This window comes from Rhodohalobacter sulfatireducens (assembly GCF_022012475.1).
Classification (GTDB): Bacteria; Bacteroidota; Rhodothermia; order Balneolales; family Balneolaceae; genus Rhodohalobacter; species Rhodohalobacter sulfatireducens.
In genome coordinates this window covers 57672-115342 of record NZ_JAKLWS010000012.1, presented here as the reverse complement: position 1 = coordinate 115342, position 57671 = coordinate 57672, and the positions used below count along the sequence as shown (strand labels likewise).

At 41.0% G+C, this 57671-nt stretch carries 46 protein-coding genes, 1 tRNA gene and 1 pseudogene (2 of these 48 cut by a window edge); 19 read left to right on the top strand and 29 right to left on the bottom strand.

Annotated elements, in window-relative coordinates; all coding sequences use genetic code 11:
- Positions 1 to 616 carry the 5' portion of a glutamine--fructose-6-phosphate transaminase (isomerizing) gene (gene glmS, locus L6773_RS11140; protein ID WP_237854466.1) on the bottom strand. Its footprint begins 1226 nt before the window's first position, so 616 of the gene's 1842 nt are visible here — the first part of the coding sequence; the start codon lies at positions 614 to 616; the stop codon falls past the left edge of the window.
- A gap of 83 nt (positions 617 to 699) precedes the next feature.
- Here glmS and L6773_RS11135 point away from each other — a divergent pair, with 83 nt between their 5' ends.
- Entirely contained in the window at positions 700 to 1917 is a 1218-nt protein-coding gene (locus tag L6773_RS11135) for a putative sugar nucleotidyl transferase (RefSeq protein ID WP_237854465.1), read from the top strand.
- Between the two features lie 71 nt (positions 1918 to 1988).
- A complete protein-coding gene (locus L6773_RS11130; RefSeq protein WP_237854463.1) occupies positions 1989 to 3458 on the top strand; it encodes an SLC13 family permease in 1470 nt (489 codons plus the stop codon).
- Between the two features lie 5 nt (positions 3459 to 3463).
- Here the strand turns inward: L6773_RS11130 and L6773_RS11125 are convergent, their stop codons facing one another.
- From L6773_RS11125 to nagB, 4 genes are all read right to left on the bottom strand, one after another.
- Complete coding sequence (locus L6773_RS11125; RefSeq protein WP_237854461.1) at positions 3464 to 6127, bottom strand: exo-rhamnogalacturonan lyase family protein; 2664 nt, start codon at positions 6125 to 6127, stop codon at positions 3464 to 3466.
- Between the two features lie 19 nt (positions 6128 to 6146).
- On the bottom strand, positions 6147 to 6989 hold the full coding sequence (locus tag L6773_RS11120; protein ID WP_237854458.1) for an ROK family protein: 843 nt from the start codon (positions 6987 to 6989) through the stop codon (positions 6147 to 6149).
- A gap of 91 nt (positions 6990 to 7080) precedes the next feature.
- Positions 7081 to 7974 carry a PIG-L deacetylase family protein gene (locus L6773_RS11115; protein WP_237854457.1) on the bottom strand — a complete coding sequence of 298 codons (894 nt, stop codon included), beginning with the start codon at positions 7972 to 7974 and terminating at the stop codon, positions 7081 to 7083.
- A 60-nt stretch (positions 7975 to 8034) separates the two neighbouring features.
- The gene (gene nagB, locus L6773_RS11110; protein WP_237854455.1) at positions 8035 to 9942 is read right to left on the bottom strand and encodes a glucosamine-6-phosphate deaminase; all 1908 of its coding nucleotides are present in this window, start codon (positions 9940 to 9942) and stop codon (positions 8035 to 8037) included.
- 271 nt (positions 9943 to 10213) lie between these two features.
- Here nagB and L6773_RS11105 point away from each other — a divergent pair.
- Positions 10214 to 10297, top strand: a tRNA-Leu gene (locus L6773_RS11105).
- A 261-nt stretch (positions 10298 to 10558) separates the two neighbouring features.
- A complete protein-coding gene (locus L6773_RS11100; protein WP_237854453.1) occupies positions 10559 to 10939 on the top strand; it encodes a DUF2513 domain-containing protein in 381 nt (126 codons plus the stop codon).
- A 164-nt stretch (positions 10940 to 11103) separates the two neighbouring features.
- Here the strand turns inward: L6773_RS11100 and L6773_RS11095 are convergent, their stop codons facing one another.
- The 12 genes from L6773_RS11095 to L6773_RS11040 form a co-directional block, all read right to left on the bottom strand.
- The gene (locus L6773_RS11095; protein WP_237854451.1) at positions 11104 to 11448 is read right to left on the bottom strand and encodes a hypothetical protein; all 345 of its coding nucleotides are present in this window, start codon (positions 11446 to 11448) and stop codon (positions 11104 to 11106) included.
- Positions 11449 to 11568: 120 nt separating this feature from the next.
- Complete coding sequence (locus L6773_RS11090; protein WP_237854449.1) at positions 11569 to 12975, bottom strand: hypothetical protein; 1407 nt, start codon at positions 12973 to 12975, stop codon at positions 11569 to 11571.
- Positions 12976 to 13573: 598 nt separating this feature from the next.
- Positions 13574 to 14062: a hypothetical protein gene (locus L6773_RS11085; protein ID WP_237854447.1), complete on the bottom strand. Its 489-nt coding sequence runs from the start codon at positions 14060 to 14062 to the stop codon at positions 13574 to 13576.
- A gap of 15 nt (positions 14063 to 14077) precedes the next feature.
- Entirely contained in the window at positions 14078 to 14599 is a 522-nt protein-coding gene (locus L6773_RS11080; protein WP_237854445.1) for a hypothetical protein, read from the bottom strand.
- A 9-nt stretch (positions 14600 to 14608) separates the two neighbouring features.
- Positions 14609 to 14980 (bottom strand): hypothetical protein, encoded by a 372-nt coding sequence (locus tag L6773_RS11075; protein WP_237854442.1) that lies wholly within the window; start codon positions 14978 to 14980, stop codon positions 14609 to 14611.
- A gap of 314 nt (positions 14981 to 15294) precedes the next feature.
- Positions 15295 to 15588, bottom strand: a complete 294-nt coding sequence (locus tag L6773_RS11070; RefSeq protein ID WP_237854440.1) for a hypothetical protein — start codon at positions 15586 to 15588, stop codon at positions 15295 to 15297.
- A 371-nt stretch (positions 15589 to 15959) separates the two neighbouring features.
- On the bottom strand, positions 15960 to 16217 hold the full coding sequence (locus L6773_RS11065; RefSeq protein WP_237854438.1) for a hypothetical protein: 258 nt from the start codon (positions 16215 to 16217) through the stop codon (positions 15960 to 15962).
- 306 nt (positions 16218 to 16523) lie between these two features.
- Entirely contained in the window at positions 16524 to 18971 is a 2448-nt protein-coding gene (locus L6773_RS11060) for a YecA family protein (protein ID WP_237854436.1), read from the bottom strand.
- Positions 18972 to 19518: 547 nt separating this feature from the next.
- A complete protein-coding gene (locus tag L6773_RS11055; RefSeq protein WP_237854434.1) occupies positions 19519 to 19839 on the bottom strand; it encodes a hypothetical protein in 321 nt (106 codons plus the stop codon).
- Between the two features lie 265 nt (positions 19840 to 20104).
- Positions 20105 to 20341, bottom strand: coding sequence for an amphi-Trp domain-containing protein (locus L6773_RS11050; RefSeq protein ID WP_237854433.1), 237 nt, complete (start codon positions 20339 to 20341; stop codon positions 20105 to 20107).
- A gap of 317 nt (positions 20342 to 20658) precedes the next feature.
- On the bottom strand, positions 20659 to 21675 hold the full coding sequence (locus L6773_RS11045; RefSeq protein ID WP_237854431.1) for a mevalonate kinase family protein: 1017 nt from the start codon (positions 21673 to 21675) through the stop codon (positions 20659 to 20661).
- Positions 21656 to 22552 (bottom strand): UTP--glucose-1-phosphate uridylyltransferase, encoded by an 897-nt coding sequence (locus L6773_RS11040; protein ID WP_237854429.1) that lies wholly within the window; start codon positions 22550 to 22552, stop codon positions 21656 to 21658. The genes L6773_RS11045 and L6773_RS11040 overlap by 20 nt, the downstream gene beginning before the upstream one ends.
- A gap of 463 nt (positions 22553 to 23015) precedes the next feature.
- Between L6773_RS11040 and L6773_RS11035 the strand changes: the two genes are divergently transcribed.
- Positions 23016 to 23309, top strand: coding sequence for a hypothetical protein (locus tag L6773_RS11035; protein ID WP_237854427.1), 294 nt, complete (start codon positions 23016 to 23018; stop codon positions 23307 to 23309).
- Positions 23310 to 23769: 460 nt separating this feature from the next.
- Here the strand turns inward: L6773_RS11035 and L6773_RS11030 are convergent, their stop codons facing one another.
- Entirely contained in the window at positions 23770 to 24360 is a 591-nt protein-coding gene (locus tag L6773_RS11030) for a hypothetical protein (protein WP_237854425.1), read from the bottom strand.
- 21 nt (positions 24361 to 24381) lie between these two features.
- A complete protein-coding gene (locus tag L6773_RS11025) occupies positions 24382 to 25284 on the bottom strand; it encodes a DUF6588 family protein (protein ID WP_237854423.1) in 903 nt (300 codons plus the stop codon).
- 513 nt (positions 25285 to 25797) lie between these two features.
- On the opposite strand from L6773_RS11025, the gene L6773_RS11020 reads away from it, so the two are divergent.
- Positions 25798 to 27081, top strand: a complete 1284-nt coding sequence (locus L6773_RS11020; protein WP_237854421.1) for a citrate synthase — start codon at positions 25798 to 25800, stop codon at positions 27079 to 27081.
- A 138-nt stretch (positions 27082 to 27219) separates the two neighbouring features.
- On the opposite strand, the gene L6773_RS11015 is transcribed toward L6773_RS11020, so the two are convergent.
- From L6773_RS11015 to L6773_RS11000, 4 genes are all read right to left on the bottom strand, one after another.
- On the bottom strand, positions 27220 to 27693 hold the full coding sequence (locus L6773_RS11015) for a hypothetical protein (RefSeq protein WP_237854413.1): 474 nt from the start codon (positions 27691 to 27693) through the stop codon (positions 27220 to 27222).
- A 222-nt stretch (positions 27694 to 27915) separates the two neighbouring features.
- Positions 27916 to 28806 carry a Rossmann-like and DUF2520 domain-containing protein gene (locus tag L6773_RS11010; RefSeq protein WP_237854411.1) on the bottom strand — a complete coding sequence of 297 codons (891 nt, stop codon included), beginning with the start codon at positions 28804 to 28806 and terminating at the stop codon, positions 27916 to 27918.
- Entirely contained in the window at positions 28806 to 29561 is a 756-nt protein-coding gene (gene amrB / locus L6773_RS11005) for an AmmeMemoRadiSam system protein B (protein ID WP_237854409.1), read from the bottom strand. The genes L6773_RS11010 and amrB overlap by 1 nt, the downstream gene beginning before the upstream one ends.
- Before the next feature lie 12 nt (positions 29562 to 29573).
- A complete protein-coding gene (locus tag L6773_RS11000) occupies positions 29574 to 30182 on the bottom strand; it encodes a 4'-phosphopantetheinyl transferase family protein (protein ID WP_237854408.1) in 609 nt (202 codons plus the stop codon).
- A 142-nt stretch (positions 30183 to 30324) separates the two neighbouring features.
- Here L6773_RS11000 and lysS point away from each other — a divergent pair, with 142 nt between their 5' ends.
- The 3 genes from lysS to L6773_RS10990 all read left to right on the top strand — a co-directional run bounded on the left by lysS (position 30325) and on the right by L6773_RS10990 (position 33575).
- Positions 30325 to 31863, top strand: a complete 1539-nt coding sequence (lysS, locus tag L6773_RS10995) for a lysine--tRNA ligase (RefSeq protein WP_237854406.1) — start codon at positions 30325 to 30327, stop codon at positions 31861 to 31863.
- An 83-nt stretch (positions 31864 to 31946) separates the two neighbouring features.
- Positions 31947 to 32309 (top strand): four helix bundle protein, encoded by a 363-nt coding sequence (locus tag L6773_RS21740; RefSeq protein WP_369431565.1) that lies wholly within the window; start codon positions 31947 to 31949, stop codon positions 32307 to 32309.
- Positions 32310 to 32348: 39 nt separating this feature from the next.
- Positions 32349 to 33575 carry an FtsX-like permease family protein gene (locus tag L6773_RS10990; protein ID WP_237854404.1) on the top strand — a complete coding sequence of 409 codons (1227 nt, stop codon included), beginning with the start codon at positions 32349 to 32351 and terminating at the stop codon, positions 33573 to 33575.
- A 258-nt stretch (positions 33576 to 33833) separates the two neighbouring features.
- Here the strand turns inward: L6773_RS10990 and sov are convergent, their stop codons facing one another.
- Entirely contained in the window at positions 33834 to 41051 is a 7218-nt protein-coding gene (sov, locus tag L6773_RS10985; RefSeq protein WP_237854396.1) for a T9SS outer membrane translocon Sov/SprA, read from the bottom strand.
- Positions 41052 to 41403: 352 nt separating this feature from the next.
- Between sov and L6773_RS10980 the strand changes: the two genes are divergently transcribed.
- Both L6773_RS10980 and L6773_RS10975 read left to right on the top strand, forming a co-directional pair.
- Positions 41404 to 42825, top strand: a complete 1422-nt coding sequence (locus tag L6773_RS10980) for an LptF/LptG family permease (protein ID WP_237854394.1) — start codon at positions 41404 to 41406, stop codon at positions 42823 to 42825.
- Positions 42812 to 43891, top strand: coding sequence for an LptF/LptG family permease (locus L6773_RS10975; protein WP_237854387.1), 1080 nt, complete (start codon positions 42812 to 42814; stop codon positions 43889 to 43891). The genes L6773_RS10980 and L6773_RS10975 overlap by 14 nt, the downstream gene beginning before the upstream one ends.
- A 118-nt stretch (positions 43892 to 44009) precedes the next feature.
- Here the strand turns inward: L6773_RS10975 and L6773_RS10970 are convergent, their stop codons facing one another.
- Together L6773_RS10970 and L6773_RS10965 are read right to left on the bottom strand one after the other, a co-directional pair.
- Entirely contained in the window at positions 44010 to 44327 is a 318-nt protein-coding gene (locus L6773_RS10970; protein WP_237854385.1) for a DUF3467 domain-containing protein, read from the bottom strand.
- Between the two features lie 33 nt (positions 44328 to 44360).
- Positions 44361 to 45341: pseudogene (locus L6773_RS10965) on the bottom strand (PLP-dependent cysteine synthase family protein); the annotation flags it as partial.
- 170 nt (positions 45342 to 45511) lie between these two features.
- Here L6773_RS10965 and L6773_RS10960 point away from each other — a divergent pair.
- The 5 genes from L6773_RS10960 to L6773_RS10940 all read left to right on the top strand — a co-directional run bounded on the left by L6773_RS10960 (position 45512) and on the right by L6773_RS10940 (position 50919).
- On the top strand, positions 45512 to 45787 hold the full coding sequence (locus tag L6773_RS10960; RefSeq protein ID WP_237854383.1) for a DUF4290 domain-containing protein: 276 nt from the start codon (positions 45512 to 45514) through the stop codon (positions 45785 to 45787).
- Positions 45788 to 45930: 143 nt separating this feature from the next.
- On the top strand, positions 45931 to 47385 hold the full coding sequence (locus L6773_RS10955; RefSeq protein WP_237854382.1) for an isochorismate synthase: 1455 nt from the start codon (positions 45931 to 45933) through the stop codon (positions 47383 to 47385).
- Positions 47378 to 49078: a 2-succinyl-5-enolpyruvyl-6-hydroxy-3-cyclohexene-1-carboxylic-acid synthase gene (gene menD / locus L6773_RS10950; protein ID WP_237854381.1), complete on the top strand. Its 1701-nt coding sequence runs from the start codon at positions 47378 to 47380 to the stop codon at positions 49076 to 49078. Before L6773_RS10955 ends, menD begins: the two co-directional genes overlap by 8 nt.
- A 1-nt stretch (position 49079) precedes the next feature.
- Complete coding sequence (menH, locus tag L6773_RS10945; protein WP_369431564.1) at positions 49080 to 49880, top strand: 2-succinyl-6-hydroxy-2,4-cyclohexadiene-1-carboxylate synthase; 801 nt, start codon at positions 49080 to 49082, stop codon at positions 49878 to 49880.
- Positions 49881 to 50085: 205 nt separating this feature from the next.
- Complete coding sequence (locus L6773_RS10940; RefSeq protein ID WP_237854378.1) at positions 50086 to 50919, top strand: 1,4-dihydroxy-2-naphthoyl-CoA synthase; 834 nt, start codon at positions 50086 to 50088, stop codon at positions 50917 to 50919.
- 215 nt (positions 50920 to 51134) lie between these two features.
- Here L6773_RS10940 and L6773_RS10935 read toward each other — a convergent pair whose 3' ends face one another.
- The 3 genes from L6773_RS10935 to L6773_RS10925 all read right to left on the bottom strand — a co-directional run bounded on the left by L6773_RS10935 (position 51135) and on the right by L6773_RS10925 (position 54405).
- Positions 51135 to 51980 (bottom strand): HAD-IIA family hydrolase, encoded by an 846-nt coding sequence (locus L6773_RS10935; RefSeq protein ID WP_237854376.1) that lies wholly within the window; start codon positions 51978 to 51980, stop codon positions 51135 to 51137.
- A gap of 11 nt (positions 51981 to 51991) precedes the next feature.
- The gene (locus tag L6773_RS10930) at positions 51992 to 53035 is read right to left on the bottom strand and encodes a hypothetical protein (protein ID WP_237854374.1); all 1044 of its coding nucleotides are present in this window, start codon (positions 53033 to 53035) and stop codon (positions 51992 to 51994) included.
- 359 nt (positions 53036 to 53394) lie between these two features.
- Positions 53395 to 54405: a glutamine synthetase beta-grasp domain-containing protein gene (locus tag L6773_RS10925; RefSeq protein ID WP_237854371.1), complete on the bottom strand. Its 1011-nt coding sequence runs from the start codon at positions 54403 to 54405 to the stop codon at positions 53395 to 53397.
- A 348-nt stretch (positions 54406 to 54753) separates the two neighbouring features.
- On the opposite strand from L6773_RS10925, the gene L6773_RS10920 reads away from it, so the two are divergent.
- The 3 genes in view from L6773_RS10920 to menE are tightly spaced (at most 2 nt apart) and all read left to right on the top strand, a layout consistent with a single transcriptional unit that may run on beyond the window.
- Positions 54754 to 55638, top strand: a complete 885-nt coding sequence (locus tag L6773_RS10920; protein WP_237854370.1) for a 1,4-dihydroxy-2-naphthoate polyprenyltransferase — start codon at positions 54754 to 54756, stop codon at positions 55636 to 55638.
- A gap of 2 nt (positions 55639 to 55640) precedes the next feature.
- On the top strand, positions 55641 to 56726 hold the full coding sequence (locus tag L6773_RS10915; protein WP_237854368.1) for an enolase C-terminal domain-like protein: 1086 nt from the start codon (positions 55641 to 55643) through the stop codon (positions 56724 to 56726).
- Positions 56672 to 57671: the 5' portion of an o-succinylbenzoate--CoA ligase gene (gene menE, locus L6773_RS10910; RefSeq protein WP_237854366.1), read on the top strand. 548 nt of this gene lie beyond the right edge of the window; 1000 of the gene's 1548 nt are visible here — the first part of the coding sequence; its start codon is at positions 56672 to 56674; its stop codon lies off the right edge, out of view. The genes L6773_RS10915 and menE overlap by 55 nt, the downstream gene beginning before the upstream one ends.

The window sequence follows — 57671 nt, the reverse complement described above, 5'->3', positions numbered from 1 at the left end:
CTTTATTCGTATAGCCTACAATGGGGGACGCATCAGAGGCGATAAACATCTCGTTTTCTCCGATACCAAGCAGAAGAGGCGATCCTTTTCTCGCGATAAAGATCTTATCGGGCATATCTTTATTGACTATAGCCAGCCCGTATGTGCCTACAATTTGCTTTAAAGTCAATTGTATGGCCTGCTCAAAGGAAACTCCCCGGGAGGTAGTATATATCTCCTCTAAAAGTTGGGCGACGATCTCTGTATCTGTCTGGCTGTGAAAGGTTTTACCCCTCGAAATCAATTGCTTTTTTAAAGTTGTATAATTCTCAATAATACCATTGTGAACCACAGCAATATTTCCGGATTCACTCATATGAGGATGTGAATTGATGTCATTTGGCTCACCGTGTGTTGCCCAACGGGTATGGCCTATTCCAAGATGACCTTCCAACCCGGATTGCTTTATCTTTTTAGCGAGGGCATCAACCTTTCCCTTGCCTTTATTAAAGTGTAGGCCACCATTAACCAAAGCAATTCCGGCCGAATCATACCCACGATATTCAAGTCTTTTTAATCCTTTTAACAGAACTTCTGATGCCTCTCTATTTCCAACATAACCTACTATGCCGCACATAATGAATTTTTTTAAAGTATTTTTATTTAATTGCCTAAGTTAACACAACTTTTTAGAGGATTAAAACAACCAAATTTGTATTTATGAACACTCCGTGTTGTTTCTTTGAAGATGATTTTCTTGAAAATTTTCATCCACTTACACTCACCCGCCCCGTTTATGATTTGAGGGTTGGTATTTTAACTCTTGGCGAAAAATGGATTCAGGTACTGAATGCTGTTCATCAAAATCCGAAAGGAATTCTCAGAAATCACTTAAAAGGAGTTTTTGACGAGTTTACGCTTTCGGATACCCACCAGAAAGCTTGTTGGATCAATCCTCGCTTCATTCCTCATAAAAAAATCGCTGAACAAGTTACTGATTTAGCCGAAAATGAAGGAATTGTTTCCGACGGCCAACTTATTTCCGCTCTGCTTACGAATGAAACACATCAAAAGTGGAGTCAGACCGGAATAGACCTTGAAGACATTTCTACCCGTGAGCTGAATTCAAACGATTTGGTGATCCTGAAAAACAGTTGGGAGTTGTTCCAGATAAATGGGGAACAGATTCGGAGGGATATAGATTTGTTAAAAAATAATTTCGTGAGAAGTGAACAAGATTTCCCCCATGCAATTTTTACAAACCCGAATGAAATCTATATCGAACAAGGTGCGATCATAGAACCTGGAGCTATGTTACTGGCTGAAACAGGGCCTATCTTCATTGGAAAGAACGCTAAAATCATGGCAAATTCCATTGTGCGGGGACCTTCGGCTATTTGTGAAAAATCGGTCGTTAAAATGGGAGCAAAAATTTACGAGGATACTACCGTAGGGCCTGTTTGTAAAGTAGGTGGTGAAATTGCTAACACCATTTTCCATTCCTATTCCAATAAAGCCCACGATGGGTATGTAGGAAATTCCGTGTTTGGCCAGTGGTGTAACCTGGGGGCAGACACAAATACATCAAACCTTAAAAACAACTACAGCACCGTGAAAGTGGTTGACTGGAAAACCCAAAAACAGTTTGATACCGGCCAACAGTTTATCGGTACTATTATGGGCGACCACAGCAAAACCGGTATCAATTCAATGATGAACACCGGTACGCTTTGCGGTGTTTGCTGCAATTTGTTTTCTGACAAGTATCCTCCAAAATTTGTACCCTCTTTTAGCTGGGTTAGCGGAAGTGATATTGTGCCTTACCATTTCGAAAAAGCCGTCGAAGCGATGGAACGAATGATGCAGCGCCGATCGGTTCAATTGACATCATCCTACCACAATATGATGAAGGCTCTTTTTCAATCTACCAGCTTTTGATTGTATTTCTCAGCGATTTATCGGGGGGATTCTCTTTAACCAGACCATAAATAATAAGTATTGGAGCACTTTTGCAGATAAATCTGAATTTTTCGAGAAGCGGCCTCTATCTTGGTCTTGTTTTCTTTGTCATCATTTTGATTTTGCCCTCACCGGAAACAATGAGTGCCGTTGCCTGGAAAACCACTGCTGTAGCCGTCTTAATGGCTTTCTGGTGGATTACGGAAGCCATCCCAATCGCTGCGACCTCTCTCCTTCCTATTGTACTTCTACCCGTTTTGGGAATCACGCCAATCGGTGAATCAACCGCTCCTTATGCAAACCCTCTTATCTTTCTGTTTATGGGGGGATTTATCATCGCTATTGCCATGCAGCGATGGGAACTTCATAAGCGAATCGCTTTGCGAATTATCAACTATGTAGGAGTAAAACCCTCTTCCATCATTGTTGGATTTATCATTGCATCGGCATTTTTAAGTATGTGGGTCAGCAATACCGCAACGGCTTTAATGATGTTACCCATTGCGCTCTCCGTACTTCACTTTACTGAACGAGAAAAGTCTGATGATTTGCCGGTAACTAATTTTGAAATTGTACTCGTTCTGGCCATCGCATATGCATGTAATATTGGCGGTATTGCCACCCTGATCGGAACACCGCCAAATGCGCTGTTTGCAGGATTCATGCTCGAAAACTACTCAATCGAAATCAGTTTTGTGCGATGGATGAGTATTGGTATACCGCTGGCCATCGTTCTTCTACCACTCATGTATATCATCCTCTCAAAAGTTGTTTTCCCTATTAAACTAAAAGAGCTGCCGGGAGGTCGGAAGGTTATCAATTCACAATTAAAAGAAATTGGCAAGATCTCTACCCCGGAAAAACGCGTTGCAGTCGTTTTTACGATGACTGCAGCATTATGGATCTTCCGTCCTTTGATCTCCAACATCTTACCCGGTTTATCTGATGCGGGTATCGCCATCGCAGCCGGGATTGTTCTGTTTATCATTCCTTCCGGTTCAAAAAAACACCAGAAGTTACTCGCTTGGGAAAATATGCGTGATCTGCCGTGGGGAATCCTCATTCTTTTTGGAGGTGGATTAAGCCTTGCTAATGCCATAAGCTCATCCGGGTTGGCAGCCTGGATTGGAGAAAGCGTTCAGAGCCTGGAAACTTTTCCAATTATCCTGTTGATCTTCGCCGTCATACTTATCGTAGTATTTTTAACTGAAATCACCAGTAACACAGCAACGACAGCGGCTTTTCTTCCTATTCTTGCTTCTACTGCTATCGGGATGGGTCAAAACCCCATGTTGTTTATCATTCCAGCGACCATCTCTGCAAGTTGTGCATTTATGCTGCCCGTAGCTACACCTCCAAATGCTATTATCTACGGCAGTGGAAAGGTATCGATTCCGCAGATGGCAAAAGCTGGTTTATGGTTGAATATCATCATCGCAACGATACTTACCATCGCTACATATTATTTCTTTGCGTATATTTTTGGCGTTGAAGTAGGTGTAATCCCGGATTGGGTATAGTAAACCTACCGAACGCAAGATGAGAATTCCGAAAGATCATCGAATTTTTCAAGCCTGTCAATCATATACGGAACACTATATGCATGTGTCCAGCCGAAAATCCTCAGCCCCATAGAGAAACTCCAAACAGGCAAACGCTGACTAAAGAAGGAATCACTTGTAGACATCGGAAGGTTACTCACATCCTCCATCGCTGCTTGAAACTCGGCTTGCGTTTCAAACTCGCTAATTGGTGTTGGCATTTGATCAATCAACAAATGAGAAGATCGCTCACATGCCTCGATCAAAAATTGTTTCTCACCGGTAAAATCAAATGCAGTGATCAACGGATGAATACTCGATAAGAATGATTCGTAATCGTGATCAATGGGCGGAACATCCCGAATACTACGTGCGTGGGTTAGATATTCGTGTTTAATGTCTGGACGGTCAAACATCTGCAAATACTTGGTGAGTCCATGCGAGAGATAATTCTGGGAATAGCCGTATCGGTCTATCGTCATACGTCCGCCCTGCTGTTTCTGAAGAGTTAATAATTGGTCGATCCGATCATTCAGTTCAGCGAGATATATCTGTTCTTTTGAGGCATCATACAGTTCAGCAAGGTTCCAAATCGACAGGTATAATCTTCGGCCAGTAAGTCCATGTTCACCAAAAATTCGACGGATGTAATAATCGCCGGTCATCCTTGCGACGTCGAGCCCTCGGTGATATCCATCCAGGTAGTATGATGCCAGCCAGCCTGTTACCCAAACGTGAGCAGAGAGCATAGATGACCAATGTCCATCTGAGTGCCTGCGCCCCATTCCAAGATATGGCGTTCCGTCAGATTGCTTTTCAGACATAAACCAGTCCAGCGCACTGTTGGAATCCCCTCGATACTTCTCCGGGCGGGGCCAGTGAACATTATCCACATCCATACTGTGTCGGCTTGAAGCCTGCGCCATTTCATACATTTTTGATTCACCCGTACGAATAAAGTTTGTCCACCACATAAAATCCTGAGCCGGTTCATTATTCGCCCATTGATACCAGTTTTCACGGAAGTAGTAGTTCTTTACATCGCCGTAATTAAACATACCATACCAGGGCTCCCAGTTTTGGTTAAAGAGCATCCAGTCAAATTTATATTGCATGCTTCGCTCCAGCTCCGGGAAATTGTGATCGGCATCGGCGAATTTTCCATAAACTCCAGAAATGCCATACCAGGAATGATCGGCATGCGCCACCGGTGGATTCAGAACAAAATCCATGGTCTTTTTGATTTCAGACAGTGTTTGATCTCCATCATGGAAGTAGAAAATGGTTTCGGTGGTTTTGGTCAGCCCCGTGGCAAAGTTGCCGGGCATTCCAAATTGAGGAACACTGCGCTCAAAACTCATTGGTGATTCATTCGGACTCCATGAATATGCGTAAACCTCACCCGATTCAAGATCTACAGCCAGTTCATTAGGATACTCCTCAAACATATTTCGAATTCCAATGCTCACGCCAAACTGATCCCCTGAAATGCTCATCCAACCTGCCGCCTTATGACTCTGCTCTACAGGTGTCCCATTGGCCGAAATACTGGCTTCAAATCCATGAATACGTTCTTGCGGAGTTGAGCTTGTATCTTCCGAAGACATCGTAGGATCGGGCCCGGTTTGAAATACCGAATAGCTAAGCTCGTCTGTCAGATTCCTTTCCACAAAAACCGACTCACCCTCTTCCCACCAATTTCCTGAAAGCAGTTCAGATCGAAATATTTGTTCTCCCGATAAACGATAATCCAAACTTAAACCCGACTGCTCTATCATATCATACGGTTCAGTCAGGCCTTCATCTCTTTGCCGCTGATCCTCATCAACAATTAGCTCCGATTGTGTAGCGATTTCAGGAAACTGTTTTCCGTTCAGAGGTTCACTGTTATCCGGTTGGCCGGTGTAAGTGATCGTGTGATAAACTTTCACATACGACTTCCCCGCATAGGCATGAATATATGTGACAAACGGAGATGCATCGTGCTCCTCCCGATTGTACTGGTACTCACCTTCTACACGAAGAATGGCATGCAACGGTCCCGACCCTTTTTCAATAAAATGCTGCTTAACCACTGCCGTGGATGCATCCGGCCCGTTTTCGTTGATATAGTCCAGGAATGAACCGCGGCCGTTGATTCCGGTTGCAACTGTATCTTTATCCGAAAAATTAATTCCGTCACTATTCAGCAAGATGGAATCGATAAATCCGGATCCCCCTTTATCTACCCGAAATTTCAAGGGGCCTGTATCGATTTCGGCAAAACCGTTATCCCGCTGATTATTTTTGAAAACAATAGGATGCTCAATCTCAACTGTTTTTCGAACGTCCTCTCCATACTCGACGGTGTACTCAGAAGAATTATCCGTGAAAAAGAAAATCCAGAGCCATTTCACACTGTAATTGGCCGGTTCCCATGTTGTCACCTGCGTGGTTTGTGATATGATTTCCTGTCCATCGTTATTCAGAACACGAACATGATCCGGAGAGTAGAGAGCTCCTTCGGGGAATGGAATTCCGAGTTTCACAGGTACACCTGATTCAGCATTTTTTACATGAATCGTCACCGTGTCCGATGCAAAGCTGTTTGAATGAAATAACAGTACCGTAAAAGCAGAAACTAAAAAGAAACGAAGAGATCGGTTCATGATAAAAATTGCATCTGGATTAGTCTGTAGTTAAAGCGGCGGCACCGAGAACAGCCACATGTTCGGTTTTAGAGATCGTAATTTTAATGTTCTTCAAGGAGCTTGGAAAGCCATATGTTTCCAGCCCTTTATAAAAAGCATCTTTAAAAATATCAAACGTTTTACTTATGCCTCCTCCAAGTACGATCGAATCCGGATCGAAGGTATAGAGTACAATTTTTATAGCTTCAGCGATGTGTATCCCCAACACTTCAAAGGTTTTTATGGCTTTTCGATCTCCGGCGAGGGCTTGCTTATAAACTTCTTCACCAATCAACCCAAGTTGCCTTGAAAAAAACTGACCGCTGCAGTAATGCTCCAGGATGGAATTTTTGTACGGAATCATTCCAAACTCCCCGGCCCCGCAATTTCTGCCCTCATAGATTTTTCCGTCGATAATTGCACCACCTGCAAAACCGGTTCCGATCACTAAACCGATTAGATTCCTTTTTTCCCGTCCTTCACCAAAGTAGTACTCTCCAAGGGCAAAACAGTTTGCATCATTATTAATGAAAACCTGCTTCCCGGTTTCCTTTTCAAGTTGTTGCTTTAGCGGAACCTCATCCCAGCCAGGAATATTTGTTACATCATATACAATTCCTTTTTCTGAGTCGACGACGCTTGGAACTCCAATACCAACTTTTTTTATACCATCATCCACCGAATCAATCATCTCAACCATAGCTGAGAGAATAGAATCAACAGATTTATCTTCAGGTAGTCTTCTTTTTTTGAGTGATTGAATTTTTCCGTCCTTCACCAAACCCGCCCGGATATTGGTTGCACCAAAATCTATTCCAATAGCCGCTATAGAATTTTGCATGTTTTAAAAAATAGAGGTTTTTGTCCTTCTTTTGACCCAAAGAAAACACCGGCTGACTAGCTGCCAACCGGTATCATTATTACTTGTAAGGTCAGTCCAACATCGGGAAGATCATTCGAATCTCTTCATCGGTGGGATAATGTCCATATTCGGCAATTTCAAACGACTCGGCATGTTCAACTTCAGAGGCTTCTTCAGCACCATACCATTTTTCAAGGCCGGCTCGCTGTGCGTCTGAAACTCCACGCCCCAGGTAAACAGATTTCAACCACTCATACCTTTCATCTTCACCTACAGGCACCTCGTCTAACATTCCCATTGTCCAGGGCATCCATTCATAAACTTGGGAAACATGGGCATCTAAACCCTGAGCTTTCAGTTCAAATGAGTCATCAATTGAAACGACAATGTCGTGACTAAAAGGATTAGGTTTTGTAAAACCATCCTGCATATACAGGAAAACAGGATTATTCTCCAGCGGCGGTGTGTCGGACACAACATTCGGTACAATCACCATGTAGGATGCATCTATAACCAGCTTACCGGCATTCCTGTGATCGGGATGGTAGTCGTTCGGCCGAAGCCCGAGAACTACATCTGCATTCCACTCACGAATTGCACGAATCACTTCCATTCGAATATCGAGAGTCGGCATCAGTTTGGCATCATCATAATCCCAAACTTCATATTCGGCTATGCCCGTTCTTATTGCAGCTTCTTTTGCTTCAGCTCTTCGTCTTTTTGCCAGAACTCCGCCTCCCATTTCATGATGACCCGCATTTCCATTGGTGATGGAGAGGTACTTGACTTGATGCCCCGCCTGTGCCATCTGAATAGCCGTACCGGCCATCTTAAAATCTGCATCATCCGGATGGGCAAAAATAGCGATCACACGAAGGGGATCATCGTCCGGGGAGTTGATTTGAGATTGAACTGCAGTTGTGAATAAACAAAAAAAGGTTATGAAAAGAATAAGATGTTTCATGATTAGAGTATTATTTGATGTTTATATGAAAATCGGTTTCTATGGGATCGATTCCAATTGTTAAATTTTCCAACGGGAAAAACCTTCTATTGAATCATATTCAGCAAGGCCTAAGCGGTCGTAATCTTTTGCATTTTTGATGGTTTTCTCATCAGCTACCATCCAGAATTCATTACTTACGGTACCGGGATATTTGGGTTGATCTTTTTGGGATGTATGCTTAAAAATAGCTTTTCGCTTCTTCAGGCGTTCACCGGGACTCAGCGGTACGGCCATATCGATGTCACTGACCTCAATATCCTGCCAAATTCCACGGTATAGCCAAATATAGCAGTCATCCATCCAATCTTTATCTTTCATCTCTTTGAGCACTTTTTGGACGGCCTCCAGGCATATGCGATGAGTACCGTGCGGGTCGGACAGATCCCCCGCCGCAAATATTTGATGCGGTTTAACATTTTGGATGGAATCACGAACCAAGTCTAAATCTTTTTTACTGAGACCGCTTTTCCTCACTCGGCCCGTTTCATAAAACGGCATCTCCAGGAAACGGATCCGCTCCTCTGGAATTCCGCAATACCGGCAGGCAGACCGTGCCTCCACTTTACGAATATTTGATTTTAATTTCAGCATTTCGGGTGAATCGAGGTCACCGGGCTCTTTGGCAGCCACCGAGGCAGACAAATTTTTGAAAAGGTTCTTTTCCTCAGAATCCCGGCTTTGATGCGAGATAAAATCGGCATAACGAAGTGCTTCATCATCATAAACGGCGATATTTCCGGAGGTTTGATACACCACGTGAACTTCATGTCCGTGCTCTACAAGTCGCATCAGTGTTCCTCCCATGGAAACCACATCATCAGCAGGATGCGGGGAAAAAACCAAGACTCGTTTGGGATGCGGCTCTTTTCGCTCCGGCCGGTTGGTATCGTCAGCGTTGGGCTTGCCTCCCGGCCACCCAGTAATGGTGTGCTGCACTTTGTTGAATATGTGGATATTCATGTTGTACGCCGGACCAAACTCAATCAGGATATCACTCATCCCGTGCTGGTTGTAGTCTTCGTCAGTAAGTTTCAATATTGGCTTTTCTACTGTTAAGCTCAGCCAGGTAACCGCTTTTTTGATCATTTTTTCATCCCAGTCGCAAGGCCCGACCAACCATGGAGTTTTACGTCGGGTTAGCTCTGAAGCGGCTGCTTCATCCAAAATCACTTTCGTATTCTCATGATTTTGAAGGAATGTGGCAGGAATTTGTTCAGTCACCTCTCCTTCGAGTGATTTTTTAATGACTTTGGCCTTTGGCTCACCCCAGGCCATCAGGTAGATTTTTTTTGCTTTCAGGATGGTTCCCACACCCATCGTAATGGCCTGCCGGGGAACGCGTTCTTCACCATAAAAAGCTGCGGCTGCATCAGAGCGAGTAATTTCGTCCAATGTTACCAGTCGGGTTCGGGTTTTTGCCAAAGAACCCGGCTCATTAAAACCAATATGGCCTGTCCGCCCGATGCCTAAAATCTGGATATCCAGTCCGCCGGCTTCATCAATTTTTCGCTCATACTCTTTACAGTACTCGTATACCTTCTCTTTGGGAATGGTACCGTCGGGGATATGAATATTTTTTTGCGGGATATCTATCTTGTCGAAGAGATTTTCATTCATAAATCTCACGTAACTCTGTATCTCTTCGGGATGCATCGGGTAATACTCATCCAGGTTAAAAGTGATAACTCTTTTAAAGCTGAGTCCCTCCTCTTCATGAAGGCGCACCAGTTCGCTGTACACCTGGAGTGGCGTGGAACCGGTTGCGAGCCCCAAAACCGTATTTTGTCCTGTTTGATTTCGGGCCCGGATGAGGTTGGCAATTTCTGAGGCTACTACTTTTGAGGCTTTACTCGCCGTTGAATAGATCGAGGCGTCTATCTTTTCAAAGATCTTCTGCCCGGTTTCGTCAAATGTACCGTTCTTCATTGAAAACAACTATTAAACTTAATATTTGGCTCTACGGATAATAAGCTTTCTTGTCCAAAGTTTAAGGTCTAAAGTTTAATGTTCGAATCGGTGTGCAAAAAAGATATGAAGTTATTATCGATCAATTTCAAACTCTACCTTCGGCACTCCAAAATCTTCACTCCTCAAAATAACTCAAACTCAATTTCTTGTCTACAGACTACAACTTTATTCAACATTGTTATTGCAAACTGTCCGGAATCCTTCCTATATTTTAAGTCTTTATTGAAATGCCCAAGTGGCGGAATTGGTAGACGCGCATGCTTCAGGTGCATGTGTCCTCACGGACGTGGAGGTTCGAGTCCTCTCTTGGGTACTTTTAAAAATGTATAAGACATTAAATATCAAAACCTTAACATATATTAACCCCCTTCTCTGTTAAGCATCTGTTAAACAAACGGGATAAAAGACCTAATTTCGCCCCTCTACTACCGCTCTTTTCTGTGCGTATATCTAACACTGCATTAACATACATAAGCCACATATCATTATTAAAAATTTTTATATGGAAAGCATATCATTTAACTCCGATTATTCTGTCAATAACTATTACTAATCAATTCGAATGGCTATGAAAATGGATCAAGATTTATTTCGGAATATTTTGATAAAAATTGAAGAATTTGAACCTGGAAAATTTATAGACGGTAGTGAATTCATAAACAAATTTGAAAGTGAATACGAAAATATTAAAGACGAATACCTAAATGAACACATCAAACTTGCCAAAGAGGCCGGTTTTATTGAAGCTGAGTTTGTAAAGGGTATCGGGGACAAATCTCAACTTGCCTTTATTAAAAGGCTAACCTTCAGTGGTCATCAGTTTATTTCTAAAATCCAAGATGCAACAACCTGGAATAACATTAAGAAAAAGGTTAAAGAAAAAGGTCTCGAAGGCTCAATTGATGCTATAGTTAGAGTAGCAGAAAAGTATATTCAAAAGAAACTTGATGAGTAACACCTAAAAAATGAATTAAATTTTATGAATTTAGACATAAATAGAATGAACTGAGAAATCGGAAATCCTTACAAAATTTTATAAAATAGTTCACCGAGCAAAAAACATAGTGGCTCTTAAACACTATTAAAGATGAACCTTATTCCCGATTTTGTCACTATTTTTCACTCTTTTGGGTCTTTTGTTTTCTCGGTCTCTTTTTCTTCTTTATCACCAGTGAGATTGTCTCCTAATTTCTTTCGAGCCCAAATCCATACATCATCACTAAAAACTGCACCTACCAAACATGTAAAGAAGAGTACATAGGCATTCGGTTGTTGAGCTCCCTCCGTAAAAATAGCAAGACCACCAACGACTGCAAGAAATATTACTACAGCCGCCGAAAGTCCCCTAACAAGAACGCCGACTAAGTCTTTAACCAATGGTTCATTTTGGTCTTTATCTTTTCTTGTTACCTGTTCCCGGACGAAACTTGAAATAGCTGCTCCCAGTAAACCAAAACCAAGCATTCCACTAATTAAAACCAGTGGAAATGATCTCGTTTGTAGTAGCCATGCGGATATCCAACCAAATATCCCTAAACCTAATCCTGGTTCGGGTGGTGTTGGTCGTATTTCTGCTGATGGTTGTTAGAAGAGTCGAAAGTAATCTGTAAAAATATAATCTGTTGAATAACTACTGCCAAATTTGCCAAAATAGTCCAGATATATCGTAGGATCATCAGCATAACCTCCTAACCTTATCACATCTTGTTCTAATGAAGATTCAACATTGTTTATCCAACTGTTAATCAGATCTTCTTGTGATTGCAAGTATTTTAATCCATTCTCTACGGGTCGTTGTAATTGAGATATACTACCCTGAAACCATCTCACAATATTTTGGAAATAATAAGACCTCTCTTGAGTACTCATATGGGCCAACGTATTCGTTTCAAAATCACTTACCGCTGTCTGTAATAAATTGTTTTGTCTATTTGGAATTTGGTCTCGAAATTGACGCCATTCTGAAATAAAGTGATTACGGCGTCTTTGTATATTTGTTATTTCTGATTCGATTCTTGAAACATTCTGATCCCATGCATTTTTTAATTCAGTCGATAAGGTATCCCTAAGAATAGAGTCAATTGATATTGCCAAGAGGGGACGCAGGGGCTCAAATAAATCCGATTCATCACTAACCATTTGCTGAAATCGATTATCAATAGTATCCAAGGATAAAAGTGATTCGCTAAGTCGCTGTTCCAGGCTTTCAGTATTCAAAACTTCCGGAGATTCTTCCTGTTGCAACCATGGTATAGCAACAATTGATGCGATGCAGAGATAACCACTAATAAAAAAGATTCCCGAAAGCAGAACATTCATACGTCTTGCTTTTGGCATATTTTGAATGAACTGTGATACCCTGCTCTTTCCTAATAAGTCACCTGAAATTTTATCAGTCGATGAAGATACGCTACTAAATAGTTGACCAATAAAAACCCAAATTGCCAAAGCAATAACAATATCACTGATAGGTAAAGCAACCAATAATGTATTAACCGCTCTGGCAATTTCAGATCCAAAATTTAAAATCAATGTTATGAAATAGTCCGAACAAAGATCTATTGTATAATCTACCCCGGGACCCACACTACTGGTAAGTTCTCGAAGAGCAAAAGGAAGTTGTGAAAATAAATTAATAATAAATCTTATTGGAGCTGTGATCGTAGCGTGAACAGCACCCGAATAAAATATAGCTGTTACCCCAAAACCAAGGATGCGAGCTACTGGATTCGATCCAAAAACTTCTTTGCGTAAAAAAATCAATCTGGCCAACCAAATCAAAAAAACTGACAAAAGTATGAGTGTTAAAATCAGAATGATTGTTCCTGAAATGCTTAACCATGAAGAGAGCACCGAACCTGGTACATCAATATCTTGCCCTTCAATAAGAAGCAGAAATAAAATAACAATCACACCAATGATAAAAACAGACAGGGCCGTAACTTTTAAAATCGCCCATAGAACTCTAATAAATGTTTTTGCAGTACTCATATCAAGAAATTTTATTGATTTTTACTGTTTAAACCTTGATCTAAATTGATAACCTAATACACTGCAAAAACTTCTCTCTCTGGGTTATTATAAACTCTAATACTTATTTTAAAAGAAAATATAGACAAAGATGAGATGCCAACTATTTTCAGCTGAATCTACTTTAAAACTTTATTACCTGTAAGAAGCAAAAATCAATGATTTTGAACAAATAAAATTTCGCTTCGGTGACACCTTCTGTCATTTACTTAATGTACTTTCATTAAAAGTTCAATCATGTAACCAAATCACTACCCACCGATTAATGTTCTCTGCTTCCTGAATGGTTTCGATACGCCAAAGCTCAAGCATAAGATTACAACATATAGAATTGAACGAGAGAACGGTCGGAAATACCACGTTATAGAGATTAGACAATGTACCAGGCACAGGCGAAAAAAGACCTCCATCTTTCAGTTTGTGGTCAGAACCAAAGACGATCACTACTTAGAGATATAGTTTGATGGACAGACTTACACTTGGCGTATCACCGAAGAGCAGACGAAGGATGGGATTGTAAAAAAGTACTGATGAATATTTTATTGTTACCTAAGAAAATTTAAGTATCAAGAACTTCAAAATTAGAATCAGTGGCAAGATCAGCTAATTTTTTTCTAATTATTTTTCTTGTTTTTTTATTACCTGTATAAAGACCGTCAAGCGCACAGTGCCCTTCACAACCCGGGTCATAATTTTCACCCTTGGTACCATCTTCTTCGATACATTCCGGTAAACGGTCCCATTTCACATTCAAAACGTTTGTTTTACCTCTAATCTCAATTCCTTTTACATCTCCGACATTCAGATCAATTAAAAGTTTTCGTTTAGGATTGCTGAGCAAATTTTGAGCATGATCAATTGTAGTTAAAGATTTTTCCCATACCGAAATACGTTTCCAATCCTCACGCCTTTCACTTGAGTTCAATGCAAATGCCGCTGGTTCTACTCTCTCATAGTTTGACTGCTCTAACCCAAAACGTAAAACATTCTCTTCGCAATCCAATTCTTCCCCAGTGGAGCCAGGCTTACTACTTTCAGTTGTACCCATTTGAATTATTTACTTCTAAAGCGAAATATCGAGTATTAATTCATCTACTTTGTCTATTATAGATAAGCCTTTTGGGATTTCTTGAAAATATGTTTGTCCAGAAATCTCATTTTCATAAAAAAGCTCTGTTCTATCATCAAATACTTCAAATTCGATGTAATGTTCAGCAAATCTATATGTTAAAGTGATACTATCATCCATCGACAAAGAGGCTGTAGGATTAGTAAGCACTGCTTCAAAATCATGCTGTAACTCTAACCAAAGATTTTCAAAATTCATTACTACAGAGTAAGATGGATACCCTTCGTTTTCAGCTTTATTTCGCATATTATTTAAAAAAGCATCAACTTCTTTTTCTCTTTTGATGTGGTCGAGATATTCTTCACCACCATATTTAACGGTTTTAGAATCCCACTCCTCTCCTTTTTGACTTGAGCTACTAAATGATGAAAAAACAAAAATAAATTTATTTTTTTTACCCTCATCTGTGGTAGTTGCAGGAGTAGATGTTGAGTAATTAACAGTCCCTGTACTCATAATAAATATTTATTTGGCTGTATCTTTATTTTCTAGCTTTTGGATCTCAAAAATTCCTTTCTCTTGCCCCTCTTCAATCTTGGCTGTTAACCAATCTCTTAGTTCGACAACAGTTTGGACATTCATTACAATTCCTAATTGCTTTTCTCTTACAAACCCCACATCACCTTTCCGCTCAATTAGTTCCCCTAGATGTCCCTCTTCGGTAAGTTCATGAACTACTATATCTGGTGTAGCTGCTTTTTCTACATAAAAATCTAAACTTAGATTCTTCCTAGGAGTCCATCCTCCCATTGCTCCATCAGCAAAAAATGTTTCATAGGAGGTATTTTTCTTGTAACGAATTGGAATGTTTTTTCTTTCACCTTTTTTTTCATCCATTATAGCAAAATTATTGAATTTTCAATATTGAATGAGTGCAATTATACAATGATTAATAGATAGTTACAATTTAGCATAATTACCTCAAACCACCATATTTAACAAAATCCTTATCATTATATTTATTTTTAATCAATATTCTGTGTTCCAAGAATTAATAAATATTAAATAATGATTTAAGTTTTTTCAATATATGCCTCAAATTACCCCGGCGCTATTCACACCGGGGATATACTTTAAGATGCTGCTTCCAACTGTTCAATTTGATCACCAATCCATTGTAACCGGCTTTGGCATTCGCTGATGAGTGCTTCCTAATATGATTCTACATCCCTCTTTAACTGCTTGGTATTCCCTTGGTACTTCTCTTTGGATTCCAATACAGTACTGGAGTAGTTGATAATATCAATCAAGGTAAATAAGGTATCAATATCCATCCCGGAGATAGACAAGCTAAAATCATCTCCATTCATCCAGTCAATAGGTCTTGAGGTAGTATGAAGAAGCTGCGATTTCTCAAAGGCTGTACAATTGAACACGTTCTCTTTAGAGTCAATCACAGGAAGAATTTCATTTTCAAGAAAGGTTTCAAATTCAGACTCTCCCATTTCACTGGAAAGGGATTCGAGGTTAGTTAGCTATTAAGTGTTTGGTGAGATCGATTGCTTGTTTTTTTGTAGTTTTCATAACGCTCTAATTTTAGAGTTCAGAAAGGCTCCGTGAAAGGTTGACCGCCAAGACTGGGGCCTTTTGCATTTTAGTTCAAGAGTAACTCAATGACTTTCCATATAAACAGTAAGTACAATAAATTCATTAATTTAAACATATTGTTTAATTACTGTTTAGTCATGTTAAACACTTTCAAATTGACCTATGAAAGTTAAGAGTGCAGATTATTTATTCATTTTTCTTTTTTCCCTTTTAAGATGGTAAACAAACAGATAAACAATTGAGTAAACTATGCATCAATACACAAAAATCAGTCTGTGCGTGAGATAGGCCCCTGGTGTTCAAGCTGTCGGAAGTTGTCGATATCCTCTGCAATTGTTAGTCTCGACATACATTCATCAAAGGTTCGGAGGTGGAAGATGCTACAATCGCCGGTTTCCGGGTCATAATCTAACATAGCCCGATCTCCTGATGCTATATACTTACCCTGTTCTATGCGAAAGTAAGCGCCGGAGACCTCTCTTTCAACCCTTGATTTAAACTCTGAAAATGAAAGGTGGTTAGCCATTTTTTGATTTTGATTACAGTTTGTAATCATAATGAATACAAATCGTATTGTTAATGTATAGAATGGTAGATATTTCTAAAAGCCAGCCATTATGCCATCAGAAGTCAGCTTGATGAATTAATCAGCTCTCTGGTTTGTACCCTAACAAAAACTCTTTAAAAAATGGACCTGAAAGACTGGTTGAATACCATGTCCAAGCTAATACCTAGCGTTCTTCCGAAAAGTGAGACGATGAAACCTAGCTTTTGGAAACCAGTGGAATTGATTGACAGCTTGTTTGTAATTACATACAAACTATTTTTTTAATTACTGATTATATCGTCGCAAATGACACTTCTTGTATTTTTTTCCACTTCCACAGGGACAATAGTCATTTCGCCCAGGTTTTATTTCTTTTGCCATTTTAATGAATCTTCTATCAGCAATTTTTTGAGCTTTTTCACTTAGCTGATCAATTTTAGATCTTGTTAGATCTTTCCTATCAAAAATTGAAAAATCAATATCAGATATATCACCTTTCTTATTTATTGTAATAATTAACAGTAATCTTAAAATATCATATGATTGAATTTGCGTAGCTAATGCATGCTCTTGACAATTTTTTTTATTACAATATTCATCCTCTCTGAAACAAAATAAAGTCAATCCATAATCCCCGAGTATTGTAAAAGGATCTGATTTATTTTCATTTATTTTATTTTCAATTAGGTACTCTATACTTTCCTCTATCTTAAACTTAACTTCTGTTGAAAAATCAAGCAAAATACTCGATACATGAGAAAAACTTTTAGGTCTTTTATTTCTTAATATTTTGAAAATTCTAAAATATATGTCCGGTATTTTTTGAGCTGGTTTATCAAACCCATCTAATCCATAAAAAGTACCATCAAAGTATTCATCAATTTTTTTTCTATAGCCTTCAAAATGATTGATTTTTTGACCAAAAGATTCTGCATACTCCACATAATGATTATGATCTAAATACAATCCTACATGATCTAATTCATCTTCAACTGAAAAGGCTTCTGACTTAAATGCCTTATGTCTTTGTTCTATATAGTGAAGAAATTGCAATGGTGAGTCAAAAAGATCTCTATATGCAATGAGATCTGAAATTGATAATGGCCAAACTGGATTCGTCGGAAGCTTGTTTGAAAAAGGAGTTAGCTCTTCTATCTTAACAGCGAGATCGGTAAGATGGTCTATTGTTATCGCTGTAGGTGTTATTATCCTAAAATCATCTGAAGATATTCGAGTTAATTCTTTTTTCTTTGATGAATTTGAATCAAATAAAATAAGCTCATCTTTTTCTTTTAAAGATCTAAAAAATCTATCCGCTTGCTCAAGTGGCCTGAATAATAGGTTTTCAATTGAATTTATAAATGAATCAAAATCTACTGAAGGAGGCATATATGTAAATGCTCCAGCCTTAATTTCAACAACAAAGAGGTGTTTATCATAAATTATGACCGCATCAGTTTCCGCTACTTTCTTTTTACCTTCCTCTTCATGAGAGAAATAATAATAAGCAGGAGAATAGATTTCAGCTTCAGGTAATATGTCTTTAATCAATTTCAGAGGATACTCTTCAGATACTATTTTTTGTTTCTTATTCCAGTCTTCTCTGTAATCTGGATCTAAATTACATATTACTTTTTGGATGGTTCTATAATTGTTATCAAACAATGCATATACATCAAAACAGTAATATTTATCATCTTTTTTTAAAAAAGGTTTTTCAAAAATTGGCTGAAAATTAATTGGCCATCCTCCAAATTCGTCGTGATCATAGAAATAATTACACTCCCCATTTTCCCAAGAGAAACTATCTAATAATTCTTTTGGTAAACTTGAGTTCTTCTCTACATCAAAAACCGAAAAGCCAAAGATTTTCTGATTAGATTTTTCAATATCTTCAATCCATCCCTGTTGTGTAGCAATTTGATTCAATTTTGATATAATTTCATCACTGCTCAAATCAGTTAAATTCTTCGAGTCTTCCTCTAATATTTTAAGTGATTTTTCTCTTACATTTTCCATGAACTGAATTGACTTACCTATGCCAAATATCAAGGAATCTCTAATTAGACATAAATTGTCTATGTATTCATCACTCGATATACCAAATAGTTCTTTAAACTTTTGGCTGTGAGGTTTAAGTAAATTCTTAAATATTTCTTCTTGATGAGTAAGATAATATTCACCTCTGACATGAATCCAATAGCTCTGAGCTTTTGTGTAAAATAAATCTTTCTTCTTATTAAAAGCCTCATCATTCGCTTCTCTCTTTGCACTTGAAGCCAGAAAATAAGTACCTAGCCTTCGATATAATTTTAAAACTTTGCCATAAATTTCATTCCAATCCTCTTCCTTAAGTTCGACGTGATTCTTTTCTGATAACTCTGCCGATACAATTACATTCTGTATGTAATCTATCATTCTTCTCGAAATGACATCTACCTCATTATGTGCACTTTCTGAAATTTTACCTTCAGATTGATAGGCATTTTCAAGATACCCTCTTTTCAAAAGTTGAAGAGAATCAAACTTTATCACTAATTCTTTTATGTCTTGGACAAGTTCATTTACTTCTGCAATAATTTCTGGATAGCTTTTTATAAGATTTTCTTTAAACTTTTTTAATCCCTCCTCATCGAGTTTACTTTTATAAATCAAAACCTTACCAAATCTTGCTATATCAATTGGTCCTGCATCGTAATATTCATCAGGTTCAATATTTTTTTCTTTCCCCATAATTTTTCATTTATAATATTCAGTACTAACAGATAACAAAATGGCGAAATTTTATCTTTCTAAAACTAAGTAGAAATTATGCTCAATAGTTTATACTACCTAAATTAAATAATCCTATAGTTATGCATCTGTATGACATTTAAAGAAATAAACGATTTAATTTCACTCGAGAAAATATATAAGGTGATAACCACAGATGAAGAACCTATAATAGGCACAATTAATGGACCTTTTCATGGTTACCCAAATAGTAGATTAGAGAATTACAAAGAGGACTATATTGTAGTTCGTTTGATTAATTATCAAGACAAAAGTAAAATTATACCCATAAGAAAGGTCAAAAAAATTAGTCCAAACTAATATCTAACTCCTAATTTGAATGACTTTATATCGTAAATACTACTAAATTTATTCAAAACGCTTAAAGTTAAATAGCAACTTTAAAAGTTCCGCTTCATAGGCTGTCAGTGCTCTGGGTTATAGTCTTATATGTAGAACGGTGCTCTCATATAATCTGTAGCCAGCCAGTTGGCTCCTGCCGTAGCAATTAGGCTACTATAATCGCTCCCATTGTGCCCTTATCTTTTATCTCAAAGAACGAAACCTGTTCAACGGTTTTTTCGTTGTGCTCCACATACCCAAGCTTCTCTTTCACCCAAGCACTTTTCAGTCCTGATATGAGTACACTTTTCCGGGCCTCGTCCGTCAAGTACCCATACTGATTTGAAGTACCCTTAACCTTGTCTACTTTTTCCCTGGTATAGAGATGTTTGTAGTGCCCTACGATCTGATTAAATACCGCAAGGTGATGTGTACCCTCAGTTTCTTCTAGCTGATGATGGATCCACACGAACCGCCAACAGAGCATTGTAAAAGAACTTTGCGATTTGAACTGCTTTCCATGCTAACAGTATCGGGTCAAGGTGTCCGGTCCATTCAGCTGCACAGGCCGAAGCACCACCCTCAATCATTCGAGATCGATCAAACACTTTAATTACTACCAGCTTACTACCTTCACTTGCTCCACCAACGTTAAGGAATCAAGCCCCACGCATTGGAACAGGTCATTCATCCCTATATAATGAGAGTTCGAATCCCTTCTATTTATGTATCGGAAGAATGTAGAGAACCGCTTACTTTTTTATAGTCCACTTAAGTTCAAATTCCGCAGTCGTTGCGATAACATCTTCCTTATTACGCTCATCCACATCAATATCCAGCGTTACATTATCTGGTAATTCGATTTTCGTACCATCCTCAAAAGTAATATGACCATTCCTCAAATTGTCAGCCACATTCTCAAAATAACTTGCTACCTGTTCCAGGGTACGTTCTTCTTCCAAACGATAAAGATCTTTCTTTTCTGACATAATAATTGGGCTTATGTTCATAAAAATTTGTAATAGTAAAGGCAAAATACGAATATTCTCATTCAGACTTATATTGGTTCGTTGTGAATAAGCGTGAATGGCAACAACCTCATATCTTTCTAAATTATTTATGATGAGGCGAGTAAACTCAACTTCGTATTGTACAGGGTAGGATGTATACCCAGCTTCTATAGATGAGAATTTTCAAAGTGTTTATGCTCATCAGGTAATTTTTTCAACTGTTGGTTAGCATACTCCATTGCACTCCTACACTTTTGGAGTACCTCAGTAACACATCTCTATAATTCCCTTCCCTATCAATCCGCTGAAATTATTTGAGGAATAATCGTTTCTACATGCAGATCTTTGAAACGGCTTTTAAGTTTATCAAGCATCTCTTTTGATTCGTATGTGCCGACAATGGCTCCGCCGGAACCGGCAAACTTAGCACTGGCACCGAATTCGCGAGCCGTCTCAACCATTTCTGTCTGCCAGTCCGGAAGTTTGGATATACTTCGGCGAAGCTCAAAATTTTCATCAATCAGTGCGGCAAACAACTCGTTGTCTCCGTCATGCAATGCCTGTTTGCCCTCGGCAGTTAAGTCTGCAAATCGTTTCATGGCGTTTACAACTTCCTCTTCCCCCCTCATGAAACGCCCTCGAATATCATTATGATACACCTCTGTAGGCTCACTCAGTCCTGCATGATAGGCGATATATATGTTAGTAAGTAATGCGGGTTCCAACCGTTCGTACTCATAGCACAAAAAATCATCAATAGTTTGTTCAACCTGTTTATCAAAATTCATATACACCAATCCCTCATACACCTGGATCACCCTGTCTTGAAGGCCGCCCGAAATACCGAGTTCGTCCTGTTCAACAGATAGAACAAATGAGGGTTGAGCTTCGACAGGTATTTTTACTCCGTAAAATTCCATCAAACAGCGAAGAGTGGCCACAATGATGGAGCTGGAACCTGCCAATCCCACCTGCCGAGGAATGGTGGAAGAGTAGCGAATTGAGAAATTTTGAGAATGCAATTCGATATCCCGGTCGTTACAGTAGTCCACAAACCGTTTAATAGTGGCCTTAATGATCCGCATACCCCCATAATAGCCGTGAAGACGAACATCTTCGACGAGATGGTGTACAGACCGGAATTTTCCCTTATCCGGCTCACTGGGCAGAATTTCAAATGTATCCCATTCATACAGAACAATTTCTGCGTAGAAATTTCTGATGATGAAAGAGATGGTTTTTCCGTTATAGCCATCTGACGGATTACCAAGTAACCCGGCGCGGGCATAGGCTTTATTTCGAATTATTTTCATTCAAAAGATCTTTTAAGTGCTCTTTAAGTTCCGGTCCAAATGTTTCATCAGCAAGGGCAAATTCTGTAAAGGCCCGAAAGTATGTACCAAAATTTCCAATATCGTACCGTTTTTCATCTTCCCGTAATTTAACACCCCATACCTTCTTCCCCTGTTTGAGTAAAATCCGGATGGCGTCGGTAAGTTGAATTTCATCGCCGGCACCCGGTTCTGTTTGTTTTAACGCTTCAAAAATTGCCGGTGAAAGTACGTAGCGCGCGGCAATAGCAAGATTTCCCGGCGCTTCATCGACCGGGGGTTTCTCGATAAGATCTTCGATTTCAAACAGATCACCAGAGGTTTTAGGTTTTGCGATACCATATTTATATACCTGGTCTTCCGGTACTTCATGGAAAGCGATCACTGCATCCGCGTTCTTTTCGTGGTAGCAGTTGGACATTCTTTCGATGATACGGCTTTGGGCATGCATCCCTATGATGGAGTCACCCAGCGCAACAATAAACGGCTGATTACCAACGAAAGGTTCTGCACAAAGTACGGCATGTCCCAGGCCCAAAAGTTGTTTTTGTCGCGTATAGAAAAATTGCACGGGAGAGTGCGCAAATGCAAGCTCTTGAAGAAGTTCTTCCTTGCCATCTTCCCGTAACGTTTGAGTAAGTTCCGGACTCAGATCAAAATGATTTTCTATGGAAGCTTTGCCGCTTCCCGTAATAAAAAGAAGCTTGTTGACTCCTACCCGCTCCAGTTCTTCTACTACATATTGAACCACGGGTTTTCTTCCTACCGGCAGCATCTCTTTTGGCTGTGATTTAGTGGCGGGCAGTAACCTTGTCCCCATCCCCGCAACGGGTACCACTGCGATATCTATGTTTCCCACGTAATTATTTTTGATTTAATATTCATTGAATCTAAAAATACGGATTGGAGAAACGGTTTGTAAATTTTTAATGTACACACACGGATTTATTTTGATTATCGAGGATATAGTGTAATAACACAAATAATCACATATAGCCGGAAAAATAGCCAAGCACTAAATTAACGTGAATCCGATATGAAACCATTGAATATGGCAGCCAAAAAGTCCCCTTCCCGAAAGTTTTCAGGACAGGCTCTTTTCCGAAAAGGTTATTATGGGATGGTATAAGACAGGTTGATAGTTAATTTTCATGCTCATAAACCTGAATACAATACATTAAACCACCCCCTGGCCCCTCCTTACAAAGGAGGGGTGAGACTCTTTTTCCAAATTCTTATCTCGAATTCATGTTAGATTATTATACAAGCGGGTGTCATAAGCCCTTCAGTGAGGGCCGGTATCTTATAAATAAAAGATCTGTATGAACCCAAGTCAGCATCCACCTGTCAACGTTCTCAGCATATTTCGAGGATTCGAAAATCCAAAGCTCAAGCATAAAATTACCCCGTACCGAATTGAACGGGAAAATGGAACGATTTACCAAATTAAAGAAGTAAGGCATTGCACACGACACCGCCATGGAAAGACATTTATGTTTCAGTATGTGGTCCGGACAAAAGACGACCACTACCTTGAAATATGGTTTGACGGTCAGACATATACCTGGAGAATCACTGAAGAACAAACTCCGGATGGAATTGTAATTAAGTATTGATTATAGACCTGTCCAAACTGATTTTTAGAATGAACTCCCTCGGGCAGAGCTTACAAAGTATCAACTATAAACCCGAAACTTTTTTAGTTTAATCTGAAGTTTTTTCTGGAGTGTCTACTTCGATGGGCATTTGGGTATGATCATTTGTGGGTCAAAACCAGGAATAGGCAATTCGGAACTTAGAAAGTCATCCTCACCTCAGCTCTCTTCGCCCGTCTTCCGAAGGTTCAGCGCAGGCAGGGCCGATTCCCATGCAAATGGGGACTTTTATCTTTGCCGACCTGGTGTACTTTCACGCATAAACTGTCCCCGGAGACCTTTCAGGTTTCACACATGATGGAGTTTGATCAAATAAATGAACACAGAAAACCTGAGAAGTCTTTGGGATGAGAATCCATTTATTTCAAATGATATTTATCATCCCAAAGTTGTGTAAAAAATAATACTTCAGATTTATTCATCAGGGATCGGTTTCAAACTGACTGTAGACCCGAACGGTGAAATCAAATGTTGTATTCTGTCCCTCTCCGTTTCTGTCTATAGTACCTCGAACATTGAAGTCTAAGGTTGGTGCTGGTTGCTGATCGTACAAATCAATTAAATACGCGACACCCCCCGAAACAAGACTGATTCCGGTAAGTTCGTCAGAAAATATTGACCGCTCGGTTTGAAATTCCTCTAATGTTATGTTTGTAAAGTTAACAATCGGTTCATATTGAGAATCACTGCTTTGTTTAACACGAATTGTTCCGGAAATCTCCGTATTCAGTGGCGTCTCATATGTATTGGTGACTTGAAGAGTAAAATTGTAAAAGCTTATATCTTCAACGTCGCTGTCAAGATCATTGATGATGCTTTGTAAATTTACACTTTCAGTCTCATTATAATTAACGTCGTCAGTGTCTATCGTGTATTCAAACTCAGCAACCTCTTCTAAAATCAAAAAGTTGTCACGTATCATATCTTCGCATGCAAACATAACAACCACCAGAAAGAAAAGAAGGGTTGTATTTATCAATATTCCAATATTATAAGCTCTATTTTTTTTCATGGCTCTCCTCATTTTGCTTTTTTAAATCCCAAATCCAATAGAAGCGCTTAAAACCGATACATTGCCGATATTTATATCAGTTCGAATATGTACAATTGACAAATCCAGGCCGAGTCCTGCATAACCACGAATTGAGTTTTCCGCATCAAAGGTCAGATCGACTTGCGAATTTTCAATATCGGATGAACCGCTGCGAGTATAGTTCAGATCCATTTGAGTTTTTTCGTATTGTACGCCACCATAGATTGTAAGAATGCCAAATTCTTTGCTACCCATACCTGCAATCGCAAAAGCATCACTTTCTATGATGTCACCAATCTTAAACTGCTGGTAGAAGAGTGCCACAGAAAGGTCCAGCGGTAACTGCCCGAAATACTGAGTCAATCCATGTTGAATTCCAAAGCCTAATAACTGTATATCGGGAACGTCATCTTGGCCTGTATAACCAAAATAGCGCAGCTTTACTTGCGTGTGATAGTAGTTACCAATGGTTAACTGTGGAACGGCCAAAGGAAAGTAATCCAGGTCAAATACCCCATTTTGATACTTATACTGTATTCCTTCAGCCCCTGTTACTGTAGCGCCCTGGTCTCCAAAAATCGTAGCCGTTTCGACCTTTTGTTGATTAAAAGGCGCGGGTGGAATCGCCTTAAACGTCTCCTCAGCACCCCCAATTAATGTAGCCATACCAACCGCTTCCAGACGAATCACCAACTCATTTTCCAGTTTCGCGGTTCCTGCGAAACCAGAATTCAGATTAGCCCCGAAACCATTTAAAAATGGCTGCAAGTACCCCGTTACCGATTCCGATTCAAACTGTTCAATGGCATCCTCAAATTGATTCTGTGCATTGGCTGATGTAGACATGCATACAACCAATATGCAGATGAGTGTACTTAAGGAAAGCCGGTTCGATATCTTCATAAAAACCTCCCTAGTTATTTATTTCGACGTGACACCTCTTGATCTAAAATCAATTGCATCTACTTGTAGGATAGAAGAATTCTACTCAAAAAAATGTAAGGATAACTTGATTATTTCTAGCCGGTTTAAGATAAATTTTGAAATTGTGGCAGTCCCTTATTGCCACTCATAATTTTTTATTACCGAACCTGATTTTTGAAACGAAAAAGAAAAGAGTTGAGAATACGCTGAAAGATTGATTTCTGATATAAAAGACTTTGCAACACCCAACAAATTATTACTCTCTTTGATAGCCTGCGAAGCAAACTCCCTTTCTTGAAGTTATTTTTACAATTATCATTTTCCATTCGCTGATCTCTGTTAAATTGCTCACAAGCTGATCCTACTCAAAACATCCATAGGTATTTCCCTGATGCAGTACTCAAATTTTATCCTATGTAGAAAGCGCTTCCATTCTTTTAAGTTCTGCTCAGAAGAATAAATCAGAATAATGAATGAACTGAGGACCGAAATATGAGCACAGCAAAACTAATCATTGGAAATGATACCCATGAACTTGATATCATCGAGGGAAGCGAAGGAGAAAAAGCTATTGACATTTCAAACCTGCGAAATGAAACCGGGCTTATAACATCAGATTTGGGATATAAAAGCACCGGGGCTACAAGAAGTGCAATTACATTTCTGAATGGCGAAGAAGGAGTTTTAAGATACCGGGGATATCCCATTGAGCAGCTTGCAGAGAAATCCTCGTTCCTGGAAGTTGCCTACCTGTTGATATATGGCGACCTGCCCTCAAAAGAGGAACTGAATAAGTTTAAAGATGGAATTACCCGCCATACACTCATTCATGAAGATATGAAGTTGCTTTATGAAGGATACCCTGCCAAAGCACATCCGATGGGTGTTTTGGCTTCCATGATTGGCGCTCTATCCACTTTCTACCCAAATTCGCAGGGTTCTGAATTAGATCCTGATGAGGTCGATTTGACGATTCGGCGGTTGATCGCAAAAATTACCACAATCGCCGCATGGTCTTACCGAAAGTCACAGGGCTTCCCGATCATGTACCCGCAAAACAAACTGGGTTACTGCTCTAACTTCCTGCACATGATGTTTGCTCTTCCCACGGAGGAGTATGATATCAATCCAACAATTGTGAAAGCCCTGAACACTCTTTTGATTCTTCATGCCGATCATGAACAAAATTGTTCGGCTTCAACTGTTCGGATGGCAGGTTCCTCTCACGCCAGTTTGTATGCTGCTATTTCGGCAGGGGTCTGTGCACTTTGGGGACCGTTACACGGAGGGGCTAATCAAAAAGTAATTGAGATGCTTGAGCAAATTCACAATGAAGGCAGTGATGTTGCAAAAATGGTTGAGAAGGCTAAAGATAAAAGCAGTGATTTCCGCCTGATGGGATTTGGCCACCGGGTTTACAAGAATTTCGATCCGCGTGCCAAAATTATCAAGAAAATAAGTGACGAGGTATTCAATGAGCTGCACATCGACGATCCACTTCTTGATATTGCAAAATCACTCGAAGAAGTAGCCTTGAATGATTCCTATTTTGTTGAGCGAAAACTTTATCCAAACGTAGATTTTTACTCCGGTATACTCTACAGGGCCATTGGAATCCCCACCGAGATGTTTACTGTGATGTTCGCCCTCGGCCGTTTACCCGGCTGGATTGCCCAATGGAAAGAGATGAGAGATAACCGAGAACCCATTTCCAGGCCGCGGCAGATATATGTTGGACATGGAAAAAGAGATTACGTGGAGATGAAAAAACGTTAATCTTACAACCTCATCAAGGCATGGAATTTTTTAAATATTGCATGCTTTGATGGGGTTACTCTTTTCGCGGTTAAGTGATGGCAACAATTTTAACAACTTGAATCCATATCTATTATGGAATAGACTGCCTCAAGAAGCTTATTTAGCCCATACCCTTTCGGTACTATCACCATGACAACTACTACAACTGCCCGATGTAATGGGTGATTCCATGAATATTTCTGTTGTTGCACCCTCTACGCTGGTATATAAACCATCTCCAAAATTGATATTTGCTGTCGTATAAAAGTTTCCCCGACTATCAACTTCAATCACTGCAATCGGCATCTCATCAGAGTTTGGGGAGCTGTAAATTCGTACAATGGAATTGGGCAATACGGAATTTAAAGCTTCATCATATACTGTTCCTGCAACACTGAAAATCCCATCACCGCCTCCTCCCTGTACATGACAATTCATGCAATTACTACCGGTATTGTGACTTTTTGAAGAATTGAAAGAACTGATCAACTCTCCGCTTCCCCCTCCTGAACTACTTGATTCACAAGAATAGAACAGTGTAAAAACCATAAAACCGGTAATGATCAGAAATATTAGATGAGTATTATTCATAACCTCTTGATTTAGGATTAAAGTCCAATGTTAAAATATTATGCTTTAGAGTCAATCCTGCCGGGTAATATTCTTGAATATTTCCCATCCGGCACTCCAATCTTGCTCAATTGTTCAGCGAATCGTCCTCGGTCGACGAAGCCTGCTGGCGTAGTTGACTCACTTGTGCCACTCAAAGTCCTAAACTGACTTGACATCGTTGATTTTCAAGAAGTCGATGATCTATATCTTTTCTGATTGATCCAAGCTAAGCGTAAACAAATTTCGGAGCATGTTTATTTTCTCCTGAGGGATATGACTGCCTCTTTCTGCAATTTTTGCGGCTTCCAGTCCCATAATTTTGTACAAAACTTCTTGCTCCGCCCCCTTCAACTCTTTCAAATGCTTTTGAACCGACGCTGTATCTCCTCTTGAAATCGGCCCCGTTAAGGCATCTGCTGGCCCCTTCTCAAAAATATTCGTTACGGTTTGATGGACAAGCGGCTGAAGGCTTTCGAATCCCTCTTCCAAGTCAACATCTGTAAGCAGGTTTTCTACACTAAACATCAAAGCCACCAGGTAGTTAGAAGCCATAACGGCAGCAATATGCAGGTATCTTTTCTGCTTTTTACTCAGCATGAGGGCGTTTGCCCCCATCTCTCCAATTATTGGTTTTAAGAGCTCTTTTCCGGCCTTATCTCCCTGCAAACTGATAGTTATATCCCGGAACCGATCCCTCCCGTCACCTTTTTTAAATGATTGAATTGGGTGCATCGATACTATTTTTGCCCCCTTTTCCGAAAGTGAGGTTAACTCATCAGACGTGAGATTCCCCGAACAATGGATAACAATTTTTTCTTTCCAGTGGATCGGTTTCCCGGCCAAATCCCGGGCCGTCTTGCTAATCAGGTCATCCGGCGTCGTGATAAAAACAAAATCACCGGCTTCTCCCTCCTTCTCAGGCAGGGTTGCTCTCTTTTCCTTGAATTGTCCTGATTTATTCAAATACACTTTCCCGCCACGGCTATTCCAAACAGAACGAATTCTATATCCATTCTCCTCAAAAAAGTGCTGAAGAGTGGACCCAAGTGCACCGGTGCCGATAATGCTCACAGATGGTTTATCTCCTTCCATCAGCCAAAAATAGGTTGATTTTCAACAACTGCATAACCGGAGTAAACAGAACCGGACCCCGAATCCGTGTCAAATTGTAAACTCAAACCCCATTTATTTGCTACCAGTAACCCCGTCAAAAAAGAACCAAATCCCTCAATATTCAATTTGTTTCGATACACTCTGTTCAACAAGCTTGAGATATTTCCATTTTCAAGAAGATTGGTTATCTGATCAATCTCCTCCTGGTCTCCCAAATCGCAGCAGCACACCAAAAGTGCATTTCGCGATGGTAATATTTCCTGCAGGGCCATTGCCAACTCTTTAATGATTGGAGGTCCCTCGTCAGAAATCTGGATATGCAGAATTGAGAAATTATCTAAAACAGTCTGCAGAATGGGTAGTTGTTGATATAAAGTTGAGCCTTTATCAAATGCATTATCATTGATAAAGAAATCATCGTCTTCATCCGCAAAATCATTTCGTAACCTTTCATTCGCATTTACCGGGCCAAAGCCAGTCTCGATCGTTTTAAAAGATGGCATCGCCAATCTTTTCTCTGCCTCTCCCGGCGTGGATTCTACCACAACTACTGTTTTAATATCATCCGGATTGATCTGAGAATATGATCTGCAGGCCGATTTAAAATTATCATCTTTAATTTTTTGAGGTGCAAATATTAGACGCACCCGGTTTTCAGGTTCATCTGTATTTAAACCTGACTGAACTAACTCTGATTCAACTCTTTCTCTGCTTAATGAAGTAATATCCATCATTACGGTTTTTATTTATTCATTTGAGAATAATTCATAGCAAACTGATATCCAGTGACTCTGGTGTTTGAAACTACAAATTTTTGCCTCTTTTCCATTATCGAACTGTACTGAAAATTCATTGGATGTACCGTTCTTCACGCAAACACTCTTCATAGGATTTCGAAGACCCGTACCAATCATTTTCAGGGCGGATTCCTTTAGTGTCCATATTCGTATCGGCTCTATCTGATCATACAAGCTCTCCAACTCATCGTCGTGTTTCATCCGGTCCACCAATCTCGAGTGAACTGTTCGATCGGCATGTTCCATATCGCAACCTACATTAAAATCAATTGAGATTGCTCCCGCCACTCCGTCTGACGTATGTGAAAAACTTGCCGAGATCTCTTTCTCTCCACAGTACACTTCGGGTTTCTCATTCTTCACTGTGAAAATTTTTGTCTCCTCAGCATGCAAAAAATGGCCGGCCATCTTCTTTACTAAATTTCTGCCTGACTGATTTTGCAGAATATCCATGTCTGTTTTTTTGATATCTGACTTAAATGGCTCAAAACAGATAAATATTTCATCCGGTAAACAGAGTTCATTCAGACGTTTTGGAGCAGTTTTATTTGTTTCCATACCTACCTAAAATCTACCAAATCCAACTTTCATCTTCTAATTTCATCCGATTGAATTGTTTTGAACTATAAATGCCACTTTCCACGAACTTTTCTTATCTTTTTTAGTTCGAAAATTAATCAAATACAGATCAAAAAATTAGATGAGTAATACGGAATCATCGCTAAGTGAACAACAAGAAATCAGGCTCGAAAAACTCCAAAAACTACGCGAGTTGGGCGTGAACCCCTACCCATTTGAATATGACGTCACTCACCACTCTGCGGATATTTTAGAAAACGAAGATAAATTTATTTCCGAAGATGACACCGAGGATAACTCCCACAGTGTTTCCGTGGCCGGACGGGTTATGACCCAGCGAATTATGGGAAAAGCGTCTTTCTTCACCATCCAGGATTCACAGGGAACAATCCAGATCTATATCCGAAGGGATGATGTGGGCGTTGAGGAGTATAATAAAGTATTCAAAAAGCTGGTTGATATCGGGGATTTTGTTGGAATAAAGGGATTTGTGTTTAAAACCCGCACGGGAGAGACCACTATTCACGCTGAAGAGTTTCATTTCCTGGGGAAAACGGTTCGGCCCCTCCCTACACCAAAAGAAGTAGAAAATGAAGAGGGTGAAACCGTAACCTATGATGCTTTCTCCGACAAAGAGCTGCGATATCGTCAGCGCTATGTTGACCTGGTTGTGAATACAGACGTAAAAAAAGTATTCAAGCAACGAACCCAAATGGTTCAGGCCATGCGGAATTTCATGAACGATCGCGGATATATGGAGGTGGAAACTCCAATTCTTCAACCGATTTATGGAGGAGCCGCTGCACGTCCTTTTAAAACACATCATAACGCGTTGGACATGGACCTTTACCTCCGGATTGCAAATGAGCTATACCTGAAGCGTCTTATCGTGGGCGGCTTTGACGGGGTGTACGAGTTTTCAAAAGATTTCCGGAATGAAGGACTTTCACGATTTCATAATCCTGAATTCACCCAGGTTGAATTGTACGTTGCATACAAAGATTATAACTGGATGATGGATTTCATGGAGGAGATGATCGAAAAAGTTGCTCTTGAACTTCATGGAACCACAAAAGTAACTGTCGGTGAAAACGAAATCGATTTCAAACGCCCCTGGCCCCGAATTCCGATGTATGAGGCGATTGAAAAAGAAACCGGGTTCGATCTTGCCGGTAAATCCGAAGATGAAATTCGAGAGATTGCCAGGGAGCTCAGTATCCATGTAGAAGATGAGATGGGTAAAGGCAAACTGATTGACGAAATTTTTGGCGAAACGGTTGAACCAAAGCTTATACAGCCAACATTTATTACCGACTACCCTATCGAGATGAGTCCGCTCGCTAAGAAGCATCGTTCTAAAGGAGGGGTTGTGGAACGCTTTGAAGCTATTTGTAATGGCAAAGAGATTGCCAATGCCTTCACAGAGTTGAATGACCCTGTTGATCAGCGGGAGCGGTTTGAAGAGCAAGCCCGCCTCCGAACCGAGGGAGATGAAGAAGCGATGACCGTCGATGAAGACTTCCTGAAAGCGATTGAATACGGCATGCCTCCTACCGCCGGTATCGGAATCGGTATCGACCGATTAGCAATGATCATGACAAACTCTGATTCCATCCGAGACGTCCTTTTCTTCCCATTGATGAGGCCGGAAAAAGATTAGTTTCTGGTTGTTAGTTGCTGGTTGCTGGTTGCTGGTTGCTGGTAGGATATTTCGATTTACTTTAAAAAAATCACTTAAAACAGTTGAAAAGTTACAGGGATCTCGACATATACAATGAGGCTTATCAGCTTGTCCTCGAAGTTCATCAAATGAGCTTGAAACTCCCAAAATATAAGCTTTATGAACAGGGCAGTCAGATCAGAAGATTGAGTAAAAGCATCAAAGATAATATCGTTGAAGGATTTGGTAGACAAAGGTATAAACAAGAATTCATTAAATTTTTAGTCTACTCACAAAGTTCCTGTGATGAAACTATCGACCATCTCAGAATGATAAGTGATATTCATTATCCCAAAAATCCACTCACAGAACTTCGCGACAAGTATATAGTTCTTGGCAAGAGAATTAACAAATTCATCCAATATGTTGAGAATAATTGGGAATAAAATCACCAGAAACCAGTAACAAGTAACCAGCAACTGAGGATGAAATTCACCTGGTACATTGCCGGCAAGTATTTTTGGAGTAAGAAGCGCGAGTCGAGGTTTCTCTCATTCATTAAGATAATGGCGATTGGCGGTGTTGCTATCGGTTCAGCAGGATTACTGATTGCACTTTCGATTGTTCATGGATTTAAGTCCACAATCAATGAGAAGATTGTTGGGTTTGCCCCTCACGTCACTGTCAATACATTCATGAACGACCCACTTCTTCGGGCAGATACACTTCAAACCTACCTGGCTGATTTTGAAGGAGTTGAGGAAGTTCAGCCTGTTGTTTTGGGACAGGTTATGATCCAATCAGCCGGAGATGTAAGCGGTATGCTGATCAAAGGTGTTCCCGAATCGGGTGATGTAACGCAACTCAGAGATTATGTTGTACAGGGGACCTATGATCTGTCTCTGCAGCAAAGCGGTTTGCCCGGAATCATCATCGGTCAGGATCTTGCCAGAACAATTGATGCTGAGATTGGTGATAAGATAACTGTATTTGCCCTGGAAGGTTTGCCAACACCTTTTAATACGCCGGAAATAGAGCAATTTACTTTAACAGGAATTTATCAAACCGGTATTGATCGATTTGACGATAATTTCGCGCTTACAACGAGTCAACCTGTTCGGGATCTTTTTGGATATAACCCCCAGTACGCAAGTTCAATGGAGATCAACGTCACTGACGAGGACCAGATCGTTCCTGTTTACAGCCGAATTCGCGATGCTACTCAATTTCCATACGTCACCGAGAGCATCTACCAACGTTACAGAAACATCTTCGCATGGATAGATCTCCAGGAAGAGACCATTCCACTTGTGATTAGCGTGATGGTGATTGTTGCCGCCTTCAACCTGATCGGTACAGTTTTAATGATGGTACTTGAGCGAGTGAAAGATATCGGTATTTTGAAAACCATCGGTGCTAAAAGCCGGGCTGTAAGACAGATTTTCCTGCTTGAAGGAATTTTTGTGGCTATCTCCGGCCTTGTTACAGGAATCGTCATTTCCCTGCTCTTTTATTGGCTTCAGGTTACCTATCAAATTATTCCGCTTTCCGAAGAAAATTACTACATGAGTTATGCCCCGGTGGAACCTCATCTATTGGATTTCATCATCGTTGGAGTCGTAACGCTTCTTCTTTGCGCCCTCGCCTCATGGCTTCCCGCCAGGATTGCAGCCCAAACCGATCCGGTGAAAGTGCTTACTTTTGGGAAGTAGTGTTGCTTTAAAAGTCATCCGATGAGTATTTTTGGCATTTTTTTTACTGATTGCTCGCTACACTCATCGGATGAACAATGACTCAAAGAAATCACAAAGAACACAACGTTGGGCTCGCTGTGAGTTCTTAGTGCCGTTGTGGTTTACTCTACGTCTGTGATTGCCACTACCGGAATCATCACAAACTAAAGAAATTGTCAGTAGAGATGCACTTGATGAGCTGATTCCCACTCACCGGATGACTTTGGGTGAGTCTGACTATGTAGACCGAATATTGATCCGGATACTAAACCGAATATCATGGGTCGTTCGCTTGAATGTCCTGGTGGACTTGGGAAGAATCTGGCTGAAAGCATACTCAAAATTGGCCTGAACAGTATTTGAAAATCGATATCCAACAACTGCACTGGCATTAATGCGTGACTGACCGTTCACCGCGCCGGGTGTGAATGAATATTTATTGGGATTTCGATCAATGATACCGGCACTTTCCTGTAAAGCAGCATCGAGATTGGCATCAAGCAGGAATCGCTGTTCAGTATCTTCAATGAGGCTGCCGTTGAAAGTCAGATCAACATTAGAGGCAGTTCGTCGAATAAATGGAATCCGAAAGTTTCGGATCGTATATGCCAGTGAAACTCTCAGGCCTTTGGATATTCGTTCAATAACCTGACTGTTTGCCAGCGATAAACTGGTAATGTTGCTGGTTTCATATCCAAGCTGACTTCTCAGTCCGTTATCCCATGTGATATTTAACTGAACAAGTGGAGAAAATCGTTTTTCAATATTGACGGTGGTTGGTTCAAACTCGGGTCTCTCATCTTCTACTGTATAAACGCCAACACGACGAGTAATCACTTCACCGGGATTATTATTTAAATTCCAACCGATTCTATAAAGTCCATCATAAGCATGTGTAATCGTTGCCCGCTGCATCACACTGCCAATAAACGGAATCCAGTTCTCAATGCCCGTCCAGTTGATTCTCCAGTTTGGCAGCGGAAATGCCGTAAAGTTTTTATCCCCAAGAGTTTTACTTCTCCCCATGTAAGCCGAGCGAAAATCTCGTTGCAGATCTACAGGATTTAAAAGTGTATTATTACCGCTTTCGGGATCACGAATTATATTTTCTGATTCGCTCATTCCATCAAATGCAGTTTGCAACTGGCTTCTGAATAATTGCCCGTAACCCGGTCCAAACGCCCAGACACTGGATGAGATATTCCCGGATGCACTTAAGACCGATGAAAACTCATTTTGAGGATTTAGTGATAATGATTCGGACCTCCTACGATCCCATTGTGTTTGCCAGTTTAGGTCTACAGAAACATTCTGGAAAGGATTGAGCCGCGCCGTAAGAGTTACATTATCGGTGAAGGTGTTTGATGAGGGCAATTGTATCGTTGACATGCCATCCGGATTGGCAATCAAATCTCCCTGGTTAATACTCTCAAAAAGACCTAACCGATAGCCAAAAGCCGGGGCAATTGATTCACTTCCAAACATATCGAAAAATTGTGAAGAACCGTTGTAACCGCTTTGGGCAGAACTCTTTGAGTCATTATAATTCAGATCGATTGACTCAAGGCTAAAAATTGCCAGTGCAGTTTTTCTGCCGTAGTAAACCAGCTGTTCCCCAAAACCAAATGAAGTAGTATCTGCTTCACTGCTTTCGTTCCTGCGGAGTTGCCTCCCCTCATCGTTTGCCTCCACGGCATTTTGATAAAACGGCAACCGGTTCAAGAGATTCTCAGTGTCGACCCGAAGTGTGTTATCAAGCCTGAAATTATTGGATACCCTGGCACCCAATTCGGATCCAAATGGTGAATTCTCCCAACGAAATCCACCTGAATACCGGCTGTTATATGATAACCAATCCAGGAACTGAACCTGGTTAAATCGGGGCTGCCAGCTAGCCGTATAGTTTTCGTTATAGCTATTCCTGCGTGCTGATTTATCGCCGGTAATCAAATCGCCGAATACATCCATAGATGGCAGTGGCTCAAATGCCGTGCTGTCTATTCCTGCGAGTTCAGCAGCTTCGGTAGCTACTCGAGTCAAGTCATAAACGGTTTGAGATTGGAAGGAGGTAGATATCGAGCGGGTTAAATTGTAGCCAAAACCGGCATTTGTACTATAATTAAAATTGTGAGTTTGCTGCAGGGGTTGCTCAACTTCATTTGCTAATAATCGGCGTTTGCGCTCCTCATAAGTTCGTTCAGTGCCAATTGATGCCGTTAAATTTGTTGGCATATATCCCAGTCTCAGCCCTGATAGTGTATTCAGCAATGGGATATCCTCAAAAAAACCGAAAGGCCGCAGAAAACGTACATTCCGAAGAGTCAGAGAATACCTGAGAGAACCGTTGAAATTCCAATTATCAAGAAAACGGTATTGAGGGTTTCGGCTGTCGGTTGTGTTATACACATAATTAAGAGTGGTATTATCAAGCAGAAGCCGGCCCAGTTCACTTTGTGAGTTTGTTTTCGATACATTTGAAAAGTTGATAGCATAGGTTTCACTTAATGTTTCTATCTCCCTCCTCTGTTGATCAATCAGCCGATCTTTCTGCTGCGCATCCAGGTCAACCCGTGAATTCACGGCGTCTTCAAAGTCAGAGAAGCGAATGTCACCCTGGTTGGGCAGATATTTTGGAATGGATGATGATCGTCGTGTTGACAAACTCACGGGGATGTTCCATCCAAAACGCTCAGGTATAAAACTATCCAGGTTTACCGATGTATTTACGTCGTAGGCAAATTCATTACTGACCCGCCTTTGTCCTAGTCTCGAATCCAAAGAGCCAAATCCTTGTGTCTGCCGGCTTACATTGGCATTGACTGTAGCAAAGTCTGCCAGTTTGATCGTTGACTTTGCATTCGCCGCCCACCCTTTTTCATTATCAAAACCGGATACACGTAACTCGTTAAGCCACATTTCGGCATTTAAAACCGGAGTACCATTCCCGGATGGATTCGTCGGGTCAAACGGATTCCTGATTCCCATCCCGATCTCAGTAATTCGGCCCAGTGAAGGATTTCCTTTTATCGCAACTACTGCGCCGGGTACGGCATTTTCCAAAATATCAGCCCGTTGATAAACCTCAGAAAATGAATTCCCCTCCTCTTGATCTCGCAACTGCTTTAATTGGTTGAAAGCTGAAAGCACGATATTCATGCTGTTCTGCTCGTACAGCCATACCCGCTCGGCTTCCTCCTCCAATTGTGCATTATTCCCGGGGTCAAACGGTTGAAAAGGGAAGTTCGGGTCTGATGGTGTAACCGGTTGCCTGTACTCGTAATAGTTATTTTCCAGGTCGTTTCCGAAACGCATGACCAGTTCGGCATCTTCACGGCTTTCGTATCCCTCACCATGCACAAACATTCGCATATTCGAGTAGTTCAAAAGATCGAGTCCACCGGGGTAGACACGTCGAATTAGCTGAATGGAACCGGGGCTTAAGTTATTGACATCCATTACAATAGACTGTTCATTTTGCAATGATTGTAACTGCGATGCCCGGTTTTCAGCCCGAATAGCACCCTCGGGCTGGCGATATGGTATCGGGCGGCGATTGGAGTTCTCCTCGATGTTTAGTGAACTGATTCTCATCTCTGCTGTTGGATCACTAACATCATTGATCTCCTCATCCTGCCTCCATTGGCTCCCAACAAATTCAAGTGTGGCGAATCGAAGAGTAAATGGCTGTTCGTACCCCGACATCCAGATTCGGATATAGGTAATATTTTGAAAATCATTGATGTCACCGATTTTTCGCTTGAATTCACTTAAAGGAATTCGAACCTGGTACCAACGATCTTGCTGACGAGAACCGGGAACACGATCTATTATGAACGTCCCGGGGCTTCCGATCTCCAGGTTTGCGTCATCTGCGGGATTCAGGTCTACTTCATACTGAAAGTACGCATTTGTCAAAGATACGGTCGAAGGATTGACCAAACCCTCGGTATTTGGCCGGTTGGTGATTGCACGTTTATCATCCTGATCGATCGGTGTATTTCCGTCATGATATCCCAAAAGCCGATGGAAACGCTCGTGCAGCGGCAGATCCTGAACAGCCTGTTCGCCATAAAATAAGTAGTCGTCATTGGACGGGTCATTCACAATTTCCCTGAATTCAGGGCTGTTTGACCCAAACTGTTCTCTCATCTGGTCAACAAAATCACCAAATATTGTTTGCTCATCCAGGTTATTGGCCCCATCCCTGTTGGGCATTCCGTCCAGACCCACATCCTCGAGATTACGGTTGGCATTTGAAAATTGTCCTTCGGGTGGTGGAGGATTGGCAGGAATCGCCGATCGGGCATTGACCTGGCTGTCTAGAATCAGTGTTTCAGGATTCAGTGCGAGTCCGTCTTCAGTATTTAGTTTCGTATTTGGTACCACGTCCTCCGTAATCAATCCGATATCGATATACATTTTGCCATCATATTCCTCTATCGCGGCCCCACCCTGCATCTGGCCGTTTGACAATACCGGTTGAACCCAGAATTCTAAAAACTCAATATTGTTCTGAGAAAAGTCCTCCTGGCCGGCCGGGATTACTGCCGTCATTCCACCCCAGGTTTTCTCCGGATCATCCTCCAAGATAGTTTGGAGGTTTTCATTGTAATTGTATGGCCCTCTTCTATTTGGGTTGTAGTATACATCCAGCGTATTGATAATCTCTTCCTGCGGATTTTGAGTTTCCCGCCCCGGAAATACGTCTGTTACTTCAACCGGCTCAGACTCAGCTGTAAACTCAACTCCATCTAAAATAGACGCGATATTTCTTGGGATTGTGTACCACGCAAACTGAGAACGAAGATCAGACCGGTCGAGCCTGGCTTGTGTATTCGACACCGGCATTCCCGGAAAATCATCCTCCTCGAAAATTGGAATGTCGGCATCATAACCGGGAACAGCTGCCGGTGCTGCCGCAAGATTCCAGCGTGTGGCATTCAGCAAACTGATCTTAATATTGGCTCCTTCAAAATCATCAATGAATGCCAGGCCATTTTCTTCATCCGGGAAAAGTTCATTGTTTCGGATCGCTTCACTAACTGCACGAGTTTCTGCAACACCGGGTCTTAATTGGGCAAACTCGCCACTAAATGATATTTCTGAAGACTCCCGGGTTTGAAGAACGGGCAGATTATCTAAAAAACGAGTAATGAACTGTGCATCAAATTCAGCATTTGCATCGAAACCGATTACGGCATTGTTAATCGGCTCATCTCCCAACCGAATTTTGTCATCCAGCGGGCGTTCACTAAATCGAAAATAGGTACCTCCCAAGGTAAAATTATCTGTAAATCCGTATTCAGCCCGAAATCCCGTAAATGTTTTTTGCTCAATTGAGGTCAGCGATTGGTTTTCATATTCAATACGGATATCCTGGCCCGGAGCGGTATAGCGCTCGTTCAAAATAGTGATGCTGCCAAATGAGTAATCTACCTGGTAGTCCACATTTTCCTGCAGTTCCGTACCGTTGGCATACACCCGAACACTTCCCTCTACCAGTGCGATACCAAGATTAAAGTTCTCCTGTACTCCTCCCCTTGACGTACCGTTGAACCTGTAAAAACTATTTTTTGAGCTTTGAGCTGCATTCCGCTGTCGTTCTGTATAAAGTTCATTGTATGATAAACGATCGACATCTTCGGGTGAAGCGGGTGAATCCTGCAAAACATTTTCTATCCTGTCTCCGAATGGCTGCAGGTAGGGGAAAACAATCAGGCCGTTTTGTGGATCCAGCGTACCGGTACCAATATCTATCTGATTGTCCGGCTCAAGTGCGCCCTGTGAATCGACCCTGTCTAGCCCAAGATCCTGCAATAGTGTTGTACCACGGCCCGGCAGACGGTTTGAAGCAACATTATCTTCGGTGTACTGTAACTCCAATTCAAGGGATTCGCGCGTAATATTGCTAACTCCAAGCGAATAGATATTCCGCATCGTCAATGGGAAAAGCTCATTATCGGTCGAAACATTTTTGGGGCGGAGCATCTTCAGAAAAATCCGGTCGCCACCCCCATTGTTTATCTCACCAACCTCCACAATTTCATTGTTAGCGCCGCGATAGTTAAAGGCAATGGCAAGCACCTCCCTTGAACCCAACGCCCTGTTCAGCGAAATATAGCCTGTTATCTTATTGATGGTGTAGTCCACCCCTTCCTGTAAAGGAGTGAAATACCCTTCCTCGAAATTTCTGGAATCCTCGATATTCAGTTCAGATGCCGAGATACCCGTTTGTGGATCTCTGTATTGATCGAGCAGTTGATCTGAGAATGTATCTGTTTGATTGTTTGGGGGAGCGTAAGAACCATCCGGCTGTTGATTTACTCCCATTTCAGCTAAAGCCACAGCTAGTTTAGAGCCCTCCTCAGCCTGAATATTTTCGCGCAATACCCAAACCTCTACATCAGCAATTTGAAGTGTTTGGGACAGCTGCTGCGGATTGGCCATGCTGGTTTCAAACTCCTGGCGAGTATAAAAGTCTAAAAAGAAATGCTGATCATCACTGTAATCTGCCGGGCGAATTTCAATCTGTCGCTCTTGGGAACCACCGCTTATGGTCTCCACATTGCTTTCACCATCCTGCTGAGAAACGACAGATGTTAACCGCAATGAACCGAGTTCTGCAACCGATTTTATCCCAAATAATGCACCACTACCGCGAATTAGGGAGTTTCCTGTGTTCATCGAGACATTTCCCATCTCAATACTTTTAATAATCTCATCCTCATACCCTTCATACACAATATTCAGCGTGTTTTGATAGTCGAGAGTTCGCTCGGTGTCCCAGTCGGTTTGAATGGTCAGTTTATCCCCGATCGTCCCCTGGATATTCAACTGCAAATTTTGGTCGAAGGTGGGATCCACCCGTGTCTGTTGGTCGGGTGGCAGCGAAGGATCTTCCGATTTTTGAATAGACGCCCCCACATTCATCTGTGCGACCCCGTTCACTCGTAAATTTACTTCCGGCTTTCCAAAAATGGTTGTGAATGCCGACTCTTGCCCCCCGGGGATATCAAGACTGAAATCAAGTAATCCGCCTCCTGCAACTTCACGCTGACGAGCTTCTCGTATCAACATCTTCCAATTTTCCTCCTTTGCAAGATCTTCGTGTAACTTGTAATACTGCTCGGAAGAGAAAATGGATGGTGCACCCGATCGAACATCACCTATACGGGTTTCGGCATAAAATGAGCCGTCTTCACGTCGCTCGACATACACTTGTTCTTTCGGCAACGTTATAAAGTAGATTGCAGGAATAGGTCGAAGGAAAGGCTTAGCTGCGAAATTACCATAGCGGGCAGGGAATGCATCTCGCAGGTCTTCCGTGCTGACGGTGTCTTGCAAAGAGTCTGTAACCGCAGGTTCGGCAATCTCCTGTGCATGTAGACTGGTAATACCGCATAAAGCGATAACGATCACCAACGATATTAAATAAAAACGACGTAAATCAAACACGTAGTTGATTATTTTTTCAGGCTTGCAACAAAATTTACAGTATTATTTCCACTGTAAAAGTCTTAAAAATTCAGAACGTCGTAGCGATGCTGCGATAAGAAAAGTTTTAATGAATATTTCAATCAGAAAGTGAAGAGAATAATAAAGTATTCATCTAAATGTTAAAAGTAATATCCTTTCAACTTAATTATTCATCATTTATTGGATATTTGTATGGCATAAATAATGAGTAAACCTCTACTTTTGTTCAAATATTCGCTTATTACTGTTTATGGGTACATTTTCTCCAGAAATATTATAAGATCAGATCTGCATTGTACGCTCATCAATTAAGGCCTTATATTCCGCTGATATGTTAAATAACGTTCAAATCGACTTACTGAAGAAACACGTTGGGCCGTTTCTGTTCTGCTTTACAACGCTGATGTTTGTTCTGCTGATGCAATTCCTGATACTGCACGTAGACAAACTGGTTGGAAAAGGTCTGCCTTTGACAATTGTTATTGAGTTAATTCTGAATAACCTGGCTTACATGGTTGTTTTGGCGGCACCCATGGCCGTATTGGTCTCAACCCTGATAGCTTTTGGAAAATTCTCTGAATGGAACGAATTAACAGCGATTCGTGCGGCCGGTATAAATCCCATTAAACTGATTATACCCGTTATCGGAGCAGGTTTTATCCTGTTTATTTTTATGGGATATTTTTCAAATTATGTCTTGCCGGAATCAAATCACAAAGCCAGATCGCTGTTTATTGACATCAGGACACAAAAACCGGCGTTTGATCTCCAGCCTTCAACCTTTTATCACGACATTGAAGGATATACCTTTTGGATCAAAGAGATCAATTCGCAAACGGATTCTTTGTATGATATACGCGTATTCCAGGAGCCGAGTGACACCAAGCACCGGACAACCATAAATGCAGAGCGGGGATGGCTGGAGAGCCCCAACGATGTAACTCTTACACTATATATGTTAAATGGCTCTTCACTTCGTATTATACCGGGGGCCAATCAAACAGAGGCCACTATTGAGCGAAGCAAATTCGATAAATACCGAATGACATTTGATCTGTCTGAACTCTCCTTTTCCCGTTCAAACCCCTCTCAACGCAGCCGGACCGACCGAACTATGAGTGCTGAAGCTATGCTTGCCGTTGTCGATTCCCTGAATGAAGAAAAAGCGAATGAACTGGAGAAGTTTAAAAAGAACATTTCTCAAAATGTAAGTATCCCTTTTCATTTTGAGCCGGCCCGCATGTTTGAGCTGGACGAAGAAACAGTGACAGACACCCTTCAAATCTTTGAATCACAGTTTACCGTCATCAACGAACTGCCCAACCCAACTACCAAGGTATCATCCCTTAACCGGGCGATGAGTGTATTGGACAAATACCGGCCTGAACTTGAAAGCCTGGAAACGAACTTATCTTGGAGAAATACCAGGATAGCTGAGTTCATGATTGAAGTCCACAAAAAACTCTCCATCCCGTTTGCCTGTGTTATTTTTGTATTGGTCGGTGCGCCCATCGGTATGCTCACAAAACGGGGTAATCTCGGTTTTGCGGCGATTATCAGTTCAATATTATTGACGATCTATTTCCTTGCCGTAATCCAGGGAGAGAAACTGGCCGACAGGCAACTCATCAGTCCGTTTATGGGAATGTGGGGAATTAATATTTTTTACCTGTTGATTGGAATCATTCTCATACTCCATGTAAGTTCATCCCTTCGAATTACCAAACTATTCCAAAGAAATGAAAAAGCTTGATCGGTACATATTTTTCCGCATCCTTGTACTGACAGTTTTCATGCTGGCTGTATTAATCTGCATCTTTATCCTGATCGATTTTTCGGAGAACAGTGATGATTTTGCAGACAAAGGAGCAACATTTGCTCAGATTTGGAATCAGTATTATTTCAATTACATCCCGGAGATGGTCCGGCTTGTTACTCCCCTTGCCGTCTTTACCGCTTGCCTTTTCTTAACGGGTCAGATGACGGAGCGCCTCGAAATTACAGCCATAAAAGCATCCGGTATCAGCCTCTACCGGTTGGTTGTTCCCTATCTCTTGATTGGTATATTTCTCGCAGGAATGATTAGCTACCTCGATGCTTATATCATTCCTGAGGCCAATTCGGAGCGTATTGACTTCGAGCAGGAATTCCTCTCTTCCGGCAACGAACGGATCGACCGGGGAGGAATATTTCGACAAGATTCGGACAGTACGGTGATTGAGATTAACTTTTTTGATCCGAATACAAATACCGCGTATCGTGTGTTTTTGACCGAATTCAACGGAAATGAAATTGAAAGAATTACTCAGGGCAGTCGTATGATGTGGGTTGATTCAACCTCTCACTGGGTTATCGACAGGCCCACTACCCGGATCATGAGAGATAAGGAAGTAGAGGTTATAACTTCTGAGCGAAAAGTATTTGATATAAACATTTTGCCGAGAGACCTGGCTCGCCGCACTTCAGATATTTATCAACTGACTTACCCTAAAGCATTCCAATATATTCAATCGATCGAACGAATTGGAGCCGGGGGGATTAGTTTGCCCAAAGTTCAACTTTACGGCAGGATAACTTACCCACTCTCAATAATCGTAGTTTGCCTGATTGGATTTGCCCTGGCGGCAGATAAACGGAAAGGCGGGAAAGGTTTCTATATAGCTGCCGGACTCGGAATCAGCTTCATCTATCTTGTTTTAATGAAAGTGATTGAACCGTTTGGAGCGGCCGGAACTCTCTCACCCATGTTTGCCGCAGTTTTTCCTCATGCCTTTTTCCTGATTATTGGGATCTTACTGCTCCTGTTTACAAGGAAATAGTTTCGCTCGGGGTGTTATGCCACTATATTTGAGTACCATTCTTGATTCATCCGATGAGTGTTAAAGTTTAGTTATCAAGTTCTTAGTAAGTTCACTCGTCGTATGAATTCGTATACCGCTACGCCTCCGGTTTTGGCCCTCGATAATTAAACGGCATATCGAACTTCTCTTTTGTAGTGATGGGGCCGTGCTCATTTTCGTATTTTTTCAGGTTTTCATTCAGAGCGTTGGCAAGCCTCTTCGCATGATCTGGTGTTAGGACCAGTCGTTTCACTACTTTTGCCTTCTTAACAGCCGGCATCATGGAGATAAAATCAAACACAAACTCTGATGGAGAGTGGGTAATCATCACCAGGTTAGAATAGGTTCCTGTAGCCTCCTCCTCTTTCAATTCAATCTCTATATTCTTTCCTTTTTTTGGCTTTTTAGGATTCATTGAGTCCATTCGTTTTAATTTATTCTAAATTTAATCGATATAATTGTTCTCACGCATCCACTCGTCATTGTAAATTTTTGAGATATAACGAGTTCCGCTGTCGGGTAAGATAATAACCATTAGATCACTGCTTTTCAGTTCCGTCTGCCTTGCATATTCCAATGCTCCTGAAACAGCCGCACCGCAGGATCCACCAACAAACAAACCCTCTCTTTTAGAAAGGTCTCTCGTCATCAAAAACGCCTGCCTATCATTCACTTGTATAACTTCGTCAATCAGGTCGAAGTCAACATTCGCAGGAATAATATCTTCACCAATTCCCTCGGTTTTATATGGTTTGATCTCGTCCTTGCTAAATTCACCGGTCTCAAAATAGTGCTTGTATACCGAACCAACACTGTCTATTCCTATGACTTTAATTTCCGGGTTCTGCTCCTTCAGGTATTTTGCCGTCCCGGAAATTGTACCGCCGGTTCCCATTCCACAAGCATAATGCGTGATTTTTCCGTCCGTTTGTTCCCAGATTTCCGGGCCTGTGGTTTCATAATGAGCCTGCGTATTGCTCAAATTCTCATATTGGTTTGGATAGTAGGAGTTGGGTATCTCCTCGCTCAGACGTTTTGCAACTGAGTAATAGCTTTCGGGATCATCCGGTTCAACATTCGTGGGACAAACCTTTACTTCTGCACCCAGAGCTCTCAAAAGATCAACTTTCTCTTTACTCTGTTTATCAGTCGTCGTAAAAATGCAGTTGTAACCACGTACTGCAGCAACAAGAGCAAGACCCATCCCGGTATTTCCCGAGGTTCCTTCAATAATAGTACCGCCCGGTTTGATTAAACCTTTTTCCTCTGCATCATCAATCATTTTAATGGCAATCCGGTCTTTTACACTTTGCCCGGGATTTAGATATTCAACCTTGGCCGCAACGGTAGCTTTAATATTTTCAGTAACTTTTCTCAGCCGAACCAACGGAGTCTTACCAATAGACTCGAGTATTGAATTTTGTATCATAAAAAACTTCTTGGATGTTCTGTTTTGTTAAAGCACAAATATACTAATTTTTATGCCTCTTATTAGTCTAGACTTGTGATGGATTTGAGGGACGTACTTAAAAATTCATTATACAATTTCCTCTCAATCTCCTTACATTAACTTCTACTTATCTTAAGAAAAAAGCCTTCATGTTTTTAGAACAACAAAAACCAAAAGATTACGATTGCGGATACAATCTTGACCTGATGATTGCCGCTATCCCACGAATAGATGATTTCGACGAACGGCTCAAGTATGCAAAACGCGTTGTCGGTTTAATTAAACAGAGTCATCCAAATTGGGTTGAGGACAACGGGCAAAGCAAACTCGCATGGGACTATTTTTTCGAACTCGCCGAATTTGATCCGAATGAGTACGGCATTCAGAATCCCTTTGAGAACGGCACGGTTGATGATGCTGAATAGTCGGTTTACTCATTTTTACAACTTAAACCATCTAATTTTTTAGCGGCTCTACTGCCTGCCTGCCAATTAATTGCTGTGAATAGGTTTTTGGAATGATCTATTTTCAATTTATATTGAAAGTACTGAAATAAATAGCTGAATATATGGATCGCGAGAATTCAGAATTTGTTATTCCTACTACATTTATAGAGTCGCTTGAATCCCAGGCATTTACTGACTTTCTCAGGTCAGTAAATGAGAAAAAGTCTCCTCTGCTTTCTATCACTCTTCCTATCGCCGGGATTGACCCCCTGGCTGCTCTTGAACTTAATCCTGATTACGATGAGAAGTTTTATTGGGCACATCCGGAGAACTCAATTTCGATCTCTGCCGCAGGAATGGTTCGCGAACTCAAGGCAACCGGGAGAAACAGGTTTGATAAAATTACCGACCAAACGGTTCGTATAAAAAACGAAATTCAAGCCTATACAGCCATTCAACATTCCATGGCTGGCCCCCTGTTCCTGGGTGGCTACTCTTTTGCTGATCATAATGTGGGACAAGTTTGGAAAAAATTCGGAGCTGCTCGATTTGTTCTGCCTGAGTGGATGTTAGTAGAGATTGGAAATTTTCACCTGCTCACTCTGGCTTTAGAAAAGAACGGGCGAGCTGCAGATGATATTTACCAGGAGATTATCTCCAGGATCACAGATTTTTTAAATCTAGCCGGAAAATTGCAGCACACTGACCATAACCAGGATATTCAATCAAATATTCTGTGTACTCTTCAAGCTCCTGAAGACCATAAAAAATGGGTCTCTAAAGTCGAGAAAGCTAAAAAACTGATCCGGGAGGAGAAGTTTGAAAAGATTGTTTTGGCACGGTCCGTTTCATTTGAATCCAAACGGGAGCTCATTCCGACTGTTCTTGCTCACAAACTTCGTGAAAAGTATCCTGCCTGCTATAATTTTATGATTCAACGCGACCCTCAAACCTCCTTTATAGGGGCTTCGCCGGAACGACTTGCCTCTTTTAATAATGGCACGTTTCTAACCGAAGGCTTGGCGGGCAGTATCTCTCGGGGAAAGAGCGCAATGGAAGATGCATCCCTGGCCCACACCCTGCTGAATAGCTCCAAAGACCGGGAAGAACATAATTTTGTTGTACAGGCGATCGATGACAATTTGAAACCGTTCAGTGATTCTGTTGAGCATCCTAAGAAGCCTCAGATCAAAAAACTTCAAAACGTACAGCATCTGTTTACCCCGATCCGGGCTTCTATCAAGGAGGGTGTTGAAATTCATGAGCTTGTTGAACAGCTACATCCGACTCCGGCTGTGGGTGGATACCCGCGGGATGAATCTGTGCCCTATATCCAGGAAATTGAACAGATCGATCGAGGGTGGTATTCGGCTCCTGTCGGATGGTTTAATTTGAAAGGATCGGGTGAATTTGCAGTTGCCATTCGTAGTGCCCTGTTACACCATAATAGAGCACAACTTTTTGCCGGATGTGGAATTGTTGCCGATTCCGACCCTGAAAAAGAGTGGAATGAGACATTGCTCAAATTCGTCCCACTGATGGATGCACTCAACCAGCTCAACATAGCTTATGAGTGATAATCTTACCTGGTCTGCTACCCTGTTGCACAACTTATATGAGAATGGCGTGCGTCATGCCATCATCTCTCCGGGCTCCCGTTCAACACCACTTACACTTGCATCGGCGATTCACCCCGGAATTCAAAAGCGTGTTGTTTTAGATGAACGCTCAGCAGCATTTATAGCTCTTGGTATTGGAAAATCCACCGGTATGCCTGCTGTATTAATCTGCACTTCAGGAACCGCAGTTGCCAATTATATGCCGGCGGTTGTAGAAGCAAAAGAATCGGGTGTACCGATGATCCTGTTAACGGCAGATCGTCCCCCAAAACTCCGAAATCTAGGTAGTTCTCAAACAGTTGACCAAATCAAGCTCTTTGGGGATCAAACCGTATTTTTTCATGAAGCGGGTGAACCGGTAGATGATGAAGAGGATCTGAAAAGAGTCGCCTACCTTGCCAAACAGGCAGTTGATTTTTCAAGAGATATCGGTGGAGCCGCTCAAATCAACCTCGCCTTTCGAAAACCGTTGGAACCTACGACAGAATCCTTTCAAAAAGAGAAACAAAGACTTGAGGAGATCACGGTGATTCAAGACTTTGAGCCGACAACCAACCGATCGGAGATTACTTTAGATGATGAGGTTATTAATCTTCTCTCCTCTTCAACCAGACCTCTGTTGATCTCCGGCCCGTCTGATCCGCGACATGATCTGAGTTCGCAGATCAATAAAATGGCTGCTCATTTGAATGCACCTGTACTGGCAGAACCCGGGAGTCAATTTTCCGACGCTGAGCATCAAATCAAACGGTTTGATCAGTTTATTCGAAATCCTGAAACTCGTTCAAATCTTCAACCTGACCTGATTGTCCGGTTTGGCGATCAGCCCTATTCAAGTTCCCTGTTATGGGTACTTGAGGCCTGTAATGAAGTACCTGTGATCCATATCACAGCCAGAAGGCAGACCCAGGATCATGCCATGAGCGTTTTGCACAAAATAGTCTGCCAAAAACATGATACAATCAATCATGGTGATCTGTCACCAAGAAGCTCTGAAACTTGGATGAACGAGTGGCGGTCGCTGGATGAGAGTGTACTGAAGCTTTTAGATGAAAAAATAAAGAATCAAACCGAGCTCACAGACGGAGGTATCTTCAACTATTTTTCAGATCAACTTTCTGAAGACTGGAATGTGATACTGTCCAACTCACTGCCAGCCAGGGATATGTTGACCTTTGGGCAATCACGAAAGCATCAATTTGTGAACCGTGGAGCCGCCGGAATTGACGGGGTTTTATCTACGGCACTTGGTATCCACTTTTCATCCCCAAACCCGACCTGCAGTTTTATTGGTGATCTTGCTTTTTTGCATGACAGTAATGCTCTTTATACTCTCCAGCAAGTAAGCGACCAAGCTTTCGTAGTAATTGTGATCAATAACCAAGGAGGGAATATTTTCCGGATGCTCCCTATATACAGGAAGGAAGATCGTGCCGTACCTGAGGATATCTATCAAACTTACTTCCAAACACCTCAAAAAACAGATCTATCTCATCTCGCGAGAGCATCGGGTATCGATTATCAAAATATTGATTCTCTTAATGCATTGCAGGATATAAAGATTAATGATATAGGAGGCGCTAAAATCATTGAGTGTGTAACAGACGCAAAAGGCAGTATGGATCTAAGAATCGACTTACTGAAAAGCTGATATGCTTCTGTACTCAGATTCAATTTATTATCATTGCACGGTTCATCAATCAGTAGATCGATTCCCATATTTGTTAATGTTACATGGCTTTATGGGGAGTAATAAAGTTTTTGAGCATCTATTGGAAGACCTTTCTTCCTTTTGCAATCCTATTACGATCGATCTTGCCGGTCACGGCCAAACAGAATCACCAAATGAACAAAAATATTATACTGCACAGCGCCAGGTTCAACAACTGTACTCAATTATCCAACGTTTGAAGTTTGGCAACCTGTACCTTTATGGATACAGTATGGGCGGGCGTTTGGCTTTCCAGTTGATTGCCTCACATCCTGAACTGTTTTCCGGGGTAATTATTGAAAGTTCGCACTGTGGAATGGTTTCAAAGTCAGAACGAACGGAACGACAAGCGCTGGATGAAAAACGGGCACAGAAAATTGAACAAAACTTTGAAGGATTTATTAAAGAATGGACAACGTTGCCTCTTTTCGGGCAGACACCGGATGAAATGAAATTGGTCTACAATGAGATTATGAAATCTCAGAATCCTAAAACTATCAGTGCTTCCCTTCGCAGATTTGGAGCCGGAGTGATGCCATCCGTTTGTGATAAAATCAGTAAACTCAATCTGCCTTTTTCACTAATAGCCGGCAAACTTGATAAAAAATATGTTGATAGGATGACCGAAATACACAAATCCCTTAATCACTCAAACTTATTGGTTGTTGAAAATGCCGGTCATCGGGTTCATGCAGATCAACCTGAAGAAATTATTCAAATATTGAAAAGTTTTGTCAGTTGAGTGAATAAATTCCGAATCGACATTCCATCCTGTTTCTTTTTACATTTGGCTACATCAATGAATTGAAATAAGAATCATTCGAGTATAAGAATCTGATGAATTAAACCTGGGTTCTGGTGTTAGAAACACACCCCTAAATCCCCTCTCGAGAGGGGTTTTATAAATTTTTCGGCTTATTTAAAACTGCTTTAAAACTAATTTTACCATGTCTGATTGGAAAACTGTTAAAGAATTTGAAGATATCACTTACAAAAAAAGAGATGGCGTTGCGCGAATTGCCTTTAATCGCCCCGAGGTACGTAATGCATTCCGACCTAAAACTCTTTTTGAACTTGAGGAAACCTTAATTGATGCCCGTGAAGATACCTCCATTGGGGTGATTTTACTCTCCGGGGAAGGTCCGGCCGAAGATGGCGTTTACTCTTTCTGTTCCGGTGGCGATCAAAAAGTTCGCGGAGCTCGCGGTTATGAAGGCGGTGATGGCGTTCAGCGTTTAAATGTACTGGATATTCAGCGAATGATACGGTTTATGAGTAAAGTTGTGATCTGTGTAGTTCCCGGTTGGGCCGTAGGCGGCGGCCACAGTCTTCATGTTACTTGCGATCTCACATTAGCCAGTAAAGAACATGCCATTTTCAAACAAACCGATGCCGATGTCGCCAGCTTTGACGGTGGGTTTGGCTCTGCTTTACTTGCTCGACAAGTTGGGCAAAAACGTGCGCGTGAGATCTTTTTCCTCGGACGAAATTACTCCGCAAAAGAAGCTTTTGAGATGGGAATGGTTAATGAAGTTGTACCCCATGATGAACTTGAGGAAACGGCCTTTGAATGGGGGCAGGAAATTCTTGGCAAAAGCCCAACGGCCATTCGAATGATAAAATTTGCCTTCAACCTCGTGGATGACGGCATTGTGGGACAGCAGGTATTCTCAGGCGAAGCAACCCGCCTCGCTTACATGACAGAAGAAGCCAAAGAAGGTCGCGATGCATTTCTTGAGAAACGTAAGCCGGATTGGGGAAAATTTCCGTGGGTGGAGTAGTTTCCTGGAATTAATGAGAAGGATACATGATTCAGAACTCATTGGATGAGTACTAAAGGTAGGAATAATAATCTCCGCTTAATTACTCATCCGATGATTTTCGAAGATGAGAAGTAATGGTATTTCTCACTCCAAACAGAGCATTATTAATAGAATTACAATGGTACTCTGACTTGAGGTTAAACCCCTTCGGAGAAAAATGCCATTTCTAAGACCTACTCCAAGATAGAATCTGCAATATAATCCGGGATGATTCCTGTTGAATTGATTTTTACCTCAGCGTGTTTGGCGCGAGTATTTCCTGAAAGAACCAACAGGGTTTTTAACCCAAATTTATTCCCTCCCAAAATATCTGTATGCAGTGTATCGCCCACCATCAGGATATCACTTTTACCAAAATTCCCGGTTTCGTTGATGTCATCATAGGCAAACATAAACATTTGGGAATCCGGCTTTCCAAAACGTATAAATTTTTGATTAAGCACCGATTCACACAATCTTGAGATTCCGCCGATTGCCACGGCAACATCATCCCTTGAAATCGGGTAGTACTTATCGGAGTTGGCAACAATAATCGGCAGGTTGTTTCTTCTCAAAAAGTTTATGGTTCTGTTAATATCGCGATGCCAGTCAAATCCCTCATCATCCAAAAAAACAAAAGCTGCTACATCTGAACTATTTTCGATATCTACATCTGAAATCGGAATTCCTGTAAGCCCGTTTTTCATGATATAGTTGGCTGAATTCTCAGTACCCAGGTATGCAAATTTTCCTGTTTTAATTTTGAGTTCTAAAAACTGCCGCGCCAGCATGCCGGAAGTAATAATCTCTTTTTCTTCCAGCCCCCTTAAGCCCAAATCCTCAAACATTTGAACCTGTTGTACTTGACTCCGAGATGCATCATTTGTGAGAACACGAAGCTCTATACCCTCGTCACGGATTAACTTTATCGTATCAACAACACCTTCGATCAGCCCCTGGTGATTTTTCAGGACTCCATAAGAATCTAAAAAAACAGCTTTATAATTTTTAACTATTGAAAAAAAAGAAACTTTATCCATGAAAATTAAAACTAAATATTAAGTGCTTTAAGTATAGGTTCCGGGTCGAATTTCTCATCAATCGTTGGCAAATGAACATCGTAAGCCTCTTGCTGGAGGCGAGTTGCAAAGATTTCGTGAAAGAAATAACGACCATATTTCACCACATAATTAAGTAAAAAGAAGCGATAGGCTTCTTTCAAAAAGCGAATCTCCTTCTCCTTCAAGGGACTCTCTTCATGATAGGCCTTCAAGAAAAGTATAAATCGGTCTTCCAGAAGTCTGTCAATATCGTAACTGAAAACCGTTTGATCTCCAACATCAGAAACTACACGACTGAAGAAGTAAAAATCCATCATACGGGTGCTTACGCGAAACCAGTCGTAATCCCATCGTGAGTAGATCTCAAAATCTGAGGTGACTGAGAAATTACCGATGTTCCAATCCACAAATACAGGTATCGGGTTTAGTGTATTCATACCCAACTGTTCGAGGTTCTCAAGGAATGTCCAGCTTTGCGATTTAATCAACTCCTGGCGCATTCTGTACTCGTGCTGTCCCTCACTCGTTTTCATTATTTCGAGTAGGTGGTAGATATCCGATGAGAGAGTTTTCGAGTATTCGGGTAATGTATTTTTTACACTGTAACAAGCCTTATGAAACCGAGCTACAGATTTACCAAGTTTTTTAATCTGCTTCTCATTCAAGCGTTTTGGCAGCTTTTTTTCAACTTTCATCGGTTTATAAAAAACAACCCAGGCATCGATAAACTCCGTTTTATGCCGGTGTACAAAAAGTGAAGTTCCTTTTATCAGCGAGCGTGCGAGAACATTTTCATAGGGATTTGGAAGATTATTCGCCAAAGCGTTGATGATACTGTGATCCTCTACAAAATGCTCAAATTTTCCAAAGTAAGAGAGCTTGGCAATAATAATATTATCATCCTGAAATTTAATCCGATAAACGTGATTTGTTGACACTTTCGCACTGATATCCATAATACTGGATATGTTTTTACTGTCATCGTAACTCTCAACAGCCTCTCTTACAATTGAATTAAAATCAATTTGAATCATAAAATCTATTCCAATAATGCGTTTTACTTATGGTAACATGACTTCAAAATAAGAATATTATATATCGTCCGTTTGAGTATGCATTGTTGTCAGACAGGCACAGCTTCGACCGTTTTAGAACCGGAAAGCACCTGGAAATTACCACAGAGGGATTCTAGGGGCGTTCATTGTTACCTGTTTAGACATTTAATTCAATGTCTTCCGGAACTGACGTTAATATAATTTTCTATTCTGCATTCAATAGTTTTTCAGTCCTCAAAATCGCAAGTTGAAATCATACATCAAAAAAAGGTTTTCAATAAAAAAACCCCGTCTCTTCTTTAGAAACGGGGCTGAATTAAAAAATACAGCAGGCAATATTATAGAGCTGAGTGAACAGTCTTGATAATTCGTGCACCTACTTCGTAAGGATCAGCGTTAGATGCGGGTCGTCTATCTTCAAGACGTCCTATCCAGCCGTCATCAACTGTTGTAACCGGAATACGAATAGAAGCACCACGATCTGAAATGCCGTAACTAAACTTATCGATAGACTGAGTTTCGTGCTTACCCGTCAATCGTTTATCGTTATCGTGTCCATAAACGGCAATATGTTCCTGAATATGATCTCCAAATGCCTCACACACTTTCGTCATCAGTTCTTTGCCTCCTTCATCACGCATAGCTCCATTTGAGAAGTTTGCATGCATTCCCGATCCGTTCCAGTCTGTATCACCCAGTGGTTTTGGATGCCAGTCTACAGCAACACCATACTTCCTGGCTGTTCTTTCTATCAGGTAACGGCCTACCCAAATTTCATCGCCTGCGCGCGCTGCACCTTTTGCAAAAATCTGAAATTCCCACTGACCAGCAGCAACTTCGCCATTGGTACCTTCAACATTTAAACCTGCTTTCAAGCATATATCAAGGTGTTCATCAATGATTTCTCTTCCAAATACGGCTTTTGCTCCTACGCCACAATAATACGGCCCCTGTGGTGCGGGATATCCATCAGCAGGAAAACCTAACGGGCGATTAGTTTCCGGGTCAACCAAGAAATATTCCTGTTCGTATCCAAACCAAAAATCTTCATCTTCCTCATCAATTGAAGCCCGTTTATTTGTTTCATGAGGTGTTCCATCTGCATTCAATACTTCAGTCATAACCAAATATGCATTTTCCTTATCTGGATCAGGAAAAATGGCAACCGGCTTTAAAATACAGTCTGAAGAATCACCTGTAGCCTGTCCCGTAGAACTTCCATCAAAGTTCCAAAGAGAACAGTCTTCAAGTTTTCCGCTAAAATCGTGAACAACTTTGGTTTTACTTCTTAGAGATTGAGTCGGCTTGTTTCCATCAAGCCAGATATATTCTAATTTGGAATATGCCATAAGAGTCAAGTTATTTTATGTTTGATTAAGTTAATCTTTAATAATTTGGTTTGAGCTTTTGTCGAAGTAAATAATTTTAATCGTTTATTCGAATTCGCCACAAATAGCTGATAAGATATCGATCAGTTTTCAATTAATAAAGTTTTTTAGTCAAAAAAATATCAACAACTAACTAAATCCTATTATTTCATAATTTACCTTATTTATTTAAAACAAAAGCGCTTCCTAATTTACTTTCATAAAATCACTATTCACTATCAACGAGCAAACCGAATATTTTTAGGGAAAGATTTATTCAGTATTTTTGTGTGTTAAAATTATCCACAGACAATAAACAGAAAGAAATTTTTGAAGGAATCTAAATTTAGAATTTGGCTGAGCGCTGCCAGGCCCCAAACACTTGCCGCATCAATTGTTCCGGTCATGGTGGGAGCTTCACTTGCCTGGAGCCACTATGCATTCAGGGCTGATACGACCCTAGTAGCGCTACTCTGTGCACTCCTGATACAGGTAGGTACTAATTTTGCAAACGATTACTACGATTTTAAAAAAGGAGCCGACACAGACGATCGAATTGGTTTTGAAAGGGCAACTGCATTAGGTCTCATCTCTCCCAAAGCGATGCTGACTGCGACCTATATCACTATGGGCCTCGCTTTCCTCATCGGACTGTACCTGGTTTGGGTTGGCGGATGGATTATCTTATTAATTGGTATTCTCTCACTACTGTTTGGTATTCTCTACACCGGCGGTCCCTATCCACTTGGCTATAATGGCCTCGGAGATATTTTCGTGTTCATCTTTTTCGGTATCATCGCGGTTATGGGTACTTACTACGTCAATGCCCTTGAATGGAGTACAACCTCATTTCTTGCATCATTGCCGGTTGGGGCGCTTTGTGTGAATATTCTTGTGGTCAATAATTTGAGGGATATCGATCAAGACAAGGTGTCGGGCAAACGAACATTAGGAGTGTTATTTGGAGAAAAAATGCTGAAAATGGAATACCTGGGTTTGCTCTTTTTAGCTTTTCTGATTCCCGTAATCTTCTATCATTTTTATGGTTATGGACTTGTTATTATGCTTCCCTATTTGTCGCTGCCATTGGGCTGGAGGCTCATCAAACAGGTATATTACCACCAGGATAAACGAAATTTAAATAAAACCCTGGAACGCACTGCTCAGTTTATGATTTTGTTTGGATTCCTGTTCTCAGTTGGAATAATCCTGTAAATATGCTTCAGTTATTTGAATATGAACTCCCGTTCCAAACCGCGTTTAAAACCGGAGTATCTGAGTATAAAACACGAAAGGGAGTTCTTCTTCATTACAGAGATAATAATCTCGACTTTCTTTCGGAAGCCTCTCCCCTTCCCGGTTTTTCAAAAGAGTCTATTGATAAGGTCCTAAAATCTCTCACAGATCAAAAAAAATGGATTGAAGAATTCCTTGATGGAAATCTTGATCTTCAGTCTATCCGTGAGTTGATAAATATTAAAGAATTAAATCTTCCTTCCATTCAATTTGGAATCAGCTTTCTGAGTCTTTCTGTTTTGGCAAAACGAGAGGGTAAAACGGTTTATGAACTTTTAGACAAGGGCACACCTAAAAAAATTCTTATTAATGATGTGATCGGTCACTCAACAACACCTGAGATGAAAAGGGATATTGAATCATCCATCAAAAAAGGGTTTAATGTCCTTAAAATAAAAGCTCCATACCCGTTAAACGATCTCCCTTCACTCATCGGGTCAATTCATAAACAATATCCTGATATCAAATTCAGGATGGATGCCAATCAATCCTGGCCACGGTCTGAACTTCGTAAAATCTTTAGTCTACTAAACCATCTGCCGATCGAATATATAGAGGAGCCTTGCCCGATCAGTGATTTGTCTGAACTGGAAAAGATTCAATCGGAATCGAACTTACCTATTGCACTGGATGAATCCATTTCAACAATTCCTCGATTAAAAAAAGTACTCAACCTCTATCCCAAACTCGTCCTGATCATCAAGCCGATGCTTCTAGGAAATATTTTAAAAATCCACGAAACAATTTCCCAATTCAGAAGTAATTCTAAACAGATAGTCGTTACCACTATGCTCGAGTCGAAAATTGGTCGCTCAATGACAGCTTCAACCGCGTTTCTGATCGGCGACCCGGAGATGAGACATGGTTTACATACCGGACATCTTTTAGCTGATGATCTACTGCCGGATTTTATAATTGAGAACGGATCGATCCAAAATCTCCAACCAAATCCGTGTACCGACTCCTTCAGCCAGATCAAAACATCTTATTTAAAAAAATTGAGATAGATAGTATGATGGGGAGCTCACAACGTGTTCCAATTTATGAATTACCAAAAGAAAATCTGACTTTTCTATCCACAGAACATCAAAGTTTTACATATAAAAATCTTTACCAGTTCTGTGAACGTATTCAGACACACTTCGAAGCGATTCAACCGAGTAAAGACAGACCAATTTTCATTGTTTCTGACAGTTCAGTCGAAACGGTTTTTATAATTGCGGCTTCTTTCCTTTTAAAAGTCCCGATTCTTCCTATTCATCCGAAATCTAAAACTTATGAGTTGGAGAGTATCTTAGACCAGGTAGAACCATCAGCTGTTTTCTCCAATAGGGCTCATTCCATGGATCTTCTTGAAAGGTACCCAGAACTGGAGCTTCCTGATGAGATTTTCTCTTTTGATGAAGAAGATGCATCCGTTGAACTGGCTTTAGACGAACCTGAGCAAATAGCGGGATATTTTCTTACCTCCGGTTCAACGGGTATGCCGAAAATTGTACCCATCAAACGGCGACAAGTGTTCTTTGCAGCAACCTCTTCTGCTAAAAATTTTAAACCCGGTAATAATAAATATTGGTTGTTGTGCCTCCCTCTAAATCATGTTGGTGGTATCAATGTGATCTATCGATCTCTTTTATATCACTCGGCCGTTTACCTTGTAGCTTCGTTTGAGGAAGAGAAGATCCGAAAGCTACTTCATCATAAAAAATCGTTTGAAGTAGCGTCTATGGTTCCAACCATGCTGGTAAAACTGATGGAAGATTCATTTTTTCGCGTTCATTTTAATTTCAAAGCTATTTTACTGGGTGGCGGACCGATCTCCATGGATCTCATCAACAAATCACTTACCCGCGGGCTTCCCATTGTTTGCAGTTACGGAATGACGGAGACATGCGCCCAGATTGCAGCGAATCCCATGCTTAGGAGTGGCGGTATGTATATTCCCAAAAAAA

Bases quoted from the DNA above. Each gene is read 5' to 3' on its own strand.
- L6773_RS11135 (WP_237854465.1), top strand. From the start codon at position 700: ATGAACACTCCGTGTTGTTTCTTTGAAGATGATTTTCTTGAAAATTTT.
- L6773_RS11125 (WP_237854461.1), bottom strand. From the start codon at position 6,127: ATGAACCGATCTCTTCGTTTCTTTTTAGTTTCTGCTTTTACGGTACTG.
- L6773_RS11120 (WP_237854458.1), bottom strand. From the start codon at position 6,989: ATGCAAAATTCTATAGCGGCTATTGGAATAGATTTTGGTGCAACCAAT.
- L6773_RS11115 (WP_237854457.1), bottom strand. From the start codon at position 7,974: ATGAAACATCTTATTCTTTTCATAACCTTTTTTTGTTTATTCACAACT.
- nagB (WP_237854455.1), bottom strand. From the start codon at position 9,942: ATGAAGAACGGTACATTTGACGAAACCGGGCAGAAGATCTTTGAAAAG.
- L6773_RS11100 (WP_237854453.1), top strand. From the start codon at position 10,559: ATGGATCAAGATTTATTTCGGAATATTTTGATAAAAATTGAAGAATTT.
- L6773_RS11095 (WP_237854451.1), bottom strand. From the start codon at position 11,448: ATGCTTGGTTTTGGTTTACTGGGAGCAGCTATTTCAAGTTTCGTCCGG.
- L6773_RS11090 (WP_237854449.1), bottom strand. From the start codon at position 12,975: ATGAGTACTGCAAAAACATTTATTAGAGTTCTATGGGCGATTTTAAAA.
- L6773_RS11085 (WP_237854447.1), bottom strand. From the start codon at position 14,062: ATGGGTACAACTGAAAGTAGTAAGCCTGGCTCCACTGGGGAAGAATTG.
- L6773_RS11080 (WP_237854445.1), bottom strand. From the start codon at position 14,599: ATGAGTACAGGGACTGTTAATTACTCAACATCTACTCCTGCAACTACC.
- L6773_RS11075 (WP_237854442.1), bottom strand. From the start codon at position 14,980: ATGGATGAAAAAAAAGGTGAAAGAAAAAACATTCCAATTCGTTACAAG.
- L6773_RS11070 (WP_237854440.1), bottom strand. From the start codon at position 15,588: ATGGGAGAGTCTGAATTTGAAACCTTTCTTGAAAATGAAATTCTTCCT.
- L6773_RS11065 (WP_237854438.1), bottom strand. From the start codon at position 16,217: ATGGCTAACCACCTTTCATTTTCAGAGTTTAAATCAAGGGTTGAAAGA.
- L6773_RS11060 (WP_237854436.1), bottom strand. From the start codon at position 18,971: ATGGGGAAAGAAAAAAATATTGAACCTGATGAATATTACGATGCAGGA.
- L6773_RS11055 (WP_237854434.1), bottom strand. From the start codon at position 19,839: ATGCTCTGTTGGCGGTTCGTGTGGATCCATCATCAGCTAGAAGAAACT.
- L6773_RS11050 (WP_237854433.1), bottom strand. From the start codon at position 20,341: ATGTCAGAAAAGAAAGATCTTTATCGTTTGGAAGAAGAACGTACCCTG.
- L6773_RS11045 (WP_237854431.1), bottom strand. From the start codon at position 21,675: ATGAAAATAATTCGAAATAAAGCCTATGCCCGCGCCGGGTTACTTGGT.
- L6773_RS11035 (WP_237854427.1), top strand. From the start codon at position 23,016: ATGAACCCAAGTCAGCATCCACCTGTCAACGTTCTCAGCATATTTCGA.
- L6773_RS11030 (WP_237854425.1), bottom strand. From the start codon at position 24,360: ATGAAAAAAAATAGAGCTTATAATATTGGAATATTGATAAATACAACC.
- L6773_RS11025 (WP_237854423.1), bottom strand. From the start codon at position 25,284: ATGAAGATATCGAACCGGCTTTCCTTAAGTACACTCATCTGCATATTG.
- L6773_RS11020 (WP_237854421.1), top strand. From the start codon at position 25,798: ATGAGCACAGCAAAACTAATCATTGGAAATGATACCCATGAACTTGAT.
- L6773_RS11015 (WP_237854413.1), bottom strand. From the start codon at position 27,693: ATGAATAATACTCATCTAATATTTCTGATCATTACCGGTTTTATGGTT.
- L6773_RS11010 (WP_237854411.1), bottom strand. From the start codon at position 28,806: ATGGAAGGAGATAAACCATCTGTGAGCATTATCGGCACCGGTGCACTT.
- amrB (WP_237854409.1), bottom strand. From the start codon at position 29,561: ATGATGGATATTACTTCATTAAGCAGAGAAAGAGTTGAATCAGAGTTA.
- L6773_RS11000 (WP_237854408.1), bottom strand. From the start codon at position 30,182: ATGGAAACAAATAAAACTGCTCCAAAACGTCTGAATGAACTCTGTTTA.
- lysS (WP_237854406.1), top strand. From the start codon at position 30,325: ATGAGTAATACGGAATCATCGCTAAGTGAACAACAAGAAATCAGGCTC.
- L6773_RS10990 (WP_237854404.1), top strand. From the start codon at position 32,349: ATGAAATTCACCTGGTACATTGCCGGCAAGTATTTTTGGAGTAAGAAG.
- L6773_RS10980 (WP_237854394.1), top strand. From the start codon at position 41,404: ATGTTAAATAACGTTCAAATCGACTTACTGAAGAAACACGTTGGGCCG.
- L6773_RS10975 (WP_237854387.1), top strand. From the start codon at position 42,812: ATGAAAAAGCTTGATCGGTACATATTTTTCCGCATCCTTGTACTGACA.
- L6773_RS10970 (WP_237854385.1), bottom strand. From the start codon at position 44,327: ATGAATCCTAAAAAGCCAAAAAAAGGAAAGAATATAGAGATTGAATTG.
- L6773_RS10960 (WP_237854383.1), top strand. From the start codon at position 45,512: ATGTTTTTAGAACAACAAAAACCAAAAGATTACGATTGCGGATACAAT.
- L6773_RS10955 (WP_237854382.1), top strand. From the start codon at position 45,931: ATGGATCGCGAGAATTCAGAATTTGTTATTCCTACTACATTTATAGAG.
- menD (WP_237854381.1), top strand. From the start codon at position 47,378: ATGAGTGATAATCTTACCTGGTCTGCTACCCTGTTGCACAACTTATAT.
- menH (WP_369431564.1), top strand. From the start codon at position 49,080: ATGCTTCTGTACTCAGATTCAATTTATTATCATTGCACGGTTCATCAA.
- L6773_RS10940 (WP_237854378.1), top strand. From the start codon at position 50,086: ATGTCTGATTGGAAAACTGTTAAAGAATTTGAAGATATCACTTACAAA.
- L6773_RS10935 (WP_237854376.1), bottom strand. From the start codon at position 51,980: ATGGATAAAGTTTCTTTTTTTTCAATAGTTAAAAATTATAAAGCTGTT.
- L6773_RS10930 (WP_237854374.1), bottom strand. From the start codon at position 53,035: ATGATTCAAATTGATTTTAATTCAATTGTAAGAGAGGCTGTTGAGAGT.
- L6773_RS10925 (WP_237854371.1), bottom strand. From the start codon at position 54,405: ATGGCATATTCCAAATTAGAATATATCTGGCTTGATGGAAACAAGCCG.
- L6773_RS10915 (WP_237854368.1), top strand. From the start codon at position 55,641: ATGCTTCAGTTATTTGAATATGAACTCCCGTTCCAAACCGCGTTTAAA.